This is a genomic window from Aminobacter sp. BE322 (genome assembly GCF_050433525.1).
GTDB lineage: Bacteria > Pseudomonadota > Alphaproteobacteria > Rhizobiales > Rhizobiaceae > Aminobacter.
In genome coordinates this window covers 1-55,432 of the sequence record NZ_JBNPXB010000005.1, presented here as the reverse complement: position 1 = coordinate 55,432, position 55,432 = coordinate 1, and the positions used below count along the sequence as shown (strand labels likewise).

Genomic DNA, 55,432 nt, shown 5'->3' with positions numbered 1-55,432 from the left:
CAGAACTATGCGCTCTATCCGCATATGAAGGTCTACGACAACATGGCCTATGGCCTGCGCAACCGCGGCACGCCGAAGGACGAGATCGACAAGCGCGTGCGCTCGACGGCCAGGACGCTGGAGCTGGAACACCTGCTGGAGCGCCGCCCGCGCGAACTGTCCGGGGGCCAGCGCCAGCGCGTCGCCATGGGCCGCGCCATCGTGCGCAGCCCCAAGGTGTTCCTGTTCGATGAGCCGCTCAGCAACCTAGACGCCAAGTTGCGCGGCCAGATGCGTGTCGAGATCAAGAACCTGCAGCGCAATCTCGGCGTGACCTCCGTCTACGTCACCCACGACCAGTTGGAGGCGATGACGCTGGCCGACGTTCTGGTGGTGATGAATGCCGGGCTGGTCGAACAGCTTGGCGCGCCGCTCGATATATACGAGAAGCCGGCGTCGACCTTCGTCGCCTCCTTCATCGGCGCGCCACCGATGAACCTTCTGCCGCTGCGCAGCGGCCAGCTCGAGGGCGCGGTGACGTTGCCTGCCGTCCCCGCCAACGCCGTGACGCTCGGCTTCCGGCCCGAGGATTGCGAGGTCGGCGCCGACGGCCCGGCCTCCGAGGGCGGGCTCAGGCTGATGGCAAATGTCGAGGGCGTCGAGCCTGTCGGCGCCGAGAGCTTCCTCTACTGCCAGGCGGCCGGCAGCCGCGTCGTCGTGCGCGTGCCCGGCCGCACCGATGTCGTGGCCGGCGACCAACTGCCGGTCTTCGCCCGGCGCGAGAAGCTGCATTTCTTCGGCAGCGACGGCAAGCGGGTCTGAGGCGCGCCTAGTTGGTGGACGACGAGGGTCGGGCGGAGAGCGTGCCGCTCTTCGGCCGCGGCGCCAGGAAGCGGCCCTCGAAATAGCGGAACGAGATCTCGGCCATCGCGATGGTCAGGAGATAGGAGCTGCAGAACAGCAGCAGCCGATAGGCGACGGGCAGGCCGCCGGCCGGCACGTCGACATGCCGGAACAGCAATTGCCAGGCGATGGTGATTGCCAGCGCATGATAGACATAGGCGCCGTAGGAGATCTCCCCGATCCGCTGCAGCAGCGGATGCCGCAGCAGCCAGTCGAGTGCCGGGTGCCTGGTCGCGGCCAGCGCGACCAGGCCAGCCGACGCGGCTATGATCGCCGAATAGGCGACGATTTCCCTATGCTGGCCCCAGATGATGCCCGAGACGACGTTGCGCAGCACGTCGATGCCGCGCGCGCCGACGACGGCGTGGTTCACGTAGACATAGGTTGCCGCGTAGCCGATGAAGGCGATCAGGCCGAAAGCCGCCAGCGGCGTCGCGATCCTCGCCAGGAGCTGCCTGCGGCTCGCGAATGCGAGCAGCGAGCCCGCGGCAAAGGCGTCCATGTGCAGGAACGGGCCCGAATAGATGGCGTAGGCCTTGGCCTCGTCGGCCCAGGCGAGCGCCGTCAGCCCCGCCGATGCGAGCCCGCGCAGCGCCGGTGCCAGGGGCAGTGCCGCAAGCAGCAGGGCGACCACGATCCTGCGCGGGACGAAGACCAGGATCACCCCGTAGACCAGGTAGAACTGCATCTCCACCGAGATGGTCCAGAGATGTCCCGCCGGCCAGCCGGCCAGTTCGCCGCGGCCAAGCGCCATCGTCACGTTGTTGAAGAAGCCGAGCAGCGATCCGGCAGCGAGGCCGTCGACCTGCCCGCCGAGGAGAAGCGTGAACCCTATGCCGGCCAGTACATAGAGATAGTAGACGGGAACGATCCGGCGGATCCTGCGGCCGAAGAAGCGGACCAGCCGCTGTCTCGGTTCTGCCTCGTCCTCACGGCCGATCACGCTCAGGGTGACGACGAAGCCCGAGATGACGTAGAACAGCCAGACCCCGGTCCATCCGAAGGGCATCAGGCCGCTGTGCTGCGCCACCACCGCGGTCATGGCAAGGCACCGCAGCGAATCGACCGGTCCGACCCGGCCCCCGCCGGAACCTTGCGCCCAAGCTCTTGCCATGCCGTCCTCGCCGCAACGGGCGCTCTCTTCGACCGCGACCGGTCGCTCGGAGATTCAACGGGACAAGAATGGCGGCGGGGCCGGCAAACGCAATATCGCCGGCGCTCACCTCAAAGGATGCTCTGCACCGATCCGGAGTAGCTTCGCCGCCGCCGCGGCGGGACCGGCAGCCGAAAGGCGTAGGCGGTCGGCATGGCCGCCCTCGCGGTCAGCGCGTCGGAACCGGGACCTCGCCGCGATAGTCGTAGAAGCCGCGGCCGGTCTTGCGGCCGAGCCAGCCGGCCTCGACATATTTCACCAGCAGCGGGCAGGGGCGGTACTTGGAGTCCGACAGGCCGTCGTGCAGCACCTGCATGATCGACAGGCAGGTGTCGAGGCCGATGAAGTCGGCGAGCTGCAGCGGGCCCATCGGGTGATTGGCGCCAAGCCGCATCGCCGTGTCGATCGCCTCGACCGTGCCGACGCCTTCATAGAGCGTGTAGATCGCCTCGTTGATCATCGGCAAAAGGATGCGGTTGACGATGAAGGCCGGGAAATCCTCCGACACCGTCACCGTCTTGTCGAGGTGATGGACGTAGTCCTTGGCGCTCTCGAAGGTCTTGTCCTCGGTGGCGATGCCGCGCACCAGCTCGACCAGCTTCATCAACGGCACCGGGTTCATGAAGTGGATGCCGATGAAGCGCTCCGGCCGGTCGGTCTGTGCGGCCAGCCGCGTGATCGAGATCGACGAGGTGTTGGTGGCGAGGATCGCCTCGGGGTTCAGCTGCGGGCAGAGCTGCGCATAGATCTTGCGCTTGATCGTCTCGTCTTCGGTCGCCGCTTCGATCACCAGGTCGGCGCTGGCGAGGTCGGCCATCGCCGGGGCGGACGAGATGCGGGCCATGGCGTCCTTGCGGGCCTGCTCTTCGAGCTTGCCCGAATGCACCTGGCGGGCCATGTTGCCGTTGATGGTGGCGATGCCCTTTTCGATGCGATCGGGCGAAATGTCGTAGAGCTGCACGTTGTAGCCGGCGAGTGCCGATACATGCGCGATGCCGCTGCCCATCTGGCCCGCGCCGACAATGCCGATCGTCTCGATCTTACCCGTCATCACACTCGTCCCGTCGAAGGCTTTTTTAGATTTGTGCAATGCAAACTAAATGGCCGGGGTAGCGTTCGTCTACCCCGGCCATCACATTTTAATACCGCAGTCGGCGGGGCGTCAAAGCGCCTTTTCGAGTTCCGGCAGGACAGTGAACAGGTCGCCGACGATGCCGTAGTCGGCGACCTGGAAGATCGGGGCTTCCTCGTCCTTGTTGATGGCGACGATGACCTTCGAGTCCTTCATGCCGGCGAGGTGCTGGATCGCACCGGAGATACCGCAGGCGATGTAGAGGTCGGGCGCCACAACCTTGCCGGTCTGGCCGACCTGCCAGTCGTTGGGGGCGTAGCCGGCGTCGACGGCGGCGCGGGAAGCGCCGACGGCGGCACCGAGCTTGTCGGCCACCGGCAGGATCACTTCCTGGAACTTCTCGGCCGAGCCGAGCGCGCGGCCGCCCGAGATGATGATCTTCGCAGACGTCAGCTCCGGACGGTCGCTGTCCGACAGCTTGTTCTCGACGAAGGAGGACAGGCCGGGGTTGGCGGCGGCGGCGATGGTCTCGACGGCTGCCGAGCCGCCCTCAGGCGCTGCCTGGAACGAGGCGGTGCGCACGGTGATCACCTTCTTGGCGTCGAGCGCCTGCACCGTCTGGATGGCGTTGCCGGCGTAGATCGGGCGCTTGAAGGTGTCGGGCGAAACCACCTCGATGATCTCCGAGACCTGGCCGACGTCGAGCAGGGCCGCGACGCGCGGCGAAACGTTCTTGCCGGTCGAGGTGGCGGCGGCGACGATGGCGTCGTAGCTGCCGGCGAGGCCGACGACCAGGGCAGCGGTCGGCTCGGCCAGGCGCTCGGCCAGTTCTTCTGCCTCGGCGAGCAGCACCTTGCGGACGCCCTTGAGCTTCGAAGCGGCATCGGCGGCTGCCTTGGCGCCCTTGCCGGCCACCAGCACGTCGACGTCGGAACCGATCTTGAGCGCCGCCGACAGCGCCTTGGCGGTCTGGTCGGAGAGCGAAGCGTTGTCGTGTTCGGCGATGAGGAGAATTGCCATTCTTTTGTCCCTTTAACAGCTCTGTCCTGGAAACATGTCAGGCCGTGCCGAAAATGGTGGGCTGCGAGAACCGGAGCGGAGCGTACGTTCAGTACGTGAGCACCGGAAGCGCAGCAGCGCGCCATTTGCAGGCCGGCATCACATGTTTCCCTAGAGGACGCCGGCTTCGTTACGCAGCTTGTCGACCAGCTCGGCGACGGACTTGACCTTGACGCCCGCCTTGCGGCCGCCCGGTTCCTCGGTCTTGATGACCTTGAGGCGGGGGGCGATGTCGGCGCCGAAGTCGGCCGCCGTCTTTTCGTCGAGCGGCTTCTTCTTGGCTTTCATGATGTTGGGCAGCGAGGCATAGCGCGGCTGGTTGAGGCGCAGATCCACAGTCACGATCGCCGGCATCTTGAGCTCGACCGTCTGCAGGCCGCCGTCGACTTCGCGCGTCACCTTGGCCTTGTCGCCGCCGAGTTCGATCTTCGAGGCGAACGTGCCCTGGGCCCAGCCGAGCAGGGCGGCCAGCATCTGGCCTGTCTGGTTGGAATCGTCGTCGATCGCCTGCTTGCCGAGCAGCACCAGGCCCGGCTTCTCGGCTTCCACCACGCCCTTCAGCACCTTGGCGACGCCGAGCGGCTCGACTTGATCGTCGGTCTTGACCAGGATGGCGCGGTCGGCGCCCATGGCGAGAGCGGTGCGCAGCGTCTCCTGCGCCTGGGCAGGCCCGATCGAGACCACCACGATCTCTTCGACCTTGCCGGCTTCCTTCAGCCGGATCGCCTCTTCGACCGCGATCTCGTCGAACGGGTTCATCGCCATCTTCACGTTGGCCAGCTCAACGCCAGAACCGTCGGCCTTCACCCGAACCTTCACGTTCGCATCGACAACCCGCTTGACCGGGACGAGAACTTTCATCGGCTTGGTACCTCTCTGAAAAGCGATTTATTGCGCGCTATAGCAGCGCTTGGCCCGCTGCAATTGTCGATTGCCGACATATTGGGCGGAAAAACAGACCTGACCATGCGCTTTCGGTCGCGGGTGGCTGCCGGAAGCGCGCGGACCGTAGTTGCGGGCGAAGCGCGCTGTCAATATCCGTATGGACGTCAAATCGTTTGAAAATCGCGCTGCCGCGGCCCGCTAGCTGCGGCCCCAGCGCGGCGCCGGCGAGGCCGGCGGCGGCTCGACCGGAGCAGGCTCCGCGGCTTGTCCCGCTTCGGGATTTTCCGCGATCACGGGGACCGCGTCCTCGGCCGGGGCAAACAGCGGCACGTCGCGGCTGCGCAGGAACAGCACCAGTACGGCACCGGCGACGATGCCGCCGACATGGGCCGCCCAGCTCACTTCGTCGTCGCCGCCGATGGCGATCATCAGGAACTGGAAGGCGACCCACAGGATCAGCGGGATCCAGGCCGGGATGCGCAGCGGGATGCGGCCGAAGGCCAGAACCCACACCTTCACCCGGGGGTAGAGGATGAGATAGGCGGCGACGATGCCCGCGATCGCGCCCGACGCCCCGATCAGCGGCGTCTGCGAATCCGGCAGGATCAGCCCGTGCAGGAAGGCGCCGGCAACGGCGCAGAGCAGGTAGAAGGCGAGGAAGCGGAAATGGCCCAGCGCATCCTCGACATTGTCGCCGAACACCCACAGGAACAGCATGTTGCCGCCGAGATGGAAGATGTCGCCGTGCAGGAACGAGTAGGTGATGTAGCTCAGCTTCTCGGGGATGATGATAAGGTCCGGCGAAAGCTCCGCCGTGTCGTTCACCACCGAGGGTATGTAGCCGAGGCCGAGCACGGCGGCGGTCGCGAAGTCCTCGCTGCCGACGGTGGTGACGAAATAGGCGATGACGTTGATGGCGATCAGGCCGAACGTCACATATTGCAGCCGGATGTGGCGCAGATGGTTGGAATCATACAGCGGAATGAACATGCTCACGGGTGCGCCCTCCCGGCGCCAGGGCATTTGTCGCCCTGGTCAGCGGTTCTGTCCGGGCACCCATAGCACATCGGATTTTCCGTTGTCATTGACGACGCGGGCGGCCACGAACAGCAGGTCCGACACGCGGTTGATGTAGCGGATGCCCTCGCGATTCACATGCTCGGCCGGGTCCTGCGCCAGCGCCACCATGACGCGCTCGGCCCGCCGCGCCACGGTGCGGGCGAGGTGCAGGGCCGCGGCCGCCGGCGAGCCGCCGTTGAGCACGAAGGACCTCAGCGGCGAAAGGTCGGCGTTCAGCCTGTCGATGTCGGCTTCGATGCGCGCGGTCTGCGCGGCGATGATGCGCAGCGGCTCGTAGCCCAGGTCCTTGCCGCCCTCCGGCGTCGCGAGGTCCGCCCCCAGGTCGAACATGTCGTTCTGGATGCGGCCGAGCATGGCGTCGATCTCGGGGTATGCCGTGCCGGTGTGCACACGCGCCATGCCGATGCAGGCATTGGCCTCGTCGACGGCACCATAGGCCTCGACGCGCAGGTCGGATTTAAGCCGGCGCTCGCCCGTGCCCAGCCCGGTCGTGCCGTCGTCGCCGGTGCGCGTGTAGATCTTGTTGAGCTTGACCATGGCGTTCAGCCGCCGCGCGAGAAGTACAGCGCGAGCAGGATGAAGACCAGCGCGATGGCCTGCAGGAGCACGCGCGCCTGCATCAGCTTGTTCGACGTGTTGGCCGAGCCGCCGCGCATCATGTTGAACAGGCCGCGCACCAGCACGATCGCGACGGCTGCCATGAACACGATGGCGATGATGTTGAATGTGGTTCCCATGCGAGGTTCCAGTTTCCCTTGGACGTGGGCCGGCTCAGGCCTGCCGGGCCAGGATCTTGTAGAGGAGCGAGGCGGGCAAGATGCGCTTCAGCATGACGCCGATTCGCGCCGGAGTCGTCACAACATAATGCGGTCGCGGGCGAGGCGACAGCAGGGCGTGTCGCAATACCGCATGCACCGCCTCGGGCCCCAGCTTCAGCGACGACTTGCTGCCGCCGCCGCGCAGCCGCGCCAGCTGCGCCTGATAGGCTTCGCGATGCACGGAGTTCTCATGGTCGATGTAGCGCAGGAACCAGGGCAGGCCGTTGCTGGCGATCTTGGAGGCGATCGGACCGGGCTCGATCATGGAGACATGCACGCCCGAGCCTTCGAGCTCCTGGCGCATGCACAGCATCAGGCCCTCGAGCGCATGCTTGGAGGCGGCATAGGCGCCGCGGAACCGCACCGGCGTCAGGCCGAGGATCGACGAGCAGTGGACGATGCGGCCGTGGCCCTGGCGCCGCATCACCGGCACGATGCGCCGGGTCAGGTCGTGCCAGCCGAAGAAGTTGGCCTCGAACTGGTCGCGGAGTGCTGCCATCGGCAGGTCCTCGACCGCGCCGGCCTGGGCATGGGCGCCGTTGTTGAACAGGGCGTCGAGCCTGCCGCCGGTGCGCTCGAGCACGGTTGCCACCAGCGCCTCGATCGACTGCGGCTCGGCGTAGTCGAGATAGAGCGCTTCCAGTCCGTCCGCCTCGAGGGCGGCGATATCCTCCGGCCTGCGCGCGGTGGCGAACACGCGCCAGCCTTCCGCCTTCAGCGCGCGGGCGCAGTGGGCGCCGATCCCGGACGACGTTCCGGTCACGATAATCGTGCGTAACTCCTTGATCGTGTTCACGTCGCTGCCGCCAAGACTTGCAAACCGGGGCAAACCCTTCCCATATTCGCGGCCTGGAAACAATCGGAGGGAGCGGCAAACTGGATCTGTTGCGCAGGATCGTGGCCATCCGGCGCGTGCTCTACGACGCAGCCGGCCACTTCCATGACGACGACGGCTGGGCCATGGCGAGCCATCTCGCCATCTCGGCGCTGATGGCGCTGTTTCCATTCCTCATCTTCGCCACCACCTTGGCCTCGTTCCTGGGCGCCGACAGGTTCGCCGAAACCGCCGTGCACCTGGTGTTCGACACCTGGCCGGAACAGATCGCGGCCCCCATCGCCCGCGAGGTCGTCAACGTGCTCACCGTGCCGCGCACCGACCTGCTCACCTATGGCGTCCTGCTCGCGGCGTTCTTCGCCTCCAACGGCATCGAGGCGCTGCGCACCTCGCTCAACCGTGCCTACCGCGTCCGCGAGACCCGCACCATCTGGTTCCGCCGCACCCAGAGCCTGATCTTCGTGCTCATCGCGACGATCGGCTTCGTCGCCATCAGCGTGCTCTTGGTCTTCGCGCCGATCATCGCGCGCATCCTCGAAGCCAAGTTCGAGTGGATCAAGCCCTATATGGGCACCATCACCGTGTGGCGCTTCTCCATCGCCTCGGCGGTCATCGTGCTCGGCCTGTTCGCGGTCCACAAATGGCTGCCCGACGGTCGTCGCGGCTTCCTCAGTCTCGTGCCGGGCATCATCTTCACCCTGGTCGCCTGGCTCATCGGCTCGACGGTGTTCGCCGCCTACCTCGACACCTTCGCTTCCTATGTGACGACCTATGCCGGCCTCGCCTCGATCCTGATCGCGGTCGTTTTCCTCTACATCATCTCGGCGATCTTCATCCTCGGCGGCGAGCTCAACGCCGCCATCAGCCGCTATCTCGAGGCGCGCGCCCGCGTGCCGGGCTGAGCCGTCGCCAGGCCGACGCCCAGCGTGGCGATCGCCATGCCCAGCAGCTGCAGCAGCGACAGCTGCTCGCCGAACAAAAGCCAGGCGATGACCGCCGTCACCGCCGGCACGAGATAGAACAGCGAGGCGACCTTCGACATGGCGCCGTCGCGGATCATCACCATCAGCAGGAAGATCGCGCCGATCGATAGCACGAAGACCAGCCAGGCGAGCGCGAAGATCAGCTCGCCATTGACGGTCATCTGCTGGGTCTCGAAGGTGAAGGAGGCGAGGGTCGTCAGGACGCCGGCGCCGACATATTGCCAGAAGGTTCCCGTCACCAGGTCGCCCGAGGCGCCGGCCCGCTTCTGCCAGATCGTGCCGGCGCTGATGCCGGCCATTGCGATCAGCGACGCCGTCAGCGTCTGCCAGGTCACGCCGCCGATGCTGCCGAGCTTGGGCGACAGCACGATCACCACGCCGACGAAGCCTACCGCAAGCCCCAGCCAGTGGCGCGGGCGGATTTCCTCGCCGAGGATCGCGCCGGCCAGAAGTGCCGTCACCAGCGGCTGCAGTCCGGCGATGAGCGCCGAAAGGCCGGCGGGCAGGCCGTGGCGGATCGCCCAGAACACCCCACCCAGATAGACCCCGTGCAGCAGCATGCCGATGAGCATGGCATTGAGCGCAGCCCGCTGCGGCAGGGGCCTGGAGCCTATGGCCAGCATGATGCCGCCGAGGATCAGCGCCGCGATCACGAAACGGACAGCCAGGAAAGTGAACGGCTCGGCCCACGGCATGGCGTAGCGCGCGCCGATGAAACCGGTAGCCCACAAGAGTACGAAGGTGGCCGGGATCAGCCGCTTGGCAGGTGTCATCGTGGGGTCCGGTGTCTGACGCGTTTGGGGCGGGGTCTTTGGGAACTTAACGGGATCGCTCTAATGCCGAATATTAGGGCAAGCAAAACGAAACGGTTGATCCATAGAGTCAGCAGACCTGATCGACGAGGCGATCGGGGGGGGATGCTTGCCCGGGAGGCGGCCTGGGATAGTTGCGCTGGCGGCCTTGGAAAGGACCGAGCATGCTGTGGAATCTCGACCCGGGCTGGCTCATGATGGCGGTGGCCTTCGTCGCCGTCATGGCCTTTTTCTTCGGCGCCGCGCTCGACGCCATCATGAAGGACGACGGCTTCGGCCCCATTGGAAACACGGTGCTTTTCACCGCCGGCTTCTTCGGCGCCGTGCTGCTCGCCAACAATATGGGCATCATCCTGCGCGACCTGAAATTCGCGGTCGCCTGGGGACTCGGCGGCGCGTTCGTCTTCATCAGCCTGCTGGCGCTGCTCAAGGCCGGCATCGCCCGGATGCTATAGTCCCAGGCGGGATCGTACCGCCTCCGGCGTCTCGCCCGCCGCGCGCAGGGCGGCGAGGCCGGTGTCGCGCAGGCTCTTGGAGAGCTTGCGGCCGTCCGGCCCGAGCACCAGCCCGTGGTGGAAATAGCTCGGCTCGGGCAGGCCGAGGAACTCCTGCAGCAGGCGCTGGACCGATGTCGCGAAATAGAGGTCGCGGCCGCGCACCACGTGGCTCACGCCCTGCAGCGCGTCGTCCACCACCACCGACAGGTGATAGCTCGTGGGGATCTCGCGGCGGGCAATGACGACGTCGCCCCATTGCCCGGGCTCGGCGGCGATTTCCTCCGTGGCGGTCATCGCCTCGTCCGTCCATTCGCGCCAGTGCAGGGGGCCTTTCAGGCGCGCTGCGGCCGCTTCGGCGTCGAGGCGCCAGGCGAAGGGGGCGCCGGCGGCGATGCGGCGCCGGCGCTCGCTTTCCGCAAGCGTCTTGTCGGCGCCGGGATAGAGCGGCGCCCCGTCGGGATCGCGCGGCCATTTCGCCCCGCCCGCCTCGTGTTCGACGATCGCGGCGCGGATCTCGCCGCGGCTCATGAAGGCGGGATAGACGAGCTCCTCGCTTTGCAGCCGCGCCAGCGCCGCCTCGTACTCGCCGAAATGCTCGGACTGGCGCCGCACCGGCTCCTCCCAGGCGAGCCCGAGCCAGGTGAGATCGCGATAGATGCCGACCTCGTATTCCGGGGTGCAGCGGGTGGGGTCGATGTCCTCGATGCGCAGCAGCAGCCGGCCGCCGGTCCGGTCGGCCATGCGCCGGTTGGTCAGCGCCGACAGCGCATGGCCGAGATGCAGCTCGCCATTGGGGCTGGGCGCGAAGCGGAAGACAGGAGCCGTCATGAGCGTTGCGGTTTCGGATTGAACGTCTGCTTCGCCGATTGCTACGTTGTCGGCCCGATCCTCACAAGACATGCCATGCGCCGCATCTCCAGCATCGACGACATCAGCCGCGGCCTCGACGAGCTCTGCGCCATCGATCCGCGCCTCGGCGCCGTCCGCGAAATGGCGGGCGAGGTGCCGCTCCGGCTGTCGCAGCCCGGCTTCGCCAGCCTCGCCTCGATCATCGTCTCGCAGCAGGTGTCGACGGCGAGCGCCAGGGCGATCTTCGGCCGCTTCTCGACCCTCGTCGATCCGCTGACGCCGGAAGCGCTCCTGGCCGCGGGCGAGGAGGTGTTCCGCACGGCCGGCCTGTCGCGGCCCAAGCAGCGCACGCTGCTCGCCGCCGCGCGGGCCGCCGCCGACGGCCTCGATCTGCACGGCCTCTGCCGGCTCGACGCGCGCGAGGCGATGGCCGCGCTGGTGGGGATCCCGGGCATCGGGCCGTGGACGGCCGAGGTCTACCTGCTCTTCGCCGCCGGCCACCCCGACATTTTTCCCGCCCGCGACGTGGCGCTGCAGAGTGCCGTCGGGCACGCGCTCGGCATCGATCCGCGCCCCGGCGAGAAGGCACTGATTCGGCTTGCCGAATCATGGGCGCCCTGGCGAGGGGTCGCTTCGCGGCTGTTCTGGGCGTATTATCGAAACACCCGCGGTCGCGATGGCGCGCCGCCTGCGGGAAATCCAGCTTGAATCGACGCAATCGCGGCTTTTTGAGCGATTTTCCGGCCAGCCAGGCGCTTCACATTCCTGTCACCTCGGGCTTACAGTATTCGCGCCGTTAGGTTCGAAGACCAAGGAGGTAAGCGAAGTGACGGTTGCCGTGTCTCCGGATGGGCTTCCAGCACTAGTGCTGAACGCGGATTATCGCCCGCTCAGCTACTACCCCTTGTCGTTGTGGTCCTGGCAGGATGCGATCAAGGCGGTGTTCCTCGACCGCGTCAACATCGTCGCCGAATACGAGCACGCCGTCTCGTCGCCCACCTTCTCGATGAAGCTGCCGAGCGTCGTCAGCCTCAAGAACTACGTCAAGCCGTCGCGCTATCCGGCCTTCACCCGCTTCAACGTGTTCCTGCGCGACCGTTTCCAGTGCCAATACTGCGGCACGCCCGAGGATCTGACCTTCGACCATGTCATCCCGCGCCACCGCGGCGGGGCCACGACCTGGGAAAACGTCGTCGCGGCCTGCTCGCCCTGCAATCTCAGGAAGGGCGGCATGATGCCGGCGCAGGCCAAGATGTGGCCGCTGCAGAAGCCGTTCCAGCCGACCGTGCACGACCTGCACAACAACGGCCGGCTGTTCCCGCCCAACCATCTGCACGAAAGCTGGATGGACTATCTCTACTGGGATGTCGAACTGGAGCCTTGATGAAGGCTGATCTCCCCCCTTGTGGGGGAGATGTCCGGCAGGGCAGAGGGGGGTGCGAAGGATCGCTGCCCGCCCACGACCATCACCCCCTCCTGAACGCGCCGCGGAAGGCGACGACGGCCAGGATCGCGCTGGCGATCACGTTCCAGCCGGCAAACGACAGGCCCAGCACCCTGAGCGCCGCCTTGTTGCAGGAGGGCGGCACGACATCGTTGAGGACGTCGAGCAATCCCTTGCCGCCGGTGTCGACCGGGCCGGCGACCGCCGCACAGTCGGTCGGACCCTGCCACCAGGCCCATTCGACGCCGGCATGGAAGACCGCCAGGTAGAGCCCGTAGGTCATCAGCAGCCCGCCGGCGACCAGCAGGGCACGCGTCGTCCAGGCCGGCCACCGCATGACCGAGGCGAGTGTCGCCAGCGCCATCAGCGGCACGCCGACATAGTAGGGGGTGCGCTGCTCGAGGCAGAGCTTGCAGGGCATGTAGCCGCCGATGTGCTGGAAGCCGAGCGCGGTGCCGACGACGACGGCCATGGCGACGGCGAGGAAGAGCGCCGTCGCGGTCAGGCTGCGGCGGCTGGTGTCGGAGGCAAGCGAGGTCATGGGGCGAGGTCCGAATGGGTTGAGCCGGTCAGGCGAGATACTTGACGAGAAGATAGAGCAAAATCAGGGCGGCGGCAGCGAGCCCGGCGAGCAGGCCGAGGCGCTTTTCGATGAAATGGCGGATCGGATCGCCGTAGGTCCTGAGCAGCCAGGCGAGGAACAGGAAGCGTGCGCCGCGGGCGACGATCGCCGACACGATGAACCAGCCGAGCGGGAAGCCGACGACGCCGGCGAGGATGGTGACAACCTTGATCGGCGGCAGGTGCGCCAGGCCCGAGGTGACCAGCATCAACAGGATGATGCCTGTGCCGGAGGCCACCTTGAGGGCCTCGAACTCGTCGAACTTGCCGTAGAATTCGAGCACCGGCCGGGCGATCGCCTCGAAGGCGTAGTGCCCCAGGTACCAGCCGGCGATGCCGCCGAGCACCGAGGCGACCGTCGCCACCAGCGCGTAGCGATAGGCGCGGTCGGGCCGCGACAGCGCCATCGGCAGATAGAGCACGTCGGCCGGCACGAGGAAGATCGAGCTCTCGATGAAGGCGATGATGGCCAGCCACCATTCGGCGGATTTCCGTGCCGCGAGCGACAGGGTCCAGTCGTAGAGTTGGCGAAGCATCGGGCCCTCTTGGATTGCGCGCCTTGTGTAGGCAGAAATGTCGCGCCGCACAATGCCGGCGCCATTCACGAATGTGAAACACGCCAGGCGTGCACGATCAGTCGCACAATCGCGTGCGGAGACGGTTGACGGACGGGCCGCGGACCGTATAGTCCGCCTCCGTTCTGCCCGCTCGCGGCAGGCCCCTATGGCGGAATTGGTAGACGCGCTCGACTCAAAATCGAGTTCCGCAAGGAGTGCTGGTTCGATCCCGGCTAGGGGCACCATTTCCACTCGCGGAGGAGCGGAGACGACCGTCCATGCTCGAACGGCGCGACAGCTACGACGCCCTCTATCGCGACTTCCGCTGGGACATCCCGCATAAATTCAACATCGGCACGGCCGTGTCCGACCGCTGGGCCGCGGTCGATCCCGGCCGGACGGCGCTTTTCGAATACCGCGCCGAGGGCGAGGCCGAGACGCTGTCCTTCGGCGAGCTCGCCAGGCGCTCCAATGCCTTCGCCAACGCGCTGAGGGCCCGCGGCGTGCGCCGCGGCGACCGCGTCGCCCTGCTCCTGCCGCAGAGCTTCGAGACGGCGATCGCCCATGTCGCCATCTACAAGCTCGGTGCCGTCGCCGTGCCCTTGGCGCTGCTGTTCGGCGTCGAGGCGCTCGAATACCGGCTGCAGACCGCGGGCGTGCGCGCGATCGTCACCAATGCCGCCGGCTTCGCCAAGGTCGGCCAGATCAGCGGCCGGCTGCCGGAACTCGAGACCATCGTGGTGGTCGGCAGCGGCGGCGCCGACGACTTCCAGCGCCTCGTTGCCGGCCATTCGCCGGTCTTTTCGGCCGAGCCGACCGGCCCAGACGATCCGGCGATGATGATCTTCACCTCCGGCACCACCGGACCGCCCAAGGGCGCGCTGCACGGCCACCGCGTGCTGCTCGGCCACCTGCCGGGCATCCAGATGGCGCAGGAATTCATGCCTGAGCCGGGCGACCTGATGTGGACGCCGGCCGACTGGGCCTGGGCCGGCGGCCTGCTCAACCTGCTCTTGCCCGGGCTTTATTTCGGCCTGCCGGTGGTGGCGGGGCGCTTCGACAAGTTCGACCCGGAGGCGGCGCTGGTGCTCGTCGAGAAGATGGGCGTGCGCAACGCCTTCATCCCGCCGACGGCACTGCGCATGCTCAAGGCCGTTCCCGACATCGGCAAGCGCTTCCGGCTGTCGCTGCGCAGCATCGGTTCGGCCGGCGAATCGCTCGGCCGTGAAACCTACGACTGGGCCGCCGCCCAGCTCGGGCTGACGGTGAACGAGTTCTACGGGCAGACCGAATGCAACGCGGTGCTGGCCTCCTCGGCCGGGATCGGTGTCAGCCGGGGAGGGGCCATCGGTAAGGCCGTGCCCGGACATCGCGTCGCCATCATCGACGGCGAGGGTCGCCGCGTGCCCGTGGGCGAGCCCGGCCAGATCGCCATTGCCCGGCCCGACCCGGTGATGTTCCTCGAATACTGGCAGAACCCCGAGGCGACCGAGAAGAAGTTCATCGGCGAGTGGATGACCACCGGCGACCAGGGCATCGAGGACGCCGACGGCTACGTCACTTTCTTCGGCCGCGACGACGACGTGATCACCTCGGCCGGCTTCCGCATCGGCCCCGGCGAGATCGAGGACTGCCTCACCGGCCATCCGGCGGTGGCCCTGGCGGCCGCCGTCGGCAAGCCCGATCCGCTGCGCACCGAGATCGTCAAGGCCTATGTGGTGCTCAAGGACGGCGTCGTGGCCGATGCCGCGCTCGCCGAGGAGATCAAGCTCTGGGTGCGGGAGCGGCTTTCGGCGCACGAATATCCGCGCGAGGTCGAATTCGTCGATTCCATGCCGCTGACCACCACCGGCAAGGTCATCCGCCGCATTTTCCGCGAGCGCGCTCGCCGCGAGACGCGGCCTACCTAGCGCTTTCCGAGCAGGCCGCGCATCCCGTCGCGCAGTTTGACCGCCAATTTCCGCGTCTTCCGGTAGAGATGCAGTTGCGAGGCGGCCTGGCGCGTGGCGCGGTCGGCGTCCGGGGTCAGACCGACCACGATGGTCCCGAACGGCTTGCGCTCGCTCCACATGCGCCCGACCATCGGATGGTCCGGCACCGCGCAGGAATCCGTCATCATGATGTTTGGATCCTCGAGGTGGCGCGCGGTGACGTCCATCATCAGCAGCGCGCCGGGCGAGAACCGCGACAGGCTCTCGTCATAGGCGGTTTTCCAGGTATAGGCGATGCCGGCTTCGACGAACACCACCAGGCTGGCTACGGTGCGGCCGTCGAGGGTCAGCGAATGGATGCGGCACAGGTCGTGTTCGGCCATGCGGTGCACCGCCTCGCGGGCGAAGGCCGCGCGGTAGCGATCGATCACCATGGCGGTGCGCTTGCGGCCCTTCCAGCCCGAGGCCTCGAGCGTCAGGAACTGTTCGATGGCGTGGCGCACCTCTTCCTGGTTGCGGGCTACCTTGTGTTCGACGGTGCCCTGCTCGGCGAGCCGCCGGCCCAGGCGCCTGAACTCGCCATGGTGCCGGCCGCCCAGCGCCGCCTTGAGATAGTCCTCGCCGTCCAGCTCGCTTTCGAGGAAGGGGCGGTCGAAGCGGCCCGTCGTCTCGATCGGCAGGCCGCGTGCCTCGGCCACCGCGCCCAGCACGCGGGCGACCGCGCCGTCGAGCCGCATGTCGGGCATCACGAAGACGCGCGGCAGCTTGAGGCGGGGCCGCGCCAGCATGGCGAAGAAGTCCTCGATCACGCCGGCGGGGTCGTCGCGGTCGACGAGCGGCATGCCGAGCGGGCCGAACGGGCTCGACCAGGTCCGCATCACCGGCACGCCGAGGGGCACGGCCGGTCCCTCGACGGAATAGGGCACGAGCAGGCGCAGCCTGTTGCGGTATTCGGTGCCGTCGCGGATGACGGCAAGCCGCACCTCGCGGTCCTCCAGCCGGGGCATGGCGGGGGCGAGGAAGCGCGGGTTGAAGAAAATGTTGGGCTCGATGGTGCGCGTGCACAGATGGTCGAGCTCCTCGACCAGGTCGAAGCCGGCCGAGGCGGTGTAGATCGCCAGCCGCCGCTGCGGCCGCTCGGAGGAGACGAGTTCGAGCTGTGCCTGGTCGGCGGGGTGTCCCGGCGCGTCGGCGAGGCCTGCGATCATCGAGCCGGCCGGCCCGCCGCTCACCTCCTCGAGAAGGGGAACCGCCGCCATCACCCAGCCTCCCTGCCGCGCATGGGCACGAACACCAGCATGACGATGCCGAGCCTGCGCCACACGGTGAAGGCCAGCGCGCTGGCCTCGAAGATCATCGCCGCCGAGGTGGCGATGGCCGCACCCCACAGGCCGAGGCTCGGGATCAGCGCCACGTTGATGGCGATGTTCAGCGCCAGCGTCATGGCGTAGACGAGGGCGCAGACGTTCTGGTTGCCGCTCATGGTGAGCAGGCTCTCGCAGGGACCGACCGCCGAGCGCGCCACCACCGCCGCCACCAGCAGGAACAGCAGCGGATAGCCGGCGTCGAAGCCGGGCCCGAACAGCATCAGCAGCGGCTCGCCCAGGATGAGCACCACGATGCCCATCAACAGCGAAGGCCAGAAGGTCCAGGCCACCGTCTCGTGGGCGAAGGCGGCCAGCTTGTCGGGCTCGGCATGGGCGAAGCGGGCATAGCGCTGGGCGACGCCAGCCTTGACGGCGAAGTAGACGAAATGCACCAGCGCCAGCGTCTTCACCGCGGCGAAATAGACCGCCACCCGATCGGGGTCCATGTAGAAGCCGACCATCAGCACGTCGGCGTTGGTGAGCAGGAAGAAGAAGCTCTCGACCAGGAAGATCGGCAGCGAGATCTTCAGCCAGTAGCCGAGGCGGACGGTGCGCGGGCCGGGGGGAACGCGCCGCTCGGCGCGGGCGGGAATTTGGACGAGCTGGCCGAGCGTGGTCGCATAGGTGGCGGCGATCGCCGCCAGCACCGCCGTTTCGGCCGTCGCCGGCAGGCCCGAGGCGAGGGCCGCCGCCATGAAGGCCAGGATCAGCACCGGCCGGATGATGTAGGCGGGCAGCAGCGCCGAATAGGCCCAGCTGTTGGCCCGTGCCTGCCCCTGCAGCAGGTCGGACAGCGCGATCATCGGCAGGCAGAACATGCCGAGGAAGAACGGCACGACGTAGTAGGCCTCGATCCTGGCCGAGACGAGCCAGACGCCGGCAGCGCCGAGGGCCGCGATCGCGGTCGAGGCGAAGAGCACGAGCCGGCGGCTGGCGCGCAGTATGCCGCGCAGCTCGGCGAACATGCCCTTCTCGCGGTATTCGGGGATGAATCGGATGACCGAGGTGTGGAAGCCGAGGCACGACAGGCTGCCGGCGATCACCATGGCGACCCAGACCAGCACGAAGATGCCGTATTCGAAGCTACCCATCCAGCGCGCCAGCAGCACCTGGCTGACGAAGGCGATCGCGGCGCTGACGATGCGGACGGCGAAGGCGAACAGCGACATGCGCCCGGCCTCGCCGCGCTCGTCGGCGCTGAACAGCGCGGCGTCGATCCGGCGCAGCGCCGGCATGGCGCGCGCGGCGATCGGCCCCGGCAGCAGGCGCTCGGCTGTCGTCGCTGCGGAAAAGCGCAACGCAAACTCCATCTTCCGCAATATTCCCGCTCAGGCTCTACTGGAGAGCGATTAAGAAACGGTTGGATGACGCGTGTATCGCGGGGAGGACCCGGTGACCTCGGAAGAAGAACGCAAGTCGATGCTCAGGGCGCATTCGATCGGCCCCACGATGATCCGTTACCTGGAGGAGATAGGCATCGAACGGCTCGCCGAGCTGCGCGGCGCCGATCCGCACGAGATCGCCATGCGCATGAACATCGCGCTCGGCCGCCGGCACATCAATTCGCTCGGCATCGCGGCACTGCGCAATCTCATCGCACTGGCCGAACGCGAGGCGCCCTGAACGTGAAAGGCCCGGCACATGGCCGGGCCTTTTCGCATTCGTGGACCTGCCCGGTCAGGCGAAGGCGCCGTGGCAGTGCTTGTACTTCTTGCCCGAGCCGCAGGGGCAGGGCTCGTTGCGGCCGATGCGGCCCCAGGTCGACGGATCGTTGGGGTCGCGGTCTTCCTCGGCCACCACGCGCGCGTCCTGCAGCACGGCGACCGAACCCTCGCCGAAATCGTCTTCGCCGGTGGTGCCGTCGATGTGGTGGCCGTGCATCTCCGGGGCCTGCGGCGGCGGCGCATCCGCCGCCTGGCGGACGAGCTCGACGCGCATCAGCTGCGCCGTCACCGCCTGGCGGAGATTGGCCAGCATGGCCTGGAACAGCTCGAAGGCCTCGCCCTTGTATTCGTTGAGCGGGTCGCGCTGGGCGTAGCCGCGGAAGCCGACGACCGAGCGCAGGTGGTCGAGATTGACCAGATGCTCGCGCCACAGGTGGTCGAGGGTCTGGAGCACGACCGAGCGCTCGACATAGGTCATGACATCCGGGCCGAAGCGTTCGGCGCGATCGGCTGCCGCCTGGTTGGCCGCAGCCGTGATGCGCTCGCGGATGTCTTCCTCGGCGATGCCCTCCTCCTTGGCCCAGTCGGCGATGGGCAGGTCGAGGTTGAGGTACTGGATGACGTCTTCCTTGAGGCCGTTGACGTCCCACTGCTCGGCGTAGGCGGTCTCGGGGATGTGCTTGCCGACCAGGTCCTCGATCACGTCCTGGCGCATCTCGGCGACGGTCTCGGACAGGCTCTGGGCGTCCATCAGCTCGATGCGCTGCTCGAACACCACCTTGCGCTGGTCGTTCTGCACGTCGTCGTATTTGAGCAGGTTCTTGCGGATGTCGAAGTTGCGCGCCTCGACCTTCTTCTGCGCCTTCTCCAGCGCCTTGTTGATCCAGGGGTGGATGATGGCCTCGTCTTCCTTGAGGCCGAGCTTCTGCAGCATGCCGTCCATGCGCTCGGAGCCGAAGATGCGCATCAGGTCGTCCTGCAGCGACAGGAAGAACTTCGAGCGGCCCGGGTCGCCCTGGCGTCCCGAGCGGCCGCGCAGCTGGTTGTCGATGCGGCGGCTTTCGTGGCGTTCGGTGGCGAGCACGTAGAGGCCGCCGGCGGCGAGCGCCTTTTCCTTGAGGCGGGCGACGTCCTCGCGGATCGCCTTTTCCCTGGCCTCGCGCTCGGGACCGGCGGGCATTTCGGCCAGTTCCTCGGCGATGCGCATGTCGGCGTTGCCGCCGAGCTGGATGTCGGTGCCGCGGCCGGCCATGTTGGTGGCGATGGTGATGGCGCCCGGCTTGCCGGCCTGGGCGACGATCGCCGCCTCGCGCTCGTGGTGGCGGGCGTTAAGCACTTCGAAGTTCTTGAAGCCGTCCTTGCGCAGGCGTTCGGCGAGCTGCTCGGATTTCTCGATCGAGGTGGTGCCGACCAGCGTCGGCTGGCCCTTGGCGTTGGCTTCCTTGATCTCGCGGACGATCGCCTTGTACTTCTCCTCGACCGTCCGGTAGACCTCGTCGTCCTCGTCGAGGCGCTTGACCGGCAGGTTGGTCGGAACCTCGGTGACGTCGAGGTTGTAGATGTTGCCGAATTCCTCGGCTTCCGTCAGCGCCGTGCCGGTCATGCCGGCGAGCTTGTCGTACATGCGGAAGTAGTTCTGGAAGGTGACCGAGGCCAGCGTCTGGTTTTCCGGCTGGATCGCCACGTGCTCCTTGGCTTCGAGCGCCTGGTGCAGGCCTTCGGAGAAGCGGCGGCCCGGCATCATGCGGCCGGTGAACTCGTCGATGATGACGATCTCGCCGTCCTTGACGATGTAGTCCTTGTCCTTCTGGAACAGGCGGTGGGCCTTGAGCGCGTTGTTGACGTGGTGGACCATGGCGACGTTCTCGACGTCGTAGAGCGACTCGCCCTTCAGCAGGCCCGCCTCGCGCAGCATGTTCTCCATCTTCTCGGTGCCCTCTTCGGTGAAGATGGCGGTCTTCTGCTTCTCGTCGACCTCGTAGTCGGACGGAACCAGCTGGAGAAGGAAGGTGTCGACCGTGTTGTACATTTCCGAGCGGTCCTCGAGCGGACCGGAAATGATCAGCGGCGTGCGCGCCTCGTCGACCAGGATCGAATCGACCTCGTCGACGATCGCGAAGTTGTGGCCGCGCTGCACCATCTGGGCGCGCTCATACTTCATGTTGTCGCGCAGGTAGTCGAAGCCGAGCTCGTTGTTGGTGGCGTAGGTGATGTCGCAGGCATAGGCCGCGCGGCGCTCTTCGTCGGACAGGCCGTGCACGATGATGCCGACCGAAAGGCCGAGGAACTTGTAGAGACGGCCCATCCATTCGGCGTCGCGGCTGGCGAGATAGTCGTTGACGGTGACGACATGCACGCCCTTGCCGCTCAGTGCGTTGAGGTAGACGGGCAGGGTGGCCACCAGCGTCTTGCCCTCGCCGGTGCGCATCTCGGCGATGCCGCGGCCGTGCAGCACCATGCCGCCGATCAGCTGGACGTCGAAGGGGCGCAGGCCGAGGGCGCGCTTGGCGCCTTCGCGGACCGTGGCGAAGGCCGGGATCAAAAGGTCGTCGAGGCTCTTGCCGTCGGCCAGTTCCTGGCGGAACTCCGCGGTCCTCGCGCGCAGCTGTTCGTCCGACAGCCCCTGCAGTTCTTTTTCCAGAGCATTGATCGCTTCCACTCGGGGCCGGGTCGATTTGACGCGGCGGTCGTTGGAGGAACCGAAAATCTTACGGGCGATGCCGCCGAGACTGACCATCAAGTGGCCCTTTCAATCCGAATGAAGCCGACTGTCCGCCGGCCGAACCTGCCGAGGGGTGAGGCGGGGGCAGGTGCAACGCGAAAAGCGCCCGGAAAACGGTTCTGGACGCGAGGACGTTGGACAGATAAGAGGGGGCACAACTTATGTCAACGCTGCCGAGAGCGAGCAACAGGCGCCAAATTCCGCCACATTCGCGTTGATTGGAAGTGCGGTCGTTCCCCTCTACCGGAGAGTATTTATGTCATTTTCGATCCGTAGCGCCTCGCTTGTCCGTCTCGGGCTGGCGACGAGCCTTATTGCGTTGACCGCCTTTCCCCTCGCGGCGCAGGAAACCGCTCCCGCCGCACCGGCCGCCGCGGCGGCCGCTCCAGTAGACCCGGCCAAGGTCGTTGCGACCGTCAACGGCCAGGACATCACCGAGGCCGACATCACGCTGGCCGAATCCGATCTCGGCGCCCAGTTCGGCCGCCTGCCGCCGGAACAGCGCCGCGCCGCCGCGCTGTCGTCGATCATCGAGATCAGGCTGCTCGCCGCCCAGGCCGCGGAGAAGGGCCTCGACAAGGATGCCGAGTTCCAGCGCCGCATGGCTTTCCTCACCCAGCGCGCCCTGCACGGCGAGATGGTCGAGAAGGAAGTCGCCGGCAAGCTGACCGACGCCGACATCCGCGCCCGCTACGACAAGGAGATCGCAGCCCAGCCGCCGGTCAACGAGGTCCACGCCCGCCACATCCTGGTCAAGACCAAGGAAGAGGCCGAGGCGATCATCAAGAAGCTGGACGGCGGCGAAGACTTCCAGAAGCTCGCCAACGAGAACACCACCGATCCGAGCGGCAAGACCAGCGGCGGCGACCTCGGCTATTTCGGCCCGGGCCAGATGGTGCCGGAATTCGAGAAGGCGGCGCTGGCGCTGGAAGTCGGCAAGTACACCAAGGAGCCGGTGCAGACGCAGTTCGGCTGGCACGTCATCAGGGTCGAGGACAAGCGCGCCCAGCAGCCGCCGGCCTTCGAGCAGGTGAAGGAAGAGGTCAGGTCGCTGCTGATCCGCGAGAAGTACATCGAACTGGTCAAGGGCATCCGCGGCGCGGCCAAGGTCGACATCGCCGATCCGGAACTCAAGAAGGCGATCGAGGCGATCGAAGCCTCGAAGTAAGCCTGGCGATCTTCAGGCGACCCTCTCGGCCGTTGCCGCTCATGCCGTCCTGAGACTATCGAAGGTCCCGGCAAGGGGATGAGGGGCGGCGCGAACCGGTCAAGGTCGAGGGGCGCTGGCGTAGGCCTTCAACAGCAAGATTTTCCAGCGAACGGGCGGTGTCGGTCGACGCCGCCCTTTTTGTTTGCTGATTTCACGCCTTGATGCCGTCGACGAGCATGCGCACCGCCTTGCGCAGCGTGGCGTCGTCCTCGTCCAGCCGGCCGGTGAGCAGGTGCACCCAGGCATAGGAGGCGACCATGTCGGCGACCTGCTCGGGATCGACGTGGTCGGCCACTTCGCCGCGCGCCTTCGCCCGCTCGACCAGCTTGCCGGTGTGCGCCCGACGTCCGGCGGCGTAGCCGGCCAGCGCTTCGGCGGCGGCCGGGTCCGCCTGCGCCTCGGCAAGCAGCGACCGGAAGATGCCGCCCGACGGCGTCTGGCGCCAGTGGACGAAGAGGCTTCTTACGAAGCGGAACAGGTCTTCCTCGATGTTTCCGGTGTCGGGGTAGTCGACGTCGCGCTTCTGGCGCTGGTAGACCTCGAGCAGAAGGGCCGCCTTGCTCGGCCACCAGCGATAGATCGTCGGCTTGCCCGCGCGCGCCCGCCGCGCCACGGCCTCGATCGAGAACCCGGCATGGCCGGCCTCGACCAGCACGGCTTCGGCGGCCTCCAGGATCGCCTCCGAGCTCTCGAGGCTGCGCCTTGCGCCCACCGATTTCCGTGCCGCTTCCGTTTCCGCGTTCATCTGGTTCTCCGTTCCTTGGCCGACCTTACATCACCTCTTGACGAAACGAAACGGACCGTTTTATATAACGAAACGTTTCGTTCCGATGGAGATTGAAATGACAGCTTCCGCAACCCGCTTCTCCCGTCCGCGCTTCGCCCTCATGGTCATGCTCGGCGTCTATCCGCTGATCACCGGGCTCCTCTACGTCGTCATGCCGCTGACCGAGGGCTGGTCCACCTGGCAGCGCACCCTGGTCATCGTCCCGATCATGGTGGCCGCGATGATCTGGGGGCTGATCCCCAGCGTCCAGCACCTGTTCCGCAACTTCCTCAACCCGGCGGTTCACTGAAGCGAGACCTTGGCTTCGTCAGGCGAAAACGCCTTGCGAAGCCCTGCGCTATCGGGCAAACGGTGCCGACCCTAACCGTTTTCCCGAGCCCGCAGAGGTTCTACATGTCGACCGCCGTTTCCCCGCTCGCGCCCAAGAAATACCCCAAGATGCCGGCCATCGAAGGCGTGCGCATCGCCACCGCCGAGGCGGGAATCAAGTACAAGGGCCGCACCGACGTGCTCGCCATGGTGTTCGACGCGGGAACCGCGGCCGCGGGCGTCTTCACCCGCTCCAAGTGCCCCTCGGCCCCGGTCGATTTCTGCCGCCAGAACCTTCCGGGCGGCAAGGCGCGCATCCTGGTGGTCAATTCGGGCAACGCCAACGCCTTCACCGGCAAGAAGGGCCGCGAGACCACCTCGATGACCGGCGAGGCCGCTTCCAAGGCCGCCGGCTGCACGCCGGGCGAAGTGTTCCTCGCGTCCACCGGCGTGATCGGCGAGCCGCTCGACGCCGGCAAGTTCAGCCACCTGCTGTCCGGCATGGTCAAGGATGCCAGGCCCGACCAGTGGACCGAGGCCGCCAAGGCGATCATGACCACCGACACCTATCCGAAGGTGGTCACCGCGACCGTCAAGCTCGGCGACGCCGACGTCACCATCAACGGCATCGCCAAGGGCGCCGGCATGATCGCGCCCGACATGGCGACGATGCTGTCCTTCGTCGCCACCGACGCGCCGATCGCTTCCGAGGTGCTGCAGGACATGCTGTCGCGCGGCACCGCCAAGACCTTCAATGCGGTGACCGTCGACAGCGACACCTCGACCTCCGACACGCTGATGCTGTTCGCCACCGGTGCGGCGGCCAGGCGCGGCGCGCCGAAGATCACCGACCCCAAGGATGCGCGCCTCGGCGCCTTCCGCCGGGCGCTCAACAAGATGCTGAAGACGCTCGCCGTCCAGGTGGTGCGCGACGGCGAGGGCGCGCGCAAGCAGATCGAGGTTACCGTCACCGGCGCCAAGTCGGCGCGTTCGGCCAAGCGCATCGCGCTGTCGATCGCCAATTCGCCGCTGGTCAAGACCGCGGTCGCCGGCGAGGACGCCAACTGGGGCCGCGTCGTCATGGCCGTCGGCAAGGCCGGCGAGCCGGCCGACCGCGACCTGCTCTCGATCTGGTTCGGCGACAACCGCCTCGCCCACAATGGCGAGCGCGACCCAAACTACTCGGAAGCGGCGACGTCGGCCTACATGAAGCGCGACAGCATCGTCATCCGCGCCGACATCGGCGTTGGCCGCGGCAAGGCCACGGTGTGGACCTGCGACCTGACCAAGGAATATGTTGCCATCAACGGCGACTACCGGAGCTGACGGTCACGTGAACCAGAACTATCCGTCGCACAAGCTCGCGACCGTCCGGCGCTACGAGGCGGCGGGCTTTCGCGCCTGGCCGGCGGCGGCCGTCCATTATGACGGCACCTGGCTCGTCCGGCTGACCGCCGGCCACCCCGCCAAGCGGCTGAATTCGGTCAATCCGCTCGACCCGGCCGACGTGCGCAACATCCCCGACCGCATCGCCCGCGCCAACCGGCGCTTCGAGGCCTATGGCCGGCCGCTCACCTTCCGCATGTCGCCGCTGTCCGGCCCGGCGGTCGCCGCCCATCTCGACCGCGAGCGCTGGAACGTGTTCTCGGAATCGCTGGTCATGCGCCTGTCGCTCGACGACGGCGCCGTGGAACATGCGATGGACCAGATCCCGCTCAAGGACATCGGCCGCTTCGTCAGCGCCTCGATGGCCGTGCATGGGCTCGATCCGTCGCTGCGTCCGGGCCTGTCGGAGATCATCGGCGCCATTCAGCCCGAAGCGGGCCTGTTCATCCTCGAGCAGGACGAGCAGCCGGTGACCACCGCCATCTGCGTCCACGACAACGACCTTGCCGGCCTGTTCGAGATCGCCACGACCGAGGCCGAGCGCGGCAAGGGTTTCGGCCGGCGGCTGATCCTGTCGTCGCTCAAATGGGCACGCTTGCGCGGCGCCCGCCAGGCCTGGCTGCAGGTCGAGGCGGGCAACGAGGACGCGCTGCGCCTCTATCGCAAGATGGGCTTCAAGGAAGTCTACCGCTACCACTATCGCCGTCCGCCGGAGGCCTGAATTGACCGACCAGGGAAAACGACTGCTGCTGGTGGCGGCCTGCGCGCTGGTGGACGCCGACGGCCGCGTGCTGCTCGCCCAGCGGCCCGAGGGCAAGCAGCTCGCCGGCCTTTGGGAATTTCCCGGCGGCAAGGTCGAGCCGGGGGAGACGCCGGAAGAAACGATCGTGCGCGAACTGCGCGAGGAGATCGGAGTCGAGACCAAGATCGCCTGCCTCGCCCCGCTCACCTTCGCCAGCCACACCTACGAGAGCTTCCATCTGCTGATGCCGCTCTATGTCTGCCGCCGCTTCTGGGGCACGCCCGAGCCGAAGGAAGGGCAGGCGCTGAAGTGGGTGCGCCCGAAGCAGATGCGCGAATACCCCATGCCGCCCGCCGACGAGCCGCTCATCCCCTTCCTCATCGATCTGCTCTGACCAATTTCGGGCCGATGCGCCGGGCCAGCGTTAAGGCAAAGTTTATCCAATCGTGAAATGTTGAACTGCCGCCGGCTGCCTCGGCGTGCGTCGACACGAATTCGCGGGGGATGCAGCCTGTGCTGGCCGACAAGGAGTGGGACCTCATCCGGCCCGAGCGCCAGTCCTCGGCAAGCCGGGCGCGCGCGGGCATCCTGCGGGTCACCCTGCTGTTCGGCCTGATCGCCGTGGCGCTCGCCCTGATCGTCACGCCCATGCTCGAACAGCGCATCCGCCCGCAGATCGGCCAGCTGCGCTTCGACGGGCTCGACTACACCGCCACCGGCTCCATCCGCCGCAATGTCGGCTACACCGTGCGCCGCAGCGTGCTGCAGGGGTCGCCGCAATCGGTCTGCATCATCCGCGACAACGGCTTGCGCAGCGGCGCGTGCTGAGTGTTCGGGCCGCCGGCCGGGCACGGCTTCATAGCCCGTTAATGCTATGCCGTTAACCTTTCTTAATCTGTGGCAGCTACGGTCTGACCGTAAACGAGACGGGTGGACGCGACCGATGATCTGGCGATTCCTGAAGAACGAAAGCGGTGCCACGGCCATCGAATACGGTCTGATCGCAGGACTGATCGCCGTGGCGATCGCCAGCGGTTTTTCGCAGCTTGCCAATCAGCTTCAGACGCTCTGGGGCGACAACAACAGCGACATCCAGCAGGGCCTGAACAAGAACTAGGCTACTTCTTGTCGTCCTCGCCCAGCACCTTGGCGAGCGACACCTGCGCCGAGCCGGGCTTGAGCGGCTTCTGCTGCGAGGGGTCCGGCGCCCAGCCCGACAGCCACACGAACGAGAAGCTCGCCCGCACCCGCCCGTCGGGGTCGGAGAAGCGTTCCGCGTAGATCTCCGCCGCGCGCTGGAACAGCCGCCGCGTCGCCGGCTTTTTCGAGCGGTCGGCGAGCGCCGAGGCCGCGCCCATGGCTCGCAGGTCGGCCAGAAGCCCGAACATGGTGTCGTAGCGCACGGTCACCGTCTCGACGTCCGCCACCGGCAGGGCGAAGCCGGCCCGCTGCAGCAGCGCGCCGGCGTCGCGCACGTCGGTGAAGGGGATGACGCGCGGGCTGGCGCCGCCGCTGATTTCGGTCTCCGCCGCAAGCAGGCTCTCGCGCAGCTCCACGAGCGTGCCCGTACCGGCCATGACGGCGAGGAACAGCCCGTCGGGCCTGAGCGCGCGCCTGATCTGGATCAGCTGGCCGGGGATATCGTTGGCCTCCTGCAGCGCAAGCAGCGATACGGCGAGGTCGATGCTCGCCGGCTCCAGCGCGATGGTGTCGACGTCGGAGACGATGCCCGGACTGCCGCCGAGGAAGGCCGCGTCTGCCTCCACCCGAACCACTTCGGCCACCTTGCCGCTGGCAGCCAGGACTGCCGCCGCCGCCGGGCTGTGGCAGAAGATCGCCGCCGCCCGCTCGAAGCTGCGCCCGACCGTCGCCAGCCGTTCGGCCAGATCCTCGGCCGCCCGCGTCATCAGGAAATCCGCGCCCGGTACGTTGCGCATCAGCGCGCGGCGGCGATGCGCGGTCACGAGGCTGGCGTCGAAGATCGCTTGCACGTCCAAATTTCCTTTCGCCGGGTTTCTGCTATCGTCGCCCGGCCTGGAGCGCCGTGCGTCCGTTCGGACGCGCAAACGACGCTCCGGCACTTTTGAATCTTCGCATCGTGCCTTCCGAAAATCGATCCCGATCGTCGGAAGGCATGATGCGGTGGCAACCCTCGTGGCCGATCCGATGCCGGAGATCAAGAGCCTCGCCCATGCCGTCGCCGCCTGGCCGGCGCGGATGCTGTTTCCGCCGGCCTGTGCCGGCTGCCGGCGCCAGCTCGCCGAGCCCGGCGCGCTGTGCGGCGCCTGCTGGTCCGGGCTGCGTTTCATCGAGAAGCCGTGGTGCGAGGTGATGGGCACGCCCTTCAGCCACGATTTCGGGCCCGGCTTCCTGTCGGCGGAGGCGATCGCCCGCCCGCCGCCTTTCGCCCGCGCCCGCGCCGCCGTCGTCTATTCCGGCGTCGCCCGCCGCATGGTCCAGGGCCTCAAGTTTCACGACCGCACCGACCTTGCGCCGTGGATGGCGCGCTGGATGCTGCGCGCCGGCGCCGAGCTCGTCGCCGAGGCGGAGGTCGTCGTGCCGGTGCCCCTGCACTGGCGGCGCTTCCTGTGGCGGCAGTTCAACCAGTCGGCGGAGCTCGCCCGCAACGTGGCTGCGCTCTCCGGCCTGCCCTTCGCGCCCGGCGCGGTGCGGCGTGTCAGGCGCACGCGCCAGCAGGTCGGGCTCGGCCAGCGCCAACGCGAGGACAACGTGCGCGCCGCCTTCGCGGTGCCGCCGCGGGACGGAGATGCCATCCGCGGCCGGCGCGTGCTCGTCGTCGACGACGTCTATACCACGGGTGCCACGGTCGCGGCCGTCGCGCGGGCGCTGAGGAAGGGCGGGGCAGATGCCGTCGACGTACTTACCTTCGCGCGTGTCCTGCCTGGGGACTTCCGGCCCGACGATACGGACACTATATAGTCGGCCAAGGACAACAGGTTTTCATCATGGTCGACGTCACTATCTATACCCGCATGATGTGCGGTTACTGCGCCGCTGCAAAGCGCCTTCTCGAACGCAAGGGCGTTGCATTCACCGAGCATGACGCTAGCTTCTCGCCCGAACTTCGGCAGGAAATGGTGACGCGCGCCAAGGGCCGGGCAACCTTCCCGCAGATTTTCGTGGGCAGCGTGCATGTCGGCGGTTGCGACGACCTGCACGATCTCGACGCGCAGGGCCGCCTCGACGGCCTTCTGGCAACCGGTTCGCTGGGGTGAGGACGATCGATGGCGATTTTCAAGGCGGCAGCGGTGCAGATGCGCTCGGGCAAGGAGCCTGAGCGCAACGTCCGTGATTTCGAGGCTTTGGTGCGCGAGGCCGCCGGACTGGGGGCGACCTATGTCCAGACCCCGGAGATGACCGGTGCCATCGTCGGCGACAAGGACGCCCGCGCGGCTGCCTTCACCACCGAAGACAGGGACCTCGTCGTCGCCGCGGGCCGCAGGCTGGCCGCCGAACTCGGCATCCATATCCATGTTGGCTCGACCGCGATCGTGCGCGCCGACGGCAAGCTCGCCAACCGCGCCTTCCTGTTCGGACCCGACGGGGCCGTGCTCGCCACCTACGACAAGATCCACATGTTCGACGTCGATCTCGACAATGGCGAGAGCTGGCGCGAATCCTCGGCCTACGAGCCGGGCACCGAGGCCGTCGTCGCCGACACGGCGCTGGGCAAGCTCGGCTTCGCCATCTGCTACGACCTGCGCTTCCCGCAGCTGTTCCGGGCCGAGGCGCTGGCCGGCGCCGAGGTGCTGACCGTTCCCGCAGCCTTCACCCGCCAGACCGGCCTGGCCCACTGGCACGTGCTCCTGCGTGCCCGGGCCATCGAAAACGGCGCTTTCGTCGTAGCCTCCGCCCAGGGCGGCAGGCACGAGGACGGCCGCGAGACCTTCGGCCATTCGCTGATCATCGATCCGTGGGGCCGCGTCCTGGCCGAGGCCGCCCATGACGAGCCAGGCGTCATCGTCGCCGAGATCGACACCCGCCATTCCTCCGACGCGCGCAAGAAGATCCCCAATCTCAAGAATGCGCGCACCTTCGAGGTTTCGCAGCGCAGGCCGGGCGAGGGGGCTCTCAGGGGAGCCGCGTCTTGATCCGCTTCTCCCTTCATTGCGACAACGCGCACGACTTCGAAGGGTGGTTCCGCAGCAACGACGACTTCGACACTCAGCGCAAGCGCGGCTTCGTCGAATGCCCCGAATGCGGTTCGCGCAAGGTCGAGAAGGCGCTGATGGCACCGGCAGTGTCTACCTCGCGCAAACAGGAAAAGATCGCGCTCGCCATGGGCGACGAGCAGCGCAAGGTCATGGCCGCGCTGAAGGAATTGTCCGAGAAGGTGCGGGCCAACGCTGAGGACGTCGGCGACAAGTTCGCCGAGGAGGCCCGCAAGATCCACTTCGGCGAGGCCGAGGCGCGCGGCATCTACGGTGCTGCCACCCTCGACGAGGCCAAGGGCCTGGCCGAAGACGGCATCGACTTCATGCCGCTGCCGGTGTTTCCGGACGACAGGAACTGACACGCCTCGGTAGCCGTCATGGCGAGGCTGTCGAACCACGCGGGCGCCAGAGTATCCGTGCTGGCAAACGCCTTGCTCAGGGACGGCCGCAAATGGTCCCCATTCCTCCCTTGACCAACACGGATACTCTGGGGGCGCTAGGGCCGACTAATTACCTTGCCCATCGGCCGCCGCCAGATCGAACGCCTTGCGCAATGTGATCGGCGCCGTGTTGCGCCAGGCCGTCAGCAGCGCGCTCCTCAGCGTCGCCTCGTCGGCGGTGGCGAGCATCACCCGGGTCCAGCCCTGCTTGCCCCAGCCGCCGTTCACCGGCCGAAACACCGCCGGCTCGCTGCCGGCCATCATTTCCTGCTGGTCGCGCGTCAGCTTGACCACCGCGTTGCCGTCCTCCGGCAGCGTCGCGAAGACACGGTCGCGGACGCGGAAATCGGGCTTGCCGAAATGCGATTTCTCGGTCGCGCCGGGCAGTTCCAGGGCGATCCGTCTGACATCCTCGGGTGTCATGCACGCTCTCCTCCCTCGATGCCCGGTCGGGCTCCAGTCGCCGCGGGCGGCCGCCTCAGGCCTCGTCGCCGATCTCCAGTTGCGGGTGGCGCCGTCGGTGCGTGGCGGCGGAACGGGCTGCCTGTTCGTAGATGCCGGTCATCAGTTCCAGCGTATGCGCCGCGTCCTCCAGCCTCGCCGCGAGGTCGGGAACCCGGGTCACGGCATCGATCAGGAGCACCGAGCGGATATCGGCATAGCGGTCGGTGACGCGGCGGCCCAGCGGCGTCACCTCATAGGTCACGCCCATGCGGCCGCTTCCGGTGCGCTTGACGAAGCCGCCCTTGATCAGCTTGCGCAAGCTGTACTGGATGTTGGGGATGTCCTCGCGATTGGCCATGTGGGCGAGATCGTGGATCGTCTTCGGCCGGTCGTTCATCCTGATGATGTGCAGCATCGCGTTCTCGGGGTCGGTGGCCGAAAATTCGACCACCGTCGCCAGGCATTCCGCCTGCCAGCGGGCGAACGCCTCGTATGAGCGCATCAGCGCATATTCCAGTTCGGTGACGTCCACTTCGAGTGGCGTGCGGGCCAGGTGCCAGCCGCGGTCCAGGAGTTCGGCATTGGCTGCTGCTGCGTTTTTCTTGCTGGGCATCGGTTGCTTCCCTCCGTCCGCGACCATGCCCGGCAGGCCCGGTTGCGTCCATATGAATTTATGATAGACTTTCTATTATAAAGTTCATCTTATGGGGAGGAGACCCAAAAATGAGCATGCTCGACAAGTCTGCGTCGTCGGCGCAGCCGTTCTTTCTCGGCACATTCGCGACCAATTGCTCCGGTGGCATGAGCGTCACCAAGATCCCGGAGCGCTGGAATAGCTCCTGGGACAACAATCTGCGGCTTGCGCGCCTGCTCGACGATGCCGGCATCGACTTCATGCTGCCGATCGCGCGCTGGATCGGCTATGGCGGCGAGACGAATTTCCACGGCAGCGTGCTCGAGACCATGACCTGGGCGACCGGCCTTTTGGCCCACACGCGCAACCTCACCGTCTTCGCCACGGTCCACACCACGGCCAACCATCCGGTCGTCGTCGCCAAGCAACTCGCGACAATGAGCCAGATCGGTAGCGGTCGCGCCGGCCTCAATATCGTCGCCGGTTGGAACAAGCCGGAATACGAGGCTCTGGGCCTGACGCTGCCCGACGATCACCAGACGCGTTATGGCTATGCCCAGGAATGGTTCGACATCGTCAAGGCGCTGTGGAGCCGGACTGAGGCGTTCGACTGGGACGGCACCTACTTCAAGCTGAGGAACGTGCTCGGCGATCCCCGCCCCACCGCGCACCTGCCGATCCTCAACGCCGCCGGCTCGGAAGAAGGGCGCAAGTTCGCGATGCGCAATGCCGACTTCCTGTTCACGCCGGCAATCGACCTCGCCCGCTCCAGGGAGGAGATCGCCGCGCTCAAGCAGCAGGCGGTCGACGCCGGCAGTTCGGTCGACGTGCTCACCTTCTCCCATGTCGTCTGCCGCTCCACCGAGAAGGAAGCCAGGGACTATCTGGAGCATTTCGCCCGCACCAACGCAGACTGGGCAGCGGTGGACAATCTGGTCCGGCTGCAGTTCGCGCATGCGCAGTCGTTCCCCCACGACCTGCTTGCGCTCATTCGCGACCGAATGGCTGCGGGCCACGGCGGCTTCCCGCTCACCGGCACGCCCGAGCAGGTGGCCGACGGCATCACCGCGCTTCACGAGGCGGGCTTCCGCGGCTCGACGCTGTCCTTCGTCGACTATGCCGAGGAGTTTCCCTACTTCCGCGACAACGTGCTGCCGATCCTGGAGCAGCGGGGCGTGCGCATCGCGCCTGCGCTCCGGCAGTCGGCGGCATGAGCGGGGAGGACGGGATCATGACCGTTTCTCCCCTTGCGTCGCAGGCTCCGGTGGGTGCCGCGGATTTCCGAGCCGCCATGCGGCTCATCGTCGGTAATGTCAGCGTCATCACGGCCGGCACCGGCATGGACCGGTCGGGCCTGGTGGTCATCTCGGTGGTGTCGCTGTCGGCGGAACCACCCAAGGTCATCGCCTGTGTCAACCGTTCGTCCTCGACCTGGCCGGTCATCGAGCGGCACCGCCATTTCGCGGTGAATTCGCTCGGGCCGCAGCACCAGAGGGTCGCCGAACGGTTCTCCGGCTTCGGTGGCATCAAGGGCAACGAGCGCTATGAAGGCGCGGACTGGACCACGCTGAAGACGGGTGCTTCGGTGCTCTCGGATGCCGTCGCAGCCTTCGATTGCAGCGTCGACGAAATGATCGACCGCGGCACACATTCCATCATCATCGGCTCGGTCGAAGCCGTCAGGACGCAGGATGCCGGCGACGCGCTGCTCTACTGGCGCGGCGGCTACAGGCCGCTCGCCGCGTGAGGTGTTGAAAGCACGGAAAAGGCGGCGTCAGGCGGCCTTTTCGGCCAGCACCATGTAGTTGACGTCCATGTCTCGCGATTTCTGCCAGCGGTCGGCCAGCGGATTGTAGATCACGCCGGTACGGTCGATGGTGGCGAGGCCCGCGCCGGTGAGCGCCTTGTCGAGCTCTTCGGGCCGCACCAGCTTGCCGTACTGGTGGGTGCCGCGCGGCAGCCAGCGGAGCACATATTCGGCGCCGACGATGGCCAGCCCCAGCGCCTTGAAGGTGCGGTTGATGGTGGCCACGAACATGATGCCGCCGGGCTTCACCATCTCGCCGCACTTCTTCACGAACAGCTCGACGTCGGCGACGTGCTCGACCACTTCCATGTTGAGGATGACGTCGAATTTTTCACCGGCATCGGCCAAATCCTCGGCCGTGGTGGCGCGGTAGTCGACGCTAACGCCCGCTTCCGCCGCATGCAGCTTCGCCACTTCGATGTTGGTCGCCGAGGCGTCGGCGCCGACCACCTCGGCGCCCAGCCGCGACATCGGTTCGCACAGGAGCCCGCCGCCGCAACCGATGTCGAGGAAGCGCAGGCCCTCGAAGGGCCGGGCCGCATGGGTGTCGCGACCGAAGCGCTGGGCCACCTGGTCGCGGATGTAGCCCAGCCGGACGGGATTGAACTTGTGCAGCGGGCGGAACTTGCCGTTCGGGTTCCACCATTCGGCGGCGAGCTTCGAAAACCGCTCGACTTCTCCGGCATCGATGGTCGATGGGCGGGGATCTGGCATCAGTGTGGTCTCCTTCGAGCACAAGGGAGTCGGGTCTGGGGCCGGGATTGTCAAGGCACGTTTTCGGCACCGTCGGGCGGGCCCGCAGCGGCGGAGCCGCCGACGGATCGCCCGTTGGCGGTGCGCATACGCAGGTTTCTGGTGTTCCGTTCGCCAGGCCGTGACCGCGATCGATGCGTGCGACAAGTCGATGCCGGCGGGGCTATCGCCTGCGCCGCCTGGCATCCGCCGGTCTCGGCCACCGGCTTTTCGGCGGCCGTCGGTCGCATGCCGGCAAATCGGGCGCGGTGATTTGTCTGGCCGGGCGTCCTTGCGGAAGGCGCCCGTTTTGGATATGGAGGCCGCGCATTCGGCACCGCGCCAACCGGCGGTGTTTTCAACCATTTTCCGGTCTTTCGCGAGGCCGGCGCACAGGTAAGGGCTTTTCGCTTCCATGGCGCGCATCGTGATGAAGTTCGGCGGGACGTCCGTCGCCGACCTTGACCGCATCCATAACGTGGCGCGGCACGTCAAACGCGAGGTCGATGCCGGCCATGAGGTCGCCGTCGTCGTCTCGGCCATGTCGGGCAAGACTAACGAACTCGTCGGCTGGGTCCAGGGCATGCCCAAGGCCACCGGCGCGAACAGCCCGTTCTTCGACGCGCGCGAATACGATGCCATCGTGGCGTCCGGCGAGCAGGTGACGTCGGGCCTTCTGGCGATCGCGCTGCAGTCGATCGGCGTCAATGCCCGCTCGTGGCAGGGCTGGCAGATCCCGATCAAGACCGACGGGGCGCATGGCGCCGCGCGCATCCTCGACATCGACGGCTCGTTCCTGATCAAGCGCTTCCAGGAAGGCCAGGTCGCGGTCGTCGCCGGCTTCCAGGGCATCGCGCCCGACAACCGCATCGCCACCCTCGGCCGCGGCGGCTCCGACACGTCGGCTGTCGCGATCGCAGCCGCCGTGAAGGCCGACCGCTGCGACATCTACACCGATGTCGACGGCGTCTACACCACCGACCCGCGCATCGAGCCCAAGGCCCGGCGCCTGTCCAAGATCTCCTTCGAGGAAATGCTTGAAATGGCGTCGCTCGGCGCCAAGGTTCTGCAGGTGCGTTCGGTCGAACTCGCCATGGTGCACAAGGTGCGCACCTTCGTGCGTTCTTCCTTCGAGGATCCGGATGCGCCCGGCATGGGCGATTTCCTCAACCCGCCTGGTACTCTCATTTGTGACGAGGATGAAATCGTGGAACAGCAGGTCGTCACCGGTATCGCCTACGCCAAGGACGAAGCGCAGGTCTCGCTGCGTCGCGTCGCCGACAGGCCGGGCGTGGCAGGCGGCATCTTCGGGCCGCTCGCCGAGGCCAACATCAATGTCGACATGATCGTCCAGAACATCTCCGAGGACGGCAAGTTCACCGACATGACCTTCACCGTGCCCTCGGGCGACGTGAACAAGGCGCTGGCCGTGCTCGAGAAGATCCGCCCCGACATCGGCTTCGACGCCGTCCAGCACGACGAGGGCATGTCCAAGGTGTCGGTCATCGGCGTCGGCATGCGCAGCCACGCGGGCGTTGCCGCCACCGCCTTCCAGGCGCTGGCCTCCAAGGGCATCAATATCCGCGCCATCACCACGTCCGAGATCAAGATTTCGATATTGATCGACGGTCCGTATACCGAACTTGCTGTTCGGACTTTGCATTCCGTCTACGGTCTCGATAAGCAGTAGTATAGGAATCGAGCGTCACCGCGTTGCCGGCGTGCAGCATGTGCCGCGCCGGTTCCAAAGCATTGGAGACGGTGAATGATGCGTGACATGGCCGCAGGGCCTCGCGTACTTCTGAAACGGCTCCGCGAATTGATGGCGGAGCCCCTCGAGCCGCAGGAGCGGCTCGACAGGATCGTGCGCGACATCGCCGCCAACATGGTGGCCGAGGTCTGCTCGCTCTATGTGCTTCGCGCCGACTCCGTCCTCGAGCTCTACGCCACCGTCGGTCTGAACCCCAACGCCGTGCACCTCGCCCAGCTGCGTCTCGGCCAGGGCCTGGTCGGCACGATCGCGGCGAGCGCCCGCGCGCTCAACCTCTCCAACGCCCAGGAGCACCCAGCCTTCGCCTACCTGCCGGAAACGGGCGAGGAGATCTACCACTCCTTCCTCGGTGTGCCGGTCTTGAGGGCAGGGCGCACGCTCGGCGTGCTCGTCGTTCAGAACAAGACCATGCGCCACTACCGCGACGACGAGGTCGAGGCGCTCGAAACCACCGCCATGGTCATCGCCGAGATGATCGCCTCGGGCGACATAGCCAGGCTCAGCCGTCCCGGCCTCGAACTCGACCTCACCCGGCCTGCGTCGTTCACCGGCAACTCCTTCAACGAAGGCGTCGGCCTCGGCCATGTCGTGCTGCACGAGCCGCGCATCGTCGTCACCAACCTGTTCAACGAGGACAGCGACGAGGAGATGCGCCGGCTCGAGGATTCGCTCGGCTCGCTCCGGCTCTCCATCGACGACATGCTGTCGCGCCGCGACGTCGCCTTCGAGGGCGAGCACCGCGAGGTTCTCGAAGCCTACAGGATGTTCGCCAACGACCGCGGCTGGGTGCGCCGCCTGGAGGAGGCGATCCGCAACGGCCTGACGGCCGAGGCGGCGGTCGAGAAGGTGCAGAGCGACATGCGCGCCCGCATGCTGCACATGACCGATCCCTACCTGCGCGAGCGGATGAGCGATTTCGACGATCTCGCCAACCGGCTGCTGCGCCAGCTGATGGGCCGCGGCCCCGAAACCATCGCGGCCTCCTTGCCCAAGGACGCCATCATCGTCGCCCGCTCGATGGGTGCTGCCGAGCTGCTCGACTATCCGCGCGACCGCCTGCGCGGCCTGGTGCTGGAGGACGGCGCGCCGACCAGCCACGTCGTCATCGTGGCGCGCGCCATGGGCATCCCCGTCGCCGGCCAGATGAAGGGCGCGGTCTCCATGTCGGAGAACGGCGACCCGATCATCGTCGACGGCGACGAGGGCACGATCCATCTCAGGCCGCAGCCCGACCTCGAGGCCGCCTACGCCGAGAAGGTGCGCTTCCGCGCCCGCCGCCAGGAGCTCTACCGCGAGCTGCGCAAGAAGCCGTCCGAGAGCGCCGACGGCGTCAAGGTCGACCTTTTGATGAACGCCGGCCTCGCGGTCGACCTGCCGCAACTCGCCGAGGCGGGTGCAGCCGGCATCGGCCTGTTCCGCACCGAGCTGCAGTTCATGGTGGCCTCCACCTTCCCGCGCGCCGAGGCGCAGGAGAAGCTCTACCGCGACGTGCTCGACACGGCCAAGGGCCGCCCCGTCACCTTCCGCACCATCGACATCGGCGGCGACAAGGTGCTGCCCTACTTCAAGGGCTCGGTGCAGGAGGAGGAGAACCCAGCACTCGGCTGGCGCGCCATCCGCCTCACCCTCGACCGTCCGGGCCTGCTGCGCACCCAGATCCGGGCGCTGCTCAAGGCCGCCGGCGGGCGCGAGCTCAAGGTCATGCTGCCGATGGTCACCGAGCTCGCCGAGATCGCACAGGCGCGCGACATCATCGACCGCGAGGTGCGGCATCTGTCGCGCTTCGCCCACCACCTGCCCACCAGCCTCAAGCTCGGCGCCATGATCGAGGTGCCGGCGCTCCTTTGGCAGCTCGACGAGCTGATGCAGGCGGTCGACTTCGTCTCGGTCGGCTCCAACGACCTGTTCCAGTTCGTCATGGCCGCCGATCGCGGCAACACCCAGCTCGCCGACCGCTTCGACCCGCTGTCGGTGCCCTTCTTGCGCGTGCTCAAGCAGATCGCCGATGCCGGCGTGCGCAACCACACGCCCGTCACGCTGTGCGGCGAACTCGCCGGCAAGCCGATCTCGGCCATGGCGCTGATCGGCGTCGGCTACCGCTCCATCTCCATGTCGCCGGCCTCCATCGGCCCGGTCAAGGCGATGCTCACCGAACTCCCGGTCGGGGAACTCAAGTCCTTCCTCGACGACAACCTTTCCGGCCCTGCGGCCAGCCTGCCGATGCGCGCGCTGCTCCAGGCCTTTGCGGACGACCGTTCCATACCCCTATGATTTCCCTGCCCCGCGACCGAATGGACCAAGTCGTCAAGCGCTTCGACATGCTCGAAGCGCAGATGGCCGCCGGCCCCGACCCCGACGCCTACGTCAAGATGGCGTCCGAATATTCCGACATCCAGGATCTCGTCGGCAAGATCCGCGCCCTGCGCGGCGCCGAGCAGGAGCTGGCCGACCTCGACGCCATGCTCGGCGACAAGGGCACCGACGCCGAGATGCGCGCGTTGGCCGAGATGGACAAGCCGGAGGTCGAGGACCGCATCGAAGGGCTGCAGCACGAGATCCAGATCCTGCTGCTGCCCAAGGACGCCGCCGACGAAAAGAACGCCATCCTCGAAATCCGCGCCGGTACCGGCGGCGACGAGGCCGCGCTTTTTGCCGGCGACCTGTTTCGCATGTACGAACGCTACGCCGCCTCGCGCGGCTGGCGCTTCGAGGTGGTGTCCGCCAGCGACGGCGATGCCGGCGGCTTCAAGGAAATCATTGCCGGCGTCTCGGGCAAGGGCGTGTTCGCGCATCTGAAATTCGAGTCGGGCGTGCACCGGGTCCAGCGCGTGCCGGCGACCGAGGCCAGCGGCCGCATCCACACCTCGGCCGCCACCGTCGCCGTGCTGCCGGAGGCCGAGGAGGTCGACATCGAGATCCGCGCCGAAGACATCCGCATCGACACCATGCGCGCCTCGGGCTCGGGCGGCCAGCACGTCAACACCACCGATTCGGCCGTGCGCATCACCCACTTGCCCACCGGCATCATGGTGGTGCAGGCGGAAAAGTCGCAGCACCAGAACCGGGCGCGGGCCATGCAGATCCTGCGCGCCCGCCTCTTCGACATGGAGCGCAGCCGCGCCGACGAGGAGCGCTCGTCCTCGCGCAAGTCGCAGGTCGGGTCGGGCGACCGTTCCGAGCGCATCCGCACCTACAATTTCCCGCAAGGCCGCCTCACCGACCACCGCATCAACCTGACGCTCTACAAGCTCGACCGGGTGATGATGGGCGAACTCGACGAGGTGGTCGACGCGCTGATCGCCGACCACCAGTCGAAGCTGCTGGCGGACATGGGCACGGATGCCTGAGGTCGAGGGCGGGGTGATGCGCCTGCGTCAGTTTACCCCCACCCCTAACCCCTCCCCACAAGGGGGAGGGGAACTTCGCGGCACTTCAGCTTCATCCCGGTCTTCGACGATCCTGGTCGAGACGGCGACGAGCCGGTTCCCCTCCCCCTTGTGGGGAGGGGTTAGGGGTGGGGGTGCTTACGCCTGGCCTCTTATCCAGGGCAGGGCGCTCCCATGAACCCACCGGCCGAAACGACGCTGTCGGCACTCCACCTCGCCGCCCGCCGCCGCCTCGCCGATGCGGGAATCTCCGATGCCGGCCTCGACGCCAGGCTGATCGTCGAGCATTTTTCCGCCACCACCCGCACCGATGCGGTGCTGCGCCCCGACACGCCGGTGGCAGCAGCGGTGGTGCGGCAGGTGGAGGCCGCCCTCGACCGGCGCATTGCCGGCGAGCCGGTGCACCGCATCCTCGGCTTCCGCGAGTTCTACGGCATGCGGCTCGGTCTCTCGACGGAGACGCTCGAGCCGCGCCCCGATACCGAAACGCTGGTCGACGCCGTGCTGCCCTTCGTCCGCGACACGGCCGCACGTGAAGGCGTGTGCCGCATCCTCGACCTCGGCACGGGCACCGGTGCGATCGCGCTGGCGCTCCTGGCGCAGGAGCCGCATGCGGTCGCCACCGGCGTCGACGTCTCCGACGATGCGCTCGCAACCGCCGCCGCCAACGCCGCCGGTCTCGGCGTCGCCGGGCGGTTCACCGCAAAAAAATCCGACTGGTTTGCCGGAATTGATGGCCGTTACCATTTAATCGTCTCAAATCCTCCCTATATTCCTTCATCAGAGATCGAGGATTTGCAGCACGAGGTTCGCAACTTCGATCCGCGCCGGGCGCTGGATGGCGGCCCGGACGGTCTCGAACCATACAGAGCCATTGCGTCGGGCTCCGCACGCCACCTCGAAGAGGGCGGTTGCGTCGGCCTTGAGATAGGACACGACCAGCGACGCGACGTGACCGAACTATTCGAGCGGGCCGGCTACGATTTGATCGCCCAGCGCAAGGACTTGGGCGGCAATGACCGCGTGCTCGTATTCAGTCGGTGAAAGGCCTTGTGGCACCGCAAAAAACCGCTTGGCAAGGAATGTGAATGCCGCTAGGTTCCGGGCGACCGGATGAGACGAAGCAGGCAGTACTCTTTACGTTCGGTTTCCCAAGGAAACTTGCTGCCTTCTTGCGTAGACGACGCTCTAGCTTCGTGCGGGGATCGTTCGGCAGACATGTAACCGACAAAGGACGGCATGTGGCGCCAGCGCAGGCTTTGCGGGCGAACACCAGCGGAAGAACACGAACCGGCTGTTTCCGGAAGGGCAGCGGTTCGGAGCAAGATTTCAACACGAAGAGAATCTGATGAGGCCACAACAGCAGAACAGGCGCATGCGCGGGCGCAACAACAACAATAACAATAACAATAATAACAACCGCAAGGGACCCAATCCCCTCACGCGCAACTACGAGAGCAACGGTCCAGACGTCAAAATCCGTGGCTCCGCGCAGCAGATCGCCGAAAAATACGCAACCCTCGCCCGTGACGCGCAAAGCTCCGGCGACCGCGTGATGGCCGAGAACTATCTGCAGCACGCCGAGCACTACAATCGCATCATTGCCGCCGCCCTGGCGCAGATGCCGATCCAGCACCAGCAGCAGGCCCGCGACGACTTCGATGCCGACCTGGATGATGAGCGCGACGAGGAAACGGTCGGCAACGCCGCCGAATCTCAGCCCGCGCAGCAGCACCAGCAGCCGCTGCCGGTCGCCAACGGCACCGGCCCGCAGCCTGAGATCGAAGGCACGCCCGCCGAAGTGGCGCTGAACCCCGAAGCTGCCGAAGGCCAGCAGCCGCGCGAGGGACGTCGCGAACGCGGCCGCAACCGTCACGAGGGCCGCCGCGGCGATCGCCGCCACAACGACCAGCCGCAGGTCGTTGCCGCACCGGCCGAAGCCGCCGCGGTGGAAGCGCCTGAGGCCGCCGTCGCCGAGGCCGCACCCGTGGCCGAGGCCATGCCTGCCCCAGCAGCAGAGGGCGAGGCTGCTCCCGCTCCTCGCCGCACCCGTCGCCCGCGTCGTGGCGAGACTGCCGCCGAGCCGCAGGCCGAGGCAGGCGCCGAGGCGCCGGCCACCGTCGAGGGTTGATGCGGGTATCGCCAGGCCGGCGAGGCTCGAAGCATTGCTGATGATTGCGAAACGGCGGGATGAAAATCTCGCCGTTTTTGTTTTTTGACTTCGATCAAAGCTCCTTGAGGGATATCGTCCTACTCCCCATATCACGCCCAGCAGGGTCCGGCCCGATTGGGCGGACCCGTCACCTTGAACCAGACCGGTGCCGCTAAGCGGGCCGGCGACGGAGTGGAGACAGATATGAATCTCGAGAAGTATTCCGAACGCGTGCGCGGTTTCATCCAGTCCGCGCAGACCTACGCCCTTTCCAACAATCACCAGCAGTTCACGCCCGAGCACATCCTGAAGGTGCTGATCGACGACGAGGAAGGCATGGCCGCCTCGCTGATCGAACGCGCCGGCGGCAAGGCCCGCGACGTCCGCCTCGGCGTCGAGGCGGCGCTCAAGGCCATGCCCAAGGTCGAGGGCGCCAACGGCCAGCTCTATCTCGCGCAGCCGCTCGCCAAGGTGTTCTCGACCGCCGAGGACATGGCCAAGAAGGCCGGCGACAGCTTCGTCACCGTCGAGCGCCTGCTCACCGCGCTTGCCGTCGAGAAGTCGGCGAAGACCGCCGAGATTTTGGCCAAAGCAGGCGTGACCGCCCAGGCGCTCAACCAGGCCATCAACGAGATCCGCAAGGGTCGCACCGCAGATTCGGCCAGTGCCGAGCAGGGCTACGATGCCTTGAAGAAATACGCGCGTGATCTGACTGCGGACGCCCGCTCGGGCAAGCTCGACCCGGTGATCGGCCGCGACGACGAGATCCGCCGCACCATCCAGGTGCTGTCGCGGCGCACCAAGAACAACCCTGTGCTGATCGGCGAGCCCGGCGTCGGCAAGACGGCGATCGCCGAGGGGCTGGCGCTGCGCATCGTCAACGGCGACGTGCCGGAAAGCCTCAAGGACAAGCAGCTGATGGCGCTCGACATGGGCGCGCTGATCGCGGGCGCCAAGTATCGCGGCGAGTTCGAGGAGCGGCTGAAGGCCGTGCTCTCCGAGGTCACCGCGGCCGCCGGCGGCATCATCCTGTTCATTGACGAGATGCACACGCTGGTCGGCGCCGGCAAGGCCGACGGTGCGATGGATGCGTCCAACCTGCTGAAGCCGGCGCTTGCGCGCGGCGAGCTGCACTGCGTCGGCGCCACCACGCTCGACGAGTACCGCAAGCATGTCGAGAAGGACGCGGCCCTTGCCCGCCGCTTCCAGCCGGTCTTCGTCGAGGAGCCGACGGTCGAGGACACCATCTCGATCCTGCGCGGCCTCAAGGAGAAGTACGAGCAGCACCACAAGGTGCGCATCTCGGACTCGGCGCTGGTTGCCGCGGCCACGCTGTCGAACCGCTACATCACCGACCGCTTCCTGCCCGACAAGGCCATCGACCTCGTCGACGAGGCCGGCTCGCGGCTGCGCATGCAGATCGATTCCAAGCCCGAGGCGCTGGACGAGATCGACCGCCGCATCATGCAGCTCAAGATCGAGCGCGAGGCGCTCAAGCTCGAAAAGGACGACGCTTCGCGCGACCGGCTCGAAAGGCTGGAGAAGGAACTGGCCGGGCTCGAGGAAGAATCTGCCACGCTGACTGCCCAGTGGATGGCCGAAAAGGAAAAGCTCGGCCTCGCCGCCGACCTCAAGGGCAAGCTCGACGAGGCGCGCAACGAACTCGCCATCGCCCAGCGCAAGGGCGAGTTCCAGAAGGCGGGCGAGCTCGCCTATGGCCGCATCCCCGAGCTCGAAAAGAAGCTCCAGGAGGCCGAGGCCCAGGAAAGCCGTGGCTCGATGGTCGAGGAGACCGTCACGCCCGATCACGTCGCCCATGTCGTCGAGCGCTGGACCGGCATCCCGGTCGACAAGATGCTCGAAGGCCAGCGCGAGAAGCTGTTGCGCATGGAAGACGAGCTCGGCGTCCGTGTCGTCGGCCAGGGCGAGGCCGTGCAGGCGGTTTCCAAAGCCGTGCGCAGGGCACGGGCAGGGCTCCAGGACCCGAACCGGCCGATCGGCTCGTTCATGTTCCTCGGCCCGACGGGCGTCGGCAAGACCGAGCTCACCAAGGCGCTCGCCGACTACCTGTTCGACGACGAGCATGCGATGGTCCGCATCGACATGTCCGAATTCATGGAGAAGCACTCGGTCGCCCGGCTGATCGGCGCGCCTCCCGGCTATGTCGGCTATGAGGAAGGCGGCTCGCTGACCGAAGCGGTGCGGCGCCGGCCCTACCAGGTCGTGCTGTTCGACGAGGTCGAAAAGGCACATCCCGATGTCTTCAACGTGCTGCTGCAGGTGCTCGATGATGGCCGCCTGACCGACGGTCAAGGCCGCACCGTCGACTTCCGCAACACGCTGATCATCATGACGTCGAACCTCGGCGCCGAATATCTGGTGGCGCTGGGCGAAAACGAGGATGTCGACCAGGTCCGCGACGAGGTCATGGGGGCGGTCAAGGCGGCGTTCCGGCCGGAGTTCCTGAACCGCATCGACGAGATCGTGCTGTTCCATCGCCTGCGTCAGCAGGACATGGACAAGATCGTGGCGATCCAGCTCAAGCGGCTCGAAAAGCTGCTCGCCGACCGCAAGATCACGCTCGACCTCGCCCCCGACGCGATCGAGTGGCTGGCGCACAAGGGTTACGACCCGGCCTATGGCGCGCGTCCGCTCAAGCGCGTCATGCAGAAGGAACTGCAGGACCCGCTTGCCGAACGTATCCTCGGCGGCGAAATCCTCGACGGCTCGACCGTCAAGATCACCGCAGGTTCGGACCGGCTCAACTTCCGCTCCAAGGCGGGCGTGGTGACGGAAGAGGCGGCCTAAGCGCCGCCGTTACCCTCCCCCTTGCGGGGAGGGTCGAAGCGTCAATGCCTTCTCCCCTTTGCGGGAGAAGGTGTCGCCGGAGGCGACGGATGGGGGTGCTGGAAGCAGCAGAGGGCGTGGCGGTCTTGCATTCCCACCCCTGACCCCTCCCCACAAGGGGGAGCAGGGCTTGCCACCGCTCCCATCAAGACCGCCGACGGGTTGGGCTGCGGATACGCACGGGGTGTCCCTCCCCCTTGTGGGGAGGGGTCAGGGGTGGGGGTTCCTTTCGTATGGCGTGGAATCCCAGCATGTTCATGGGGTTAAGATGACTCTCGACGAATACAACGGCTTCTGCGCCTCGCTGCCGCACACCACCCATGTCGTGCAGTGGGGCGGCTCGCATGTCTGGAAGGTCGGCGGCAAGGTCTTCGCCATCGGCGGCTGGAACGACGGCGAGGGCCTGTGGGTCACCTTCAAGGTTTCCGACATGGCCTATGACGTGCTCAGGGAGCAGCCGGGTCTGCGCCCCGCGCCCTATCTCGCCTCGCGCGGCATGAAGTGGATCCAGCGCCGCAGCGGCGAGAGCATGGATGCCGATGCGCTCAAGGACTATCTGCGCGAGAGCCACCGCCTCATCGCCGCCAAGCTCACCAGGGCGGTGCGCAAGGACCTCGGCCTCCCGCTCTAGCGCGTGCCGCCGATGCCGTGGTGCCAGCCATTTTCATGCCCGGTTCATGTTGGAAGGGTTAACCAGTTTGGTGAATAAGGGGTAGCGGGCGGCGGAACGCTTCGTCCGCACAGGCATTGGAAAGCCAGTTACCGGAGAGAACGGCGACCATGTTGCGCAGGATCATCGTGCTGTCGGCCCTCCTGGCCGGCGTATCGGCCGGGCATGCGGCGGGCTCCGTCGTGCCGCAGGAAAGCCCAGGCGAAGCGGCTGCGCCCGCCGGCACCGTCATGCTGGCGCAGGCCACCGACTACGAGGTCTTCTACGACGGCCGCGGCAACCGCGTCATCGTCGATCCCTACACCGGCAAGGTCGTCGCCGTGCAGCCGCCCGGCTCGCGCATGAACCGCGAGGCGCTGCGCCGCGAGACGCGCCGGCAGGAGCTGCGCGGCGACTACCGCGACGGCGACGTCCTGCTCGATGGGCCGGTCGACGGCGGCGGCTATTCCGACGACTATCCGGCGCAGCCCTCCGATCCCTACGCCGACGACTACTACAATGATCCCAACGCCTTCCCCGAGGCGCCCGGGCCGCGCGTCGTCGAGCGCGAACCGCTGCCCGGCACCGACGACCAGCTCGCCGTGCGCGAGCCGCCGACCATCACCGAAAAGGCGATCGAGCCCTCGATCGCGGTGCGCGGGCGCGACGACATCGCGTCGCTGCAGATCCTGCTCGACCGCGCCGGTGCCTCCCCGGGCGTCATCGACGGCCGCTTCGGCTCCAATGTCGACAAGGCGCTCGCCGCCTATAACGAGCTGACCGGCACGAGCCTGAAATCCACCGACGCCGAAGGCATCCGGCAGGCGCTGGCCGAGAGCGGCGGCGACGCCTTCGGCTCCTACACCATCACCCCGGAAGACGCCGCCGGCCCCTATGTCGCCTCGATCCCCGAGGACTATGGCGAGAAGGCCAGGCTCGAGCGGATGAGCTTCACCTCCGTGCCCGAGATGCTGGCCGAGCGCTTCCACATGGACGAAGCCTATCTCAAGGCGCTCAACCCGGAGGCCAACTTCAACCGGCCGGGCACCATCATCAAGGTCGCCAATTTCGGCAAGCTGGTGAACAAGCCGGTGGCGCGCATCGTCGCCGACAAGGGCCTGAAGCAGGTCCGCGCCTATGACGAGGCGGGCAAGCTGGTCGCCGCCTATCCGGCGACCATCGGCTCGACCGACACGCCTTCGCCCACCGGCATCCACGCGGTGTCGCGCGTCGCGCTCGACCCCAACTACACCTACAACCCCAAGATCAATTTCAAGCAGGGCGAAAACGACAAGATCCTGACCATCCCGCCGGGGCCGAACGGTCCGGTCGGCTCGGTGTGGATCGCGCTCGACAAGCCGACCTACGGCATCCACGGCACGCCCGAACCCTCCAAGATCGGCAAGACCGCCAGCCACGGCTGCGTGCGCCTGACCAACTGGGACGCGCGCGAACTCGCCAAGATCGTCAAGGCGGGCGTGCCGGTCGAGTTCACCGAATAGGGCAGGGCGGCACTTCCGCCTTCGCCGGTCCCGCCACGGCCGGAGTGACGTTCGCCGACCGCCAGCCGCTGGCCGTTGGCCCCTGCAGGTGCCGGACCCGGACAATCGCCGCCGCCGGCAAGCAAAATTTAACCATATTTGTCCACCCTTTGTCAGTCACTGGTCAAAGTTGGGGACAATCCGGAAGTCTCGCAGCCACGGTCGCCCGTCGATCCGAAGGCCTATGCCGGCTTACCGGTTTGGTACGCGTTTGAGTAAGATCGTTCCTGCACAGTCATTGCGCCGTCTGTTGCGTCCATTGCTGATCACCTCCCTGGGCACCGCCTTTGCGGGCGCCGCCGTGTGGTCGGTGGCCGGCATGGTGGCGGTCGGCAGCTCCGCCGCCTTGGGTCCGGGCCAGCTCATGCCCAGGCAGCATCACCACACCCTGAAGCAGGCCAAGGTGCAGGCGCCGGTCGCCTATGTCAGCACCGACAAGGCATCGCGCCCGGTCATCTCCAAGGCGCATCCCGTCATCGCCGCCAGCATCACCGGCAGCCTCGGCAAGTCCGCGCGCCATACCGAGATCGGCCACGCGACGCGCTTCGACGCCGTTGTCCGGGAGGCGGCACTGACCTCCGAAAAGCTCGCCGCCCTGTTCGCGCACCCCGCCAATCCAGGGGAAGTCGCCGAAGTCCCCGGCGCGGACCGGTTCGCCTCGCCGGCGGCCGCCGGGGCCCAGACCCTGCTCGCCTATGCCGGTCCCGCGGCAGGCGCCGACGCCGGCACCGCGCTCTCCACTCTCCTCGTCGGCCCGGAAGGCGCAGACCCTGCCGCCGCCGCGCAGGATCCGGATGCCGAGGCCGATGCGGCCGCGGCGGTGCCGGTCTATGAAGAAACGCCGTCCAATGGTCCCCTGCCGCAGCCGAGCCCTCGCGCCGGCCAGGCCGATGTCCGGCCGGAGCCGCTGGCCGAGCCGAAGGCCGCGGCCGGCAAGGCCGGCGAAGCCGAACCGGCCCAGCCGCAGGCCGTAGCCACTGCGCGGCCCGACGAGCCGGCGCAGAAAAAGAGCAGCGGCAGCCTCGGCCAGTCGCTCAGGAGCCTGTTCGGCGGCGGTGGGGCGCGGGCCGGCAATGGCGTCGCCGTCTACGACATCAGTGCCGCCAAGGTCTACATGCCCGACGGCAGCGTGCTCGAGGCGCATTCGGGCATCGGCAACATGGCCGACAATCCTCGCTACGTGAACGTCAAGATGAACGGCCCGACCCCGCCGCACACCTACAATCTCAGGATGCGCGAAACCCGCTTCCACGGCGTCGAGGCGATCCGCATGCTGCCCGTCGACGGCAAGAACAAATACGGCCGCGACGGCTTCCTCACCCACAGCTACCTCTTGCGCGGCGGCCGCGAGGAATCGCACGGCTGCGTCGCCTTCGCCGACTACCCGCGCTTCCTCGCCGCTTTCAAGGCCGGCAAGGTCAAGCAGCTGGTGGTGGTGCCGAATGGCGGGCGCGAGAGCTTCCGCCTCGCCTCCAACGGCAAGACCATCTGACGCCGGGGCAACGGCGCCGCCGGATCGCCGGCGCCGTCTTGGTCTAGCCATCGCCTGCCGGTTGCCGCTATGAGGCATGGGCAAGAGCTTTCCGGCAGGGGACACCGCGTGAAGACCGTTTTCCGATCGATCCTGTTTGCGGCCTGTCTTGCCGGCGCGCCCGCCCATGCCGAATGGAAGCCGGTCGAGAAGATCGAGCCCTATGCCATTTGGGGCAAGACCGGCCCCGCACTCTACGCCTCGATCGGCGAGAACGGCCCGAAGGCCAGCAACGGCATGCGCACCATCGCCTACACCGACTTCAAGCTGACCTGGCAGCGCAAATACGAGCCGCAGGCCTTCGGTGCCTGCATGCTGGTCTCGGCCACGCCCAAGCTCATCGTCACCTACCGGCTGCCAAAGCCGTCCGGCAGCCTGCCGGCCGCAGTCCGGAAGAACTGGGACGTCTTCGCCGCCGGCGTCTACAAGCACGAGCAGGTGCATGGCGACCACATCAAGGAGATGGTCAGGGCCATCGAGGCGGTCAGCATCGGCTTCTCGGCGCCAGCCGATCCGAAGTGCCAGAAGGTCCGCACCGAGCTCACCAAGCGGCTCGCCGAATTGTCGCTTGCCCAGCGCCGGAAGAGCAGCGACTTCGACCGCGCCGAAATGAGCGACGGCGGCAACGTCCACCGGCTCATCCTCGATCTGGTCAACGGCGGATAGCGGCCCCGTTCCTGGCCGCCCCGCTCAGTTCACGCTGGCGGTGCCCCGTTCGGCCAGCTCCACCAGCCGGTCGAAGCCGTCGCCGGTGCCGGCGATGCGCGCGGCCATGGCGTCGGCCCCGCCGAGGAAGGCCAGCTGCTCGGTGTATTTCATCTGCGTCCCCGCGCCGCCGGGCGCGAATTCGAGGGTCGCGAGCGAAGCCGAGATGCGCTCTCCGCCCATGCTCATCTCGAAGCCGTAGATGATGCGCTGCCCGGGCAGGATATCGAAATAGTCGGCGCGGAAGGCCAGCTCGGCCCCGTCCGGCATGCGCCAGCGCTTGCTCTCGATGCCGCCCGTGCGAAAGTCGAACGCGTCTTCCAGCACGCGCCAGTCGAGATGGCAGTCGTTCCAGCGCCGCTTGAGCTCCCGGTCCGACCAGAAGCGGAAGGCATGCCGCGGGCTCGCCGGAAGCTCGCGTTCGATGACGAAGGTGGTGTGCATGACCTGGTTCATGACGTGCCGTCCTCCTCGGGAAACGCCTTCATCGCTTCGGCTAGCCGGTCGAAGGCCATGTTCATGGTGGCTTTGCGCGCCCGCACCCATTCGTCCATTTCACGGAAGGCGTCCGGCTGCATCGAAAAGGTGCGTGTCCGCCCCACCTTCCGGGAGACGACGATGCCGCCGTCCTCCAGCACCTTGAGGTGCTTCAGGGCCGACGGCAATCCCATGTTGGTCGGGCCGGCCAGCTGCTTGACCGTGGCGGGGCCGAGGCTCAGCCGTTCGACCATGCCGCGGCGGCCCGCATCGGCGAGCGCGGTGAACATGCGGTCGAGCGGGGCGGCGTCGATCATGGCAGCACCTCCTCTGCCAGGAAGCGTTCCGGCATGGCCTCGCGATAGGGGAACAGCGGGAAGTACGGCCTCGCCTCGGCGAGCACCCGCCGCACCGACGGCCGCGCCACGAGGCGCTCGAAATAGGCGGCCAGCTTGCCCTGGCCGGGGCCGAACGGATGCACGATCGAGGCGAAGAACAGGACGGGGGCGGCGGCGCAATCGGCGATGGTGAAGGCGTCGCCGGTTGCCCATGTCCGCCCCTCGAGCTGCGTTTCGATCACCGCGTAGGCCGTGGCGAGCGCACGCCTGGCGTCGGCGACGCCGATCGCATCGTTGCCGCCTTCTGGCCTCAGCCGGTCGGTGACGATCTTCTGCATCGGCACGCCGACATGGAGATCGAAGAAGCGATCCCACAGCCGGGCATCGAGGCGCTGGTCTTCGTCCACGGGCAGGAGCGGCACCGGTCCCGGATAGTGCCGCTGGACATATTCGATGATGATGCTCGTTTCCGGCACCACCCGGTCGCGCGCCGCGTCGTGCAGCACCGGGATCTTGCCGACCGGCCATTTTTCCATGAGCTGCGCCGCTGAGCCTGGATCGCCGAGATCGACCGTCACCGGGCGGAAGTCGGTGCCGTTCTCGTAGAAGGCGGTCAACACCTTGTGGCAGAACGAGGCGAGGGGATGGATGTAGAGCGTCAGCGTCGTCATCGAGGGATGTCTCAACAGTTTCCGTAATTGGAAACTATCGTGGGTATGTCTGCCTGGCAAGAAAAACTTTCCGTGGCCGGAAACTGTTTGCAGGGGAGGGGAGAGGCGCCCTTGCACGAACCCGGCACGGACCCTCCTCTTAACGGCTTTGGAGGTTGGCCAATCGCCAACGTGCGTTCGTCATCCCAGGGCAGAGCAGGCGCGTCAGCGCCGTCGCGGAGACCCCAGGATCCATGCCGTGACGTCTGTCTTCGCGGGTGGAAACCTTTCCCACGGGGCCGGGGATTTTTCGCCAGGACAGCTTTTCTGTGGGCCCTGTTTCGGCGTGGATAATCTTTCTGCGTCTCATTCCTTCCCACCCCCCTCTGGGCTGCCGCCCATCTCCCCCACAAGGGGGGAGATTGGGCCGTCATCAACGCCCCTCCCAACCACCAGCGTTGCAGGAGCATTTCCTTGAGAGGCAGGCAGAAGCGGGCGAGACGCCGGAGCCGCCAATCTCCCCCCTTGTGGGGGAGATGTCCGGCAGGACAGAGGGGGGTGGGAAGGATCGCAACCTTGAAGATTTGCTCTCCGCGCACGCCAGTTTGTCAGGAACTCTGTCAGCAGACCGCGTGGAGAAATCTTGCCGTTTTTCCACCCCTGCAAAACCTCCCGTATCCTTGTGCCATCGCCCTTGTCGGGACCTGGTGCGCACCGGGTGTCAGGAAGGGCGGCGGTGACCTCCCGCCACGGCTGCGGTAGCCGTGGCTCCGAGGGCCCGTCGACAGGCCGGCGTCGTCCGGCGCGCGCCGCAAATGGCGGGTGCCGGACGGTGCGGAGAAGCCGCGGGTTCAGGCCACGAAAAGACCGTGGGACGGACCTGTGACCGGCCGACCGAGGGACAGACACCGGGCGGGGCGCGGGGGTCGCGCCACGTATCAATCTATCGGAAGGCTCGGCCTCGCGCCCCGCTTCCCGAACCACCTCCCGGCAAGGGAGTGTTCTTTGACAATGGCCAGGCGCGAAAGCGAGCGTGGCGATGGATAGGCATGCGGGACAGCACCCCCCTCTGGGCTGCCGCCCATCTCCCCCGCAAGGGGGGAGATCGGGCCCTCATCGACGTCCCGGCCAATCACCAGCGTTGCAACAGAATTCCTTGAAAGTCGGCAGAAAGGGGCGAGGCGTCGGAGCTGCCAATCTCCCCCTTGTGGGGGGTGAGGAGTGGTCGCCGAAGGCGACGAAAAGCCAATTGCTTGGCTTTTCGAACGACGAACGCCGGCAGGGCAGAGGGGGGTGGGAAGGAATGAGCGGGCGGTGGGTGTCCTCTCACAGGCGCGAGGACTGCGTCTCCTCCCTCCCTGAGTATCGGGGTGGGGTCGCCCGAGGCAGCGCGCCACGTCCTGGATCCGACAAATCGCGTCGCTGGGTCACTTCACGTCTGGGCAAGCCCGAAATAGGGTTTGTGTCATGAATCAGCCTGCCGCCGCCGCGTCCGCCCCCGCCTTCTGTCCGCCCGAAGCGCGGCGCTACGTGCTGGTGTCGGCGATCCTGGCCTCCAGCATGGGCTTCATCGACGGCTCGGTGGTGTCGCTCGCCATGCCCGTCATCCGCGAGGATCTCGGCGCCTCGCTGGTCGACGCGCAGTGGATCAGCAACGGCTACATGCTGTTCTTGTCGGCGCTCGTCCTGCTCGGCGGGGCAGCCGGCGACGTGTTCGGCGTGCGCAACATCTTCGCGCTCGGCATCCTCACCTTCATGGTCACCTCCGCGGCATGCTCGCTTGCGGTCGATGCCGACATGCTGATCGTGATGCGCGCGGCGCAAGGCGTCGGCGCGGCGCTCATGGTGCCGGGCAGCCTCGCCATCATCGCCAAGTCCTATCCCAACGAGACGCGCGGCAAGGCGATCGGCCAGTGGGCGGCGTTTTCGTCGCTGACCACCGCGATGGGGCCGTTCGTCGGCGGCATGGTGCTGTCCTTCGGGGCCGAATGGATGTGGCGGCTGATCTTCGCCATCAACATGCCGATCGGCCTGGTCGCGCTCTACATGCTGTTCTCGAAGGTGCCGCAGGACCGGCCGTCCTCCAGGCGGCGGCTCGACGTCGGCGGCGCGCTGCTCGCCACCGTCGGCCTCGGCCTCATGGCATGGGGGCTGACCGCGCTCGGCCTGCCGGCCGAAACGCGCGCCGTCTCGCCCTGGGCGTGGATCGCCATCGGCGCCGCGATCTTCGTTGCCTTCGTGGTCTGGGAGAAAAGGGCAAGGGCGCCGATGGTGAAGCTCGAGCTGTTCCGCTCGCGCGCCTTCACCGGTGCCAACCTCTACACGCTGATCCTGTTCTTCGCCTTCAGCGCCATCCTGTTCTTCCTGCCGATGACGGTGATTTCCGGCTGGGGCGCTTCGGAGTGGGAGGCGAGCCTCTTGTTCCTGCCGCTGTCCCTGTTCATCGCCACGTTTTCCAGCCGCTCGGGCAACCTCGCCGATGCGATCGGGCCGCGTTTGCCGCTCACGGTGGGGGCGGCTATCGTCGGCCTGTCCTATGCCGGGCTCGCGCTCACCATGCCGCTGATGCTGCTCTGGCAGGTGATGTTCCCGATCCTGCTGCTCAAGGGCCTCGGCATGGCCATCGTGGTTTCGCCGATCTCGGCGGCGGTGATGCGGGCGACCCCCGACGAGGACACCGGCCTCGCCTCAGGGATCAACAATGCGCTGGCGCGCGCGGCCGGGCTGATGGCGGTCGCCTCGCTCGGCGCGGTCGCCGGCATCGTCTTTGCCAAGGTCCTGGGCACGGCCGCGCCCGGCGCCGAATTCGGCGCGCTGACGGCCGCGCCGCTCGAACCCGCGGCGGAGGCGTTGCGCGTCGAGGCGACCAACCTGGCCTTTTCGACGATCGCCTGGATCGCGGCGGCGATGTGCTGGCTGGCGGCACTGGTCGCGTGGGTCACGCAGCCGTCATGGGCGAGGAAGGAAAAGTCTAGCCGCTGACCTTGTCGGTGCTCGCGACCTTGAGCGCGTCCTCGTTGCCTTCCTTGAGCAACTCGTCGATGCGCTCGCGTTCCTTCGTGAACGCCTCGAGTTCGCCGTCGGCGAGAACGCGGCCGGTGGGCAGGCGCACGCGCATCGGATCGACCTTGGTGCCGTTGACCATCAGCTCGTAATGCAGGTGCGAGCCGGTCGACAGGCCGGTCGTGCCGACATTGCCGATGACCTGTCCCTGGCGCACCCGCGCGCCGGCAACGACCTCCGGGGCGATCCGGCTCTGGTGGTTGTAGGACGTCACGTAGCCGTTGGCGTGGCGGATGATGGTCTGCTTGCCGTAGCCGCCGGCCCAGCCCGCCTTCTCCACGATGCCGTTGCCCGGCGCGATGATCGGCGTGCCGGTCGGGGCGGCCCAGTCGACGCCCGTGTGCATCTTCACATAACCGAGAATCGGGTGCTTGCGCGCGCCGAAGCCGGAGGTGAAGCGGGCGTTGGGGACGGGGTTGCGCAGCAGGAACTGGCGCGAGCTGCGGCCGTCCTGGTCGAAATAGTCGGTCGTGCCGTCTTCCATGCGGAAGCGGTAGAAGTTGCGCGTGTTGCCGCCGAAGGTCGCCGAGACATAGAGGAGCTCGGAATCCTCGGACATCTGGTCGTCGCCGTTGGGCTGCGAGAAGAACACCTCGATGCGGTCCGACGGATTGAGCCGCGACTGGAAGTCGACGTCGGAGGCGAGCAGCCGTACCAGCTGCTTGGTCATGTCCTCCGACATGCCGTAGGAATAGGCGGCCCGGTAGATCCCGTCATAGATGCTGGGCAGCGCGCCGCGCGCTGTGGTCACGGTCGGCGTGCTCTCGAAGGCCGTCGCCAGCTCGGGATTGGGTTCGGGCTCGTTGCCGGGCACGAACTGGCCGCGGTCGTCGAGCGCGATGGTGAGCACGTGCTGGGTGCGGTCGTAGACGCTGGTGCGCACGATCTTGCCGGCATCGCCGCGCACCTCCAGCCCGACGCGCAGCACGGTGCCGGCCTTGAGCGCGGTCGCGTTGAGCAGCCGCGAGACGGCGTTGGCCATGCCCTTGGCGTCGTCGCCCTCGTAGCCGGCGGCCGCGAGCGCGTCGACGATCTTGCGGTCGCTCTCGAAGGGGATGATGTCCTCGGCATAGGACAGCGTGTCGGGGGCGATCTCCTCGCGCACCGAGACCGACAGGTTCTCCGGCACGATCCTGATGCCGTAGGAGCCGGCCAGCGTCTGGTCGGCGAAGGCGTCGCCGAAGCGCTGCGGATCGACGTAATGCAGGGCGGCGACCTGGATGTCGCCTTCGGTCAGGCTGCCGCCGGTATCGCGCACCACCTTCTCGACCTCGGCGGCGGACATGGCGCTGGTCTCGTCGAAGGCGGCCGTCTCGATCGGGAAGTCGACCGTCTTCAGGCTCATCTCGCTCTCGACCTTGACGCCGTAGATCTGTCCGGTCGGGGCGGAGGAGGCCGGCTGGGCGCTGCCCTCTTCGGCAAACACGCTCAAGGGGTCGAAGGGCGGATAGTTGCGCGTCGAGGGACGGTTGGCGGCGAGCGCCATCTTGATCTGGACGAAGGGCATGGTGCGGACGACGTCGCGGTCGCCGACCTTGGTCATCATCGACACTTCCATGCGCCGCCGGTCCTTCGCCTTGGCGATCTGGCGCAGCGGCGCCACGCGGGCGGTCTTGGCCCGCTCGCCGGAATCGCCCCCGGCGGCCGTGCTGGCGAGTTCGGCGATCTCGGGCGGGGTGGCCAGCTTCTCGCGGCCGTCGAGTGCGGCGAACAGGGCGACGCCCATCAGCACGCTCGAGGTCACGCCGGTCAGGAAGGTACCCGACAGCCAGCGGGCCGACACCTCGCGCCGGTCCGGCGGGCCGGCGCGACCGTCCGCGATCAGCGGCGGCTCATTGCCGAGCTCGGCTATGGTCTGGTCCGTATCCTGCATCCAGTACGGCTAAAGTCCCCGGCGCTTGGCGCCCATCTGCTTTTGAATGCCAAGACATTTGCCTGTCATGGCGGCCCAAGTCAACGAAGCGGCGGATACCGCGCCGAGGCCGCAATCGCTCTCCTATATATAGAGGGCATTCGAGCGCCGGCCCGGCCGCGCTTCGCGCCCTGGGACGCAACGAGACTTTCGCCCGCATTGGGGCGGGATTGAGGCTGGCCGGCCGCGCTCGGCGTTGTCCACCGCTCCGGAGCCGGCTTTGCAGCATTTGCCGCATCGGAGGCTGGAAGCTTTGTCCCGATCGAGTGCTTCGCACCGGCCGAACGAGGCTGATTTCGTCTGAATTGCTGTGACCTTATGGGCAGCTTCCCGTCCAGATTGAGGCCCGTGGGGTGGATGAATTGAGCCGTCTGCACTTTCTTCGGTGCCCTTACGCAGGGTTTTTCTGGGGTCTGGAGTTTTGTCGCAAAAAATTCGCAAAAGTCGGAAAAAGGTCGTTGACAGTTTGAAGGGGGGGCGACTATATACGCCTCAACAACGAGGGCGGCGCGC

General features: G+C 67.1%; 55 protein-coding genes and 1 tRNA gene (1 of these 56 cut by a window edge). 32 read left to right on the top strand and 24 right to left on the bottom strand.

What is annotated here, in order from left to right; genetic code table 11:
- Window positions 1-801, top strand: the 3' portion of a protein-coding gene (gene ugpC / locus J2X50_RS09835) for a sn-glycerol-3-phosphate ABC transporter ATP-binding protein UgpC (protein ID WP_429094348.1). 246 nt of this gene lie to the left of the window's left edge; 801 of the gene's 1,047 nt are visible here — the last part of the coding sequence; its start codon lies off the left edge, out of view; its stop codon occupies window positions 799-801.
- A gap of 7 nt (window positions 802-808) precedes the next feature.
- Here ugpC and J2X50_RS09830 read toward each other — a convergent pair whose 3' ends face one another.
- From J2X50_RS09830 to J2X50_RS09795, 8 genes are all read right to left on the bottom strand, one after another.
- A complete protein-coding gene (locus tag J2X50_RS09830; RefSeq protein WP_429094346.1) occupies window positions 809-1,996 on the bottom strand; it encodes an acyltransferase family protein in 1,188 nt (395 codons plus the stop codon).
- A gap of 208 nt (window positions 1,997-2,204) precedes the next feature.
- Window positions 2,205-3,086 carry a 3-hydroxybutyryl-CoA dehydrogenase gene (locus J2X50_RS09825; RefSeq protein WP_429094344.1) on the bottom strand — a complete coding sequence of 294 codons (882 nt, stop codon included), beginning with the start codon at window positions 3,084-3,086 and terminating at the stop codon, window positions 2,205-2,207.
- 111 nt (window positions 3,087-3,197) lie between these two features.
- Complete coding sequence (locus tag J2X50_RS09820; protein ID WP_429094342.1) at window positions 3,198-4,127, bottom strand: electron transfer flavoprotein subunit alpha/FixB family protein; 930 nt, start codon at window positions 4,125-4,127, stop codon at window positions 3,198-3,200.
- A gap of 150 nt (window positions 4,128-4,277) precedes the next feature.
- On the bottom strand, window positions 4,278-5,027 hold the full coding sequence (locus J2X50_RS09815) for an electron transfer flavoprotein subunit beta/FixA family protein (protein WP_429094340.1): 750 nt from the start codon (window positions 5,025-5,027) through the stop codon (window positions 4,278-4,280).
- A 222-nt stretch (window positions 5,028-5,249) separates the two neighbouring features.
- Window positions 5,250-6,041 carry a rhomboid family intramembrane serine protease gene (locus J2X50_RS09810; RefSeq protein ID WP_429094771.1) on the bottom strand — a complete coding sequence of 264 codons (792 nt, stop codon included), beginning with the start codon at window positions 6,039-6,041 and terminating at the stop codon, window positions 5,250-5,252.
- A 45-nt stretch (window positions 6,042-6,086) separates the two neighbouring features.
- Window positions 6,087-6,668: a cob(I)yrinic acid a,c-diamide adenosyltransferase gene (locus J2X50_RS09805; protein ID WP_429094338.1), complete on the bottom strand. Its 582-nt coding sequence runs from the start codon at window positions 6,666-6,668 to the stop codon at window positions 6,087-6,089.
- 5 nt (window positions 6,669-6,673) lie between these two features.
- Window positions 6,674-6,868, bottom strand: a complete 195-nt coding sequence (locus J2X50_RS09800) for a twin transmembrane helix small protein (RefSeq protein ID WP_340040556.1) — start codon at window positions 6,866-6,868, stop codon at window positions 6,674-6,676.
- A 34-nt stretch (window positions 6,869-6,902) separates the two neighbouring features.
- The gene (locus J2X50_RS09795; RefSeq protein WP_429094769.1) at window positions 6,903-7,736 is read right to left on the bottom strand and encodes an SDR family oxidoreductase; all 834 of its coding nucleotides are present in this window, start codon (window positions 7,734-7,736) and stop codon (window positions 6,903-6,905) included.
- Window positions 7,737-7,831: 95 nt separating this feature from the next.
- Between J2X50_RS09795 and J2X50_RS09790 the strand changes: the two genes are divergently transcribed.
- On the top strand, window positions 7,832-8,686 hold the full coding sequence (locus tag J2X50_RS09790; protein ID WP_429094767.1) for a YihY/virulence factor BrkB family protein: 855 nt from the start codon (window positions 7,832-7,834) through the stop codon (window positions 8,684-8,686).
- Here the strand turns inward: J2X50_RS09790 and J2X50_RS09785 are convergent.
- Window positions 8,653-9,540, bottom strand: a complete 888-nt coding sequence (locus J2X50_RS09785; RefSeq protein ID WP_429094336.1) for a DMT family transporter — start codon at window positions 9,538-9,540, stop codon at window positions 8,653-8,655. The genes J2X50_RS09790 and J2X50_RS09785 overlap by 34 nt on opposite strands.
- Window positions 9,541-9,743: 203 nt before the next feature.
- On the opposite strand from J2X50_RS09785, the gene J2X50_RS09780 reads away from it, so the two are divergent.
- Entirely contained in the window at window positions 9,744-10,034 is a 291-nt protein-coding gene (locus J2X50_RS09780) for a hypothetical protein (RefSeq protein ID WP_340040552.1), read from the top strand.
- Here the strand turns inward: J2X50_RS09780 and gluQRS are convergent.
- Window positions 10,029-10,904 carry a tRNA glutamyl-Q(34) synthetase GluQRS gene (gene gluQRS / locus J2X50_RS09775; RefSeq protein ID WP_429094334.1) on the bottom strand — a complete coding sequence of 292 codons (876 nt, stop codon included), beginning with the start codon at window positions 10,902-10,904 and terminating at the stop codon, window positions 10,029-10,031. The genes J2X50_RS09780 and gluQRS overlap by 6 nt on opposite strands.
- Before the next feature lie 75 nt (window positions 10,905-10,979).
- Between gluQRS and J2X50_RS09770 the strand changes: the two genes are divergently transcribed.
- A complete protein-coding gene (locus tag J2X50_RS09770) occupies window positions 10,980-11,633 on the top strand; it encodes a DNA-3-methyladenine glycosylase family protein (RefSeq protein ID WP_429094332.1) in 654 nt (217 codons plus the stop codon).
- A gap of 118 nt (window positions 11,634-11,751) precedes the next feature.
- Window positions 11,752-12,309, top strand: coding sequence for an HNH endonuclease (locus J2X50_RS09765; RefSeq protein ID WP_340040546.1), 558 nt, complete (start codon window positions 11,752-11,754; stop codon window positions 12,307-12,309).
- A gap of 82 nt (window positions 12,310-12,391) precedes the next feature.
- Here J2X50_RS09765 and J2X50_RS09760 read toward each other — a convergent pair whose 3' ends face one another.
- Window positions 12,392-12,910 carry a disulfide bond formation protein B gene (locus tag J2X50_RS09760; protein ID WP_429094330.1) on the bottom strand — a complete coding sequence of 173 codons (519 nt, stop codon included), beginning with the start codon at window positions 12,908-12,910 and terminating at the stop codon, window positions 12,392-12,394.
- A 28-nt stretch (window positions 12,911-12,938) separates the two neighbouring features.
- Window positions 12,939-13,526 (bottom strand): YqaA family protein, encoded by a 588-nt coding sequence (locus J2X50_RS09755; protein WP_429094328.1) that lies wholly within the window; start codon window positions 13,524-13,526, stop codon window positions 12,939-12,941.
- A gap of 181 nt (window positions 13,527-13,707) precedes the next feature.
- Here J2X50_RS09755 and J2X50_RS09750 point away from each other — a divergent pair.
- Together J2X50_RS09750 and J2X50_RS09745 are read left to right on the top strand one after the other, a co-directional pair.
- Window positions 13,708-13,792, top strand: a tRNA-Leu gene (locus J2X50_RS09750).
- Between the two features lie 33 nt (window positions 13,793-13,825).
- Window positions 13,826-15,457 carry an AMP-binding protein gene (locus J2X50_RS09745; RefSeq protein ID WP_429094327.1) on the top strand — a complete coding sequence of 544 codons (1,632 nt, stop codon included), beginning with the start codon at window positions 13,826-13,828 and terminating at the stop codon, window positions 15,455-15,457.
- Here J2X50_RS09745 and J2X50_RS09740 read toward each other — a convergent pair.
- Together J2X50_RS09740 and J2X50_RS09735 are read right to left on the bottom strand one after the other, a co-directional pair.
- Window positions 15,454-16,737, bottom strand: a complete 1,284-nt coding sequence (locus J2X50_RS09740) for a GNAT family N-acetyltransferase (RefSeq protein WP_429094325.1) — start codon at window positions 16,735-16,737, stop codon at window positions 15,454-15,456. The two genes, J2X50_RS09745 and J2X50_RS09740, sit on opposite strands and share 4 nt — an antisense overlap.
- Window positions 16,737-18,143: a lipopolysaccharide biosynthesis protein gene (locus J2X50_RS09735; RefSeq protein ID WP_429094323.1), complete on the bottom strand. Its 1,407-nt coding sequence runs from the start codon at window positions 18,141-18,143 to the stop codon at window positions 16,737-16,739. The genes J2X50_RS09740 and J2X50_RS09735 overlap by 1 nt, the downstream gene beginning before the upstream one ends.
- Window positions 18,144-18,237: 94 nt before the next feature.
- Here J2X50_RS09735 and J2X50_RS09730 point away from each other — a divergent pair, with 94 nt between their 5' ends.
- A complete protein-coding gene (locus tag J2X50_RS09730) occupies window positions 18,238-18,468 on the top strand; it encodes a hypothetical protein (protein WP_429094321.1) in 231 nt (76 codons plus the stop codon).
- A 54-nt stretch (window positions 18,469-18,522) separates the two neighbouring features.
- On the opposite strand, the gene secA is transcribed toward J2X50_RS09730, so the two are convergent.
- Entirely contained in the window at window positions 18,523-21,246 is a 2,724-nt protein-coding gene (gene secA, locus J2X50_RS09725; RefSeq protein WP_429094765.1) for a preprotein translocase subunit SecA, read from the bottom strand.
- Window positions 21,247-21,487: 241 nt separating this feature from the next.
- On the opposite strand from secA, the gene J2X50_RS09720 reads away from it, so the two are divergent.
- Window positions 21,488-22,399: a peptidylprolyl isomerase gene (locus J2X50_RS09720; protein WP_429094320.1), complete on the top strand. Its 912-nt coding sequence runs from the start codon at window positions 21,488-21,490 to the stop codon at window positions 22,397-22,399.
- 193 nt (window positions 22,400-22,592) lie between these two features.
- Here the strand turns inward: J2X50_RS09720 and J2X50_RS09715 are convergent, their stop codons facing one another.
- Window positions 22,593-23,186 carry a TetR/AcrR family transcriptional regulator gene (locus J2X50_RS09715; protein WP_429094318.1) on the bottom strand — a complete coding sequence of 198 codons (594 nt, stop codon included), beginning with the start codon at window positions 23,184-23,186 and terminating at the stop codon, window positions 22,593-22,595.
- A gap of 97 nt (window positions 23,187-23,283) precedes the next feature.
- Between J2X50_RS09715 and J2X50_RS09710 the strand changes: the two genes are divergently transcribed.
- The 6 genes from J2X50_RS09710 to J2X50_RS09685 all read left to right on the top strand — a co-directional run bounded on the left by J2X50_RS09710 (window position 23,284) and on the right by J2X50_RS09685 (window position 26,782).
- Window positions 23,284-23,517: a hypothetical protein gene (locus J2X50_RS09710; RefSeq protein WP_429094316.1), complete on the top strand. Its 234-nt coding sequence runs from the start codon at window positions 23,284-23,286 to the stop codon at window positions 23,515-23,517.
- A gap of 104 nt (window positions 23,518-23,621) precedes the next feature.
- Entirely contained in the window at window positions 23,622-24,863 is a 1,242-nt protein-coding gene (gene argJ, locus J2X50_RS09705) for a bifunctional glutamate N-acetyltransferase/amino-acid acetyltransferase ArgJ (protein WP_429094314.1), read from the top strand.
- A complete protein-coding gene (locus J2X50_RS09700; protein WP_429094312.1) occupies window positions 24,832-25,644 on the top strand; it encodes a GNAT family N-acetyltransferase in 813 nt (270 codons plus the stop codon). Before argJ ends, J2X50_RS09700 begins: the two co-directional genes overlap by 32 nt.
- A gap of 1 nt (window position 25,645) precedes the next feature.
- On the top strand, window positions 25,646-26,059 hold the full coding sequence (locus tag J2X50_RS09695; protein WP_340040518.1) for a (deoxy)nucleoside triphosphate pyrophosphohydrolase: 414 nt from the start codon (window positions 25,646-25,648) through the stop codon (window positions 26,057-26,059).
- Between the two features lie 110 nt (window positions 26,060-26,169).
- Window positions 26,170-26,493 (top strand): hypothetical protein, encoded by a 324-nt coding sequence (locus J2X50_RS09690; RefSeq protein WP_429094310.1) that lies wholly within the window; start codon window positions 26,170-26,172, stop codon window positions 26,491-26,493.
- Between the two features lie 115 nt (window positions 26,494-26,608).
- Entirely contained in the window at window positions 26,609-26,782 is a 174-nt protein-coding gene (locus tag J2X50_RS09685; protein WP_429094308.1) for a Flp family type IVb pilin, read from the top strand.
- Window position 26,783: 1 nt separating this feature from the next.
- Here the strand turns inward: J2X50_RS09685 and J2X50_RS09680 are convergent, their stop codons facing one another.
- The gene (locus tag J2X50_RS09680) at window positions 26,784-27,656 is read right to left on the bottom strand and encodes a methyltransferase domain-containing protein (protein ID WP_429094307.1); all 873 of its coding nucleotides are present in this window, start codon (window positions 27,654-27,656) and stop codon (window positions 26,784-26,786) included.
- 163 nt (window positions 27,657-27,819) lie between these two features.
- On the opposite strand from J2X50_RS09680, the gene J2X50_RS09675 reads away from it, so the two are divergent.
- From J2X50_RS09675 to J2X50_RS09660, 4 genes are read left to right on the top strand one after another with little or no spacing between them, the layout of a single operon-like run.
- Window positions 27,820-28,605 (top strand): ComF family protein, encoded by a 786-nt coding sequence (locus J2X50_RS09675; RefSeq protein WP_429094763.1) that lies wholly within the window; start codon window positions 27,820-27,822, stop codon window positions 28,603-28,605.
- Window positions 28,606-28,631: 26 nt separating this feature from the next.
- On the top strand, window positions 28,632-28,901 hold the full coding sequence (gene grxC, locus J2X50_RS09670) for a glutaredoxin 3 (RefSeq protein WP_347967325.1): 270 nt from the start codon (window positions 28,632-28,634) through the stop codon (window positions 28,899-28,901).
- Window positions 28,902-28,910: 9 nt separating this feature from the next.
- Window positions 28,911-29,777, top strand: a complete 867-nt coding sequence (locus J2X50_RS09665) for a carbon-nitrogen hydrolase family protein (protein ID WP_429094305.1) — start codon at window positions 28,911-28,913, stop codon at window positions 29,775-29,777.
- Window positions 29,774-30,199 (top strand): DUF1178 family protein, encoded by a 426-nt coding sequence (locus tag J2X50_RS09660; protein ID WP_340040512.1) that lies wholly within the window; start codon window positions 29,774-29,776, stop codon window positions 30,197-30,199. The genes J2X50_RS09665 and J2X50_RS09660 overlap by 4 nt, the downstream gene beginning before the upstream one ends.
- A gap of 147 nt (window positions 30,200-30,346) precedes the next feature.
- Here the strand turns inward: J2X50_RS09660 and J2X50_RS09655 are convergent, their stop codons facing one another.
- Window positions 30,347-30,703: an MmcQ/YjbR family DNA-binding protein gene (locus J2X50_RS09655; protein ID WP_429094303.1), complete on the bottom strand. Its 357-nt coding sequence runs from the start codon at window positions 30,701-30,703 to the stop codon at window positions 30,347-30,349.
- A 55-nt stretch (window positions 30,704-30,758) separates the two neighbouring features.
- Window positions 30,759-31,337 carry a winged helix DNA-binding protein gene (locus tag J2X50_RS09650; RefSeq protein WP_429094301.1) on the bottom strand — a complete coding sequence of 193 codons (579 nt, stop codon included), beginning with the start codon at window positions 31,335-31,337 and terminating at the stop codon, window positions 30,759-30,761.
- A gap of 110 nt (window positions 31,338-31,447) precedes the next feature.
- On the opposite strand from J2X50_RS09650, the gene J2X50_RS09645 reads away from it, so the two are divergent.
- The gene (locus J2X50_RS09645; protein WP_429094299.1) at window positions 31,448-32,572 is read left to right on the top strand and encodes an LLM class flavin-dependent oxidoreductase; all 1,125 of its coding nucleotides are present in this window, start codon (window positions 31,448-31,450) and stop codon (window positions 32,570-32,572) included.
- Window positions 32,573-32,589: 17 nt separating this feature from the next.
- Window positions 32,590-33,105: a flavin reductase family protein gene (locus tag J2X50_RS09640; RefSeq protein ID WP_429094297.1), complete on the top strand. Its 516-nt coding sequence runs from the start codon at window positions 32,590-32,592 to the stop codon at window positions 33,103-33,105.
- Between the two features lie 27 nt (window positions 33,106-33,132).
- Here J2X50_RS09640 and ubiG read toward each other — a convergent pair whose 3' ends face one another.
- The gene (gene ubiG, locus J2X50_RS09635) at window positions 33,133-33,879 is read right to left on the bottom strand and encodes a bifunctional 2-polyprenyl-6-hydroxyphenol methylase/3-demethylubiquinol 3-O-methyltransferase UbiG (RefSeq protein WP_347967329.1); all 747 of its coding nucleotides are present in this window, start codon (window positions 33,877-33,879) and stop codon (window positions 33,133-33,135) included.
- Between the two features lie 433 nt (window positions 33,880-34,312).
- Here ubiG and J2X50_RS09630 point away from each other — a divergent pair, with 433 nt between their 5' ends.
- The 10 genes from J2X50_RS09630 to J2X50_RS09585 all read left to right on the top strand — a co-directional run bounded on the left by J2X50_RS09630 (window position 34,313) and on the right by J2X50_RS09585 (window position 48,440).
- The gene (locus J2X50_RS09630; protein WP_340040505.1) at window positions 34,313-35,587 is read left to right on the top strand and encodes an aspartate kinase; all 1,275 of its coding nucleotides are present in this window, start codon (window positions 34,313-34,315) and stop codon (window positions 35,585-35,587) included.
- Window positions 35,588-35,665: 78 nt separating this feature from the next.
- Window positions 35,666-37,939, top strand: coding sequence for a phosphoenolpyruvate--protein phosphotransferase (gene ptsP, locus J2X50_RS09625; protein ID WP_429094762.1), 2,274 nt, complete (start codon window positions 35,666-35,668; stop codon window positions 37,937-37,939).
- A complete protein-coding gene (prfA, locus tag J2X50_RS09620; RefSeq protein ID WP_347967330.1) occupies window positions 37,936-39,015 on the top strand; it encodes a peptide chain release factor 1 in 1,080 nt (359 codons plus the stop codon). The genes ptsP and prfA overlap by 4 nt, the downstream gene beginning before the upstream one ends.
- 213 nt (window positions 39,016-39,228) lie before the next feature.
- A complete protein-coding gene (gene prmC / locus J2X50_RS09615; RefSeq protein ID WP_429094294.1) occupies window positions 39,229-40,098 on the top strand; it encodes a peptide chain release factor N(5)-glutamine methyltransferase in 870 nt (289 codons plus the stop codon).
- A 304-nt stretch (window positions 40,099-40,402) separates the two neighbouring features.
- On the top strand, window positions 40,403-41,185 hold the full coding sequence (locus J2X50_RS09610) for a DUF4167 domain-containing protein (protein ID WP_429094293.1): 783 nt from the start codon (window positions 40,403-40,405) through the stop codon (window positions 41,183-41,185).
- Window positions 41,186-41,410: 225 nt separating this feature from the next.
- Window positions 41,411-44,014: an ATP-dependent chaperone ClpB gene (clpB, locus tag J2X50_RS09605; protein ID WP_429094291.1), complete on the top strand. Its 2,604-nt coding sequence runs from the start codon at window positions 41,411-41,413 to the stop codon at window positions 44,012-44,014.
- Between the two features lie 307 nt (window positions 44,015-44,321).
- Window positions 44,322-44,684, top strand: a complete 363-nt coding sequence (locus J2X50_RS09600; protein WP_429094289.1) for an MmcQ/YjbR family DNA-binding protein — start codon at window positions 44,322-44,324, stop codon at window positions 44,682-44,684.
- Between the two features lie 149 nt (window positions 44,685-44,833).
- Complete coding sequence (locus J2X50_RS09595; RefSeq protein WP_429094287.1) at window positions 44,834-46,204, top strand: L,D-transpeptidase family protein; 1,371 nt, start codon at window positions 44,834-44,836, stop codon at window positions 46,202-46,204.
- A gap of 298 nt (window positions 46,205-46,502) precedes the next feature.
- A complete protein-coding gene (locus tag J2X50_RS09590; protein WP_429094285.1) occupies window positions 46,503-47,735 on the top strand; it encodes a DUF2778 domain-containing protein in 1,233 nt (410 codons plus the stop codon).
- Window positions 47,736-47,804: 69 nt separating this feature from the next.
- Entirely contained in the window at window positions 47,805-48,440 is a 636-nt protein-coding gene (locus J2X50_RS09585; protein WP_429094283.1) for a DUF922 domain-containing Zn-dependent protease, read from the top strand.
- A 24-nt stretch (window positions 48,441-48,464) separates the two neighbouring features.
- Here the strand turns inward: J2X50_RS09585 and J2X50_RS09580 are convergent, their stop codons facing one another.
- The 3 genes from J2X50_RS09580 to J2X50_RS09570 are packed head-to-tail and all read right to left on the bottom strand — an operon-like array spanning window position 48,465 to window position 49,965.
- Window positions 48,465-48,935, bottom strand: a complete 471-nt coding sequence (locus J2X50_RS09580; protein WP_429094282.1) for an SRPBCC family protein — start codon at window positions 48,933-48,935, stop codon at window positions 48,465-48,467.
- On the bottom strand, window positions 48,932-49,273 hold the full coding sequence (locus J2X50_RS09575) for an ArsR/SmtB family transcription factor (protein WP_429094280.1): 342 nt from the start codon (window positions 49,271-49,273) through the stop codon (window positions 48,932-48,934). Before J2X50_RS09575 ends, J2X50_RS09580 begins: the two co-directional genes overlap by 4 nt.
- Window positions 49,270-49,965 carry a glutathione S-transferase family protein gene (locus J2X50_RS09570; RefSeq protein WP_429094278.1) on the bottom strand — a complete coding sequence of 232 codons (696 nt, stop codon included), beginning with the start codon at window positions 49,963-49,965 and terminating at the stop codon, window positions 49,270-49,272. The genes J2X50_RS09575 and J2X50_RS09570 overlap by 4 nt, the downstream gene beginning before the upstream one ends.
- A 1,446-nt stretch (window positions 49,966-51,411) precedes the next feature.
- On the opposite strand from J2X50_RS09570, the gene J2X50_RS09565 reads away from it, so the two are divergent.
- The gene (locus J2X50_RS09565; protein WP_429094276.1) at window positions 51,412-52,926 is read left to right on the top strand and encodes an MFS transporter; all 1,515 of its coding nucleotides are present in this window, start codon (window positions 51,412-51,414) and stop codon (window positions 52,924-52,926) included.
- On the opposite strand, the gene J2X50_RS09560 is transcribed toward J2X50_RS09565, so the two are convergent.
- Window positions 52,916-54,880 (bottom strand): peptidoglycan DD-metalloendopeptidase family protein, encoded by a 1,965-nt coding sequence (locus J2X50_RS09560; protein ID WP_429094274.1) that lies wholly within the window; start codon window positions 54,878-54,880, stop codon window positions 52,916-52,918. The genes J2X50_RS09565 and J2X50_RS09560 overlap by 11 nt on opposite strands.
- Between the last annotated feature and the right edge of the window lie 552 nt (window positions 54,881-55,432).

Bases quoted from the DNA above. Each gene is read 5' to 3' on its own strand.
- J2X50_RS09830 (WP_429094346.1), bottom strand. From the start codon at position 1,996: ATGGCAAGAGCTTGGGCGCAAGGTTCCGGCGGGGGCCGGGTCGGACCG.
- J2X50_RS09825 (WP_429094344.1), bottom strand. From the start codon at position 3,086: ATGACGGGTAAGATCGAGACGATCGGCATTGTCGGCGCGGGCCAGATG.
- J2X50_RS09820 (WP_429094342.1), bottom strand. From the start codon at position 4,127: ATGGCAATTCTCCTCATCGCCGAACACGACAACGCTTCGCTCTCCGAC.
- J2X50_RS09815 (WP_429094340.1), bottom strand. From the start codon at position 5,027: ATGAAAGTTCTCGTCCCGGTCAAGCGGGTTGTCGATGCGAACGTGAAG.
- J2X50_RS09810 (WP_429094771.1), bottom strand. From the start codon at position 6,041: ATGTTCATTCCGCTGTATGATTCCAACCATCTGCGCCACATCCGGCTG.
- J2X50_RS09805 (WP_429094338.1), bottom strand. From the start codon at position 6,668: ATGGTCAAGCTCAACAAGATCTACACGCGCACCGGCGACGACGGCACG.
- J2X50_RS09800 (WP_340040556.1), bottom strand. From the start codon at position 6,868: ATGGGAACCACATTCAACATCATCGCCATCGTGTTCATGGCAGCCGTC.
- J2X50_RS09785 (WP_429094336.1), bottom strand. From the start codon at position 9,540: ATGACACCTGCCAAGCGGCTGATCCCGGCCACCTTCGTACTCTTGTGG.
- J2X50_RS09780 (WP_340040552.1), top strand. From the start codon at position 9,744: ATGCTGTGGAATCTCGACCCGGGCTGGCTCATGATGGCGGTGGCCTTC.
- gluQRS (WP_429094334.1), bottom strand. From the start codon at position 10,904: ATGACGGCTCCTGTCTTCCGCTTCGCGCCCAGCCCCAATGGCGAGCTG.
- J2X50_RS09770 (WP_429094332.1), top strand. From the start codon at position 10,980: ATGCGCCGCATCTCCAGCATCGACGACATCAGCCGCGGCCTCGACGAG.
- J2X50_RS09760 (WP_429094330.1), bottom strand. From the start codon at position 12,910: ATGACCTCGCTTGCCTCCGACACCAGCCGCCGCAGCCTGACCGCGACG.
- J2X50_RS09755 (WP_429094328.1), bottom strand. From the start codon at position 13,526: ATGCTTCGCCAACTCTACGACTGGACCCTGTCGCTCGCGGCACGGAAA.
- J2X50_RS09745 (WP_429094327.1), top strand. From the start codon at position 13,826: ATGCTCGAACGGCGCGACAGCTACGACGCCCTCTATCGCGACTTCCGC.
- J2X50_RS09740 (WP_429094325.1), bottom strand. From the start codon at position 16,737: ATGGCGGCGGTTCCCCTTCTCGAGGAGGTGAGCGGCGGGCCGGCCGGC.
- secA (WP_429094765.1), bottom strand. From the start codon at position 21,246: ATGGTCAGTCTCGGCGGCATCGCCCGTAAGATTTTCGGTTCCTCCAAC.
- J2X50_RS09720 (WP_429094320.1), top strand. From the start codon at position 21,488: ATGTCATTTTCGATCCGTAGCGCCTCGCTTGTCCGTCTCGGGCTGGCG.
- J2X50_RS09715 (WP_429094318.1), bottom strand. From the start codon at position 23,186: ATGAACGCGGAAACGGAAGCGGCACGGAAATCGGTGGGCGCAAGGCGC.
- J2X50_RS09710 (WP_429094316.1), top strand. From the start codon at position 23,284: ATGACAGCTTCCGCAACCCGCTTCTCCCGTCCGCGCTTCGCCCTCATG.
- argJ (WP_429094314.1), top strand. From the start codon at position 23,622: ATGTCGACCGCCGTTTCCCCGCTCGCGCCCAAGAAATACCCCAAGATG.
- J2X50_RS09700 (WP_429094312.1), top strand. From the start codon at position 24,832: ATGTTGCCATCAACGGCGACTACCGGAGCTGACGGTCACGTGAACCAG.
- J2X50_RS09690 (WP_429094310.1), top strand. From the start codon at position 26,170: ATGCAGCCTGTGCTGGCCGACAAGGAGTGGGACCTCATCCGGCCCGAG.
- J2X50_RS09685 (WP_429094308.1), top strand. From the start codon at position 26,609: ATGATCTGGCGATTCCTGAAGAACGAAAGCGGTGCCACGGCCATCGAA.
- grxC (WP_347967325.1), top strand. From the start codon at position 28,632: ATGGTCGACGTCACTATCTATACCCGCATGATGTGCGGTTACTGCGCC.
- J2X50_RS09665 (WP_429094305.1), top strand. From the start codon at position 28,911: ATGGCGATTTTCAAGGCGGCAGCGGTGCAGATGCGCTCGGGCAAGGAG.
- J2X50_RS09655 (WP_429094303.1), bottom strand. From the start codon at position 30,703: ATGACACCCGAGGATGTCAGACGGATCGCCCTGGAACTGCCCGGCGCG.
- J2X50_RS09650 (WP_429094301.1), bottom strand. From the start codon at position 31,337: ATGCCCAGCAAGAAAAACGCAGCAGCAGCCAATGCCGAACTCCTGGAC.
- J2X50_RS09645 (WP_429094299.1), top strand. From the start codon at position 31,448: ATGAGCATGCTCGACAAGTCTGCGTCGTCGGCGCAGCCGTTCTTTCTC.
- J2X50_RS09640 (WP_429094297.1), top strand. From the start codon at position 32,590: ATGACCGTTTCTCCCCTTGCGTCGCAGGCTCCGGTGGGTGCCGCGGAT.
- ubiG (WP_347967329.1), bottom strand. From the start codon at position 33,879: ATGCCAGATCCCCGCCCATCGACCATCGATGCCGGAGAAGTCGAGCGG.
- J2X50_RS09630 (WP_340040505.1), top strand. From the start codon at position 34,313: ATGGCGCGCATCGTGATGAAGTTCGGCGGGACGTCCGTCGCCGACCTT.
- ptsP (WP_429094762.1), top strand. From the start codon at position 35,666: ATGCGTGACATGGCCGCAGGGCCTCGCGTACTTCTGAAACGGCTCCGC.
- prfA (WP_347967330.1), top strand. From the start codon at position 37,936: ATGATTTCCCTGCCCCGCGACCGAATGGACCAAGTCGTCAAGCGCTTC.
- prmC (WP_429094294.1), top strand. From the start codon at position 39,229: ATGAACCCACCGGCCGAAACGACGCTGTCGGCACTCCACCTCGCCGCC.
- J2X50_RS09610 (WP_429094293.1), top strand. From the start codon at position 40,403: ATGAGGCCACAACAGCAGAACAGGCGCATGCGCGGGCGCAACAACAAC.
- clpB (WP_429094291.1), top strand. From the start codon at position 41,411: ATGAATCTCGAGAAGTATTCCGAACGCGTGCGCGGTTTCATCCAGTCC.
- J2X50_RS09600 (WP_429094289.1), top strand. From the start codon at position 44,322: ATGACTCTCGACGAATACAACGGCTTCTGCGCCTCGCTGCCGCACACC.
- J2X50_RS09595 (WP_429094287.1), top strand. From the start codon at position 44,834: ATGTTGCGCAGGATCATCGTGCTGTCGGCCCTCCTGGCCGGCGTATCG.
- J2X50_RS09585 (WP_429094283.1), top strand. From the start codon at position 47,805: ATGAGGCATGGGCAAGAGCTTTCCGGCAGGGGACACCGCGTGAAGACC.
- J2X50_RS09580 (WP_429094282.1), bottom strand. From the start codon at position 48,935: ATGAACCAGGTCATGCACACCACCTTCGTCATCGAACGCGAGCTTCCG.
- J2X50_RS09575 (WP_429094280.1), bottom strand. From the start codon at position 49,273: ATGATCGACGCCGCCCCGCTCGACCGCATGTTCACCGCGCTCGCCGAT.
- J2X50_RS09570 (WP_429094278.1), bottom strand. From the start codon at position 49,965: ATGACGACGCTGACGCTCTACATCCATCCCCTCGCCTCGTTCTGCCAC.
- J2X50_RS09565 (WP_429094276.1), top strand. From the start codon at position 51,412: ATGAATCAGCCTGCCGCCGCCGCGTCCGCCCCCGCCTTCTGTCCGCCC.
- J2X50_RS09560 (WP_429094274.1), bottom strand. From the start codon at position 54,880: ATGCAGGATACGGACCAGACCATAGCCGAGCTCGGCAATGAGCCGCCG.